Source organism: Parabacteroides chongii (genome assembly GCF_029581355.1).
Classification (GTDB): domain Bacteria; phylum Bacteroidota; class Bacteroidia; order Bacteroidales; family Tannerellaceae; genus Parabacteroides; species Parabacteroides chongii.
In genome coordinates this window covers 5912309-5965411 of sequence record NZ_CP120849.1, presented here as the reverse complement: position 1 = coordinate 5965411, position 53103 = coordinate 5912309, and the positions used below count along the sequence as shown (strand labels likewise).

Sequence of the window (53103 nt, the reverse complement as noted above, 5' to 3'; positions counted from 1 at the left end):
TTCGTTGAATGTTACTTGATAAGCCTCAAACCAGGCTATTAACCTTTTAATTCTTCATTCATTGTATGTCTTCTTTGAGCCGCAAAGATAACAATAATGGACAACATAAGCTTGCATTTCCATATATTGCTTATATGGAAACCTAATATGCCATAAAACATGAGGATATAATGTTAAAGTTCTTGCAAATCTCAAACAGAAGAACGACTTTTGCATCGTGAAAGGATATTAAAGCGGCCTCGTCAGGTAAACAGCCCTGATAGAGGCTTCGTTATATAGATATTTGACAGCTTGTAGAACTTTTTTGTTTTATAGGCTGTTTTTATTATAGACAAGAAATATTATGGAAGACAAGTTTATAGATATAATAATAGAGCATTTAGGCTTGGCGTTCTTTATAGGCGTCCTTCCGTTGGATGCTTGATATTTCTTGTTTGGTGGTGTAGAGGAATATACGAAAGAGTCAAAAGCATGGAGAATTTGCCTTGCCAAGAGAACAAAGAAAAATAACACTGCATTCAGAAAAGCATAATGAAACGTCCAAAGCTATAACTCGTATAGAGACATCGCTTCAATTTATGCAAAAAGTATAGATTCACTTGCTCAGTCTATACAAAAAGATAATAAGTTTATAATTGATCCTTACACAAAATCTCATAGCCCCTATCTATAACTATTGCTGGCAGAAATATGATAGAAAGATTAGAGGTGGACAAGATGTTTGAAAGGAATTGGGAACGTATCAATTCGTTTATAGAAGATAACGCAAGCTCTAAAAATCCATATGATATACAGGAATTTTTAATTCAGCAAGCTGTTGTTTATCCTGAAAAATTTTTACAATCAGACGAAATTGACAAAATAAAAATAGACGCTTATAATACGGGCGTGAATATCGTTCCTTATATGAAAGTTATAGCTGTCCTTGCGAGAGATAAATATTTTTCAGAACATAACATTCTTGTAGAAGAAGTAGACAAACATAATCCATCAAATAAAAAGCCGGAGTAACATCCGGCTTTTTGTCTATTACGATCACATCTCGTCAAACTTCTTCATTTCCTGTTCTTTTAATTTGTCGACAATCTTAGTGTAGGGCTTCATCGCTTTTATGTCATTATGCCCGGTCCACCTCATAATTACCTGGGGAGATATGCCGAGTGTGAGTGCATTAACGACAAAGGTCTTTCTTGCAACATGGGTAGTCAGCACCTCCCATTTTTTTACTGTACGTTCCATTCGTTTACTACCAACATACCATACTTCAGTCATTTCTTCATTCATTTCAGCGAGCTGGCCTAGCTCTTTCAAGTAGTCATTATAATTTTGATTGCTAATAACCGGGAGCGCCTTGCCCTTTTTAATATCTAAGTCTTTATATTTATCCAGTATTGCCCGGCTATATTTGTTCAATTCAATGTTTATATTATCAACGTCCTTTATGGTTACAATATCTATTTTGGTATCTTTGATGTCTGTTTTTTTTAAGTTGTAAACATCCGAGTATCTTAATCCCGTAAAACAGCAAAAGCAAAATACGTCTCTTACTTGGGCTAGTCTGGTATTTGATATTTCCATCATATATAAATTCATAAGCTCTTCCCAGTCTAAATATATCACTTTTTTAAATCAAAATTAGCACCCTTCAGTTTGGGCTTATACCGTTTATAGGACTGATTAGTCAGATAACCTTTTAGATCCGCCCATAACAAAAACTGTTTTATAAATCTGAGGTATTTGTTGAGTGTGGTATTGCGTATGCCTCTTTTATCGCGCATAAAGTCCAGGATATTTTGCAGCTCTTCGTCCGTTAACTCTTCAAATGTCAAGTGGGGGTTATATTGTTCCAGCAGGTGTTTGACAGAGTTATGCTTATAATAAGAACTGGTGCTCCATGCATTCTGTCTCCCGGTTGTATCTATAAATTCTTTGTATCGATCAAAGAAACTGACCTTTTCCGGTGTTTCTTTTTTAACTTTTCCGGATGCTATTTTATATTTGTCTTTAATTTGTTCAACCGTGGGCATTTCGTCGGCTATCTCAAACTCTCTGAATATGCCTTGAAGGTTTGACCGCATCTTTTCCAGGTCGAAGTTTATCTCAGAAGATGAAAAGCCCATTTCGTTAAAGCATCCATTTTTGACCATACCCTTTTCAGGTATAAACTTAGATGCATCAATTCGGTGACCAGTTGACATAATGATCCTTTGTCTGTTAAAAGTGACACAGCATCGGATGGGGACATTCTTTACTATCAGGACTCCGTCCTTTTTCCTTTTTTCTAATTCGAATGTAATACTCCTTTTTATCATGATATTATAAGATTTGCGTGTAACGCTGCAAATTTACACGCAAAAATATGATTACATATGAGTATCTGTGATTATATGTGACTATATAGATTTATTTAACTCTTTAATATTGAGTGCTGGTGACTATGTATGATTATTGGTGATCATAAAGATTCTGATCTCTCCAGCTCCACAATAAGCGTTGTAATCATTTGATTTACAGCGCTTATTTTGTTTTGCACTCAAAACTACACGCAAAAATCAAAATTGTATCCTAAAAATGGAAGAACTGATAGGGCAAAGATAGACAATTATGTATATAATCACCTAAATTCATTATTCCTTTCTTTATATCAATATTTATAGTACATTTGTGCTATTAGATATTAGCAAAGCCATTACTTATAATTCATATTACATAATTCATTATTAATTTAATTAAGAATTATGTATGTTTAAAGATATTGCAGAGATAAGATCGATAAGAGAGCAAATAGCTCATCTGTCGAAAAGAGAAAAAGAGTTGACAGAACCAATGTTGACTGATTTAGACATGATCCCTGTTTTATACAAGTGGTTCACGGAAATTATCGCTAAAAGAGATTGCCCGCCTAGACCGGAAAGTGTAACTCAGAGAAAAAAATTCCTCTATATTGTCCTTTCGTTATATTCTCCTTCGGCATTGGCTGGAGGTAAAATGAAAAGTGGATTAAGAGAAAAGGTTGGGGAAGTATGGGGATTGCATGGAAAATCAGCCGTGTCCGATAATTTGAAGAACTTAGTATTTCATTGTCAAATATATGATGAATTTAAGCAGGACATTGAATATATATATAAAGAAATAGTTGAAAGATTATAAAAACACGACAATCACTCTAATGTCGTGTTTTATCTATCATCCAATTTACTCACCTCGATACGCATTAATACCTTTGAGTAAAACTATAACTCAAGGGTATGCCTCTAACTATAAAACAAGAAAACTTTTGTAATTATTACCTCGAATGTGGAAACGCGTCTGAGGCTTATAGACGTGCGTATTCTTGTTCGAAGATGAAAGACGAGTCTGTCAATAGCAGGGCGTATGAGCTCTTAAAAAGAAGTGAGATAGCGGCTAGGGTAAAACATCTGCAGAAAGAGTTAAGGGACAGGTCTGATTTAAATAAGGACGAAGCGGTTGGTATATTAACCAATATTGCCCGTGCAAATGTCGTTGATATGCTGGAGATCAGGAGAACTGCCAATTTTCGTGTATTCTTGATCAAGGATCTTTCCAAACTGCCTGTTTCGTTTCAATTGGCTATTCAGTCGGTCAAAAGTACAGATAAAGGATTCGAAGTTAAAATGTACTCGAAGATAGACGCTTTAGACCGTCTGTCAAAGATGATGGGCTGGGATGCTCCGGAAAAAAAGGATATAACCAGCAATGGTAATCCCATAGGTCAGGATATCAAAATCGAAGTGATAGATAAACGGAGTCAAATAGATGAAGATACAGACGACTAAAATATACTCCGAAGTGCAAGGTGCTCTTGATGCCGGATATAAGATTGTCTCGGCTCAAGGATCATCACGAAGCAGTAAGACCTATAACATACTTATCTTCCTGCTGGCTTATGTTATCCAGCATCCTAAATGTTCTTTGTCTATTGTCCGCAAGACGTTGCCGGCACTCAAAGGTTCTGTATTTAGAGACTTCAAGGAGATAATGATGGATAAGTTTAAATTGTGGGATGGGCGGTGTATGAACAAGTCAGAAATGGTATATACTTTGCCTAATGAGTCTTTTATTGAATTCTTCTCTACCGACGACGAACAGAAGATAAGAGGGCGTAAGAGAAATATCCTGTATTGTAACGAAGGAAATGAAATATCATTTTTGGAATGGCAGCAGCTCATCATGCGTACCACTAATTTTTCTATTATAGACTACAATCCGTCATTCTCAGACGAACATTGGCTGTGTGAGCTAAACAAGGATCCACGTACGTATCATTTCATTTCTACATATAAAGATAATCCATTTTTAGAACAGACTATTATTGACGAGATAGAATCTCTTAAACACAAAAATAAGGTTTTATGGACGGTATACGGCTTAGGACAGCAAGCTATGGCAGAAGGCTTGGTCTTCCCCGAATATGAAATAGTGGATAGTTTCCCGGAAAAAGCCAAACAAGTTGCGGTTGGCCTTGACTTCGGCTACAGCTCTGATCCAACGGCTATTGTAAAATGTGGTATTCTTGATGATCGGATGTATTTGGACGAGCAATGTTATCGAACGCATATGCTCACAAGCGAAATAATCAAAGAGTTGAAAAAGCTTCGGTTATTTGTGTATGCTGACAGTGCCGATCCTAGACTAATACAAGAGATCGCCAATTCCGGTGTCATTATCTTCCCTGCTGATAAATACAAAGGTTCTGTAATGGGAGGTCTGTTTAAAATGATGGAATATAAGTTGTGTGTGACAAGACGATCTACCAATTACATCAGAGAATTAAAGAATTATGTATATGAACAGAACAAGGATGGAAAGTTTATAAACCAGCCTATTGACGCGTACAACCATTTGATTGATGCTACAAGGTATTATACGATAGGTAAACTTTTGGGCAAGGTTCTAGTTTCAAAGCAATACAATAAAGAGGATTTAGGCATATACTAACAATAAAATATATGGGATCAATATTAGACTACATAGTAGATATATTTAGAGGACAGTCAATGAACGACTCTACTAAAAGTAAAGACTTAATCACGCTCATAAAAGAGAAGGATATAAGTCAGGCTATGGAGTTGTTTCAGAATAGAGATTTGGAAGTACTAGAGGCTATCAAGGAGTATGACCCCGCTCTACATGATGTAATGAGCAGGCCAAATAAATTAAGAAAAGGTAAAGAACCGTATGTGACGGAAAAATTGCCTAGGAGATGGCAGGCATACATTAACGAAGTCGCTTTGTTTTTCCTACTAGGGCAGCCCATTAAATGGAGTAAAAATAATCCTGACATTCAGGATGATGCTTTTGACGCATATATCCAGTTTTTGAAAGATACCCGGTTTGATACAACCATGAGGCAAGCAAAACGCTTAGCTGGTTCCGAAACGGAGTCTGCTAAATTATACCATATTTACCGAAACGAAGAGACTGGCAAGGCAGAGGTAAAAGTTGTTTTATTGGCAAAATCACTAGGGTATACATTGCGTCCACTTTTTGATCAATATGGGACTATGCTTGCCTTTGGGTATGGCTATTACCTGAAAGAAGGGGTTAATACAGTAGAACATTTTGATATACAGACGCCAAAAGTCATTTATAGATGTCGAAAGGCGACTGTAGGATGGGAAGTTGTCCCTGTTATCAATCCTACGGGTAAAATAAATGTGATTTATTACCAACAGGAAAAGGAATGGGAAGGTGCTCAGCCCCGTATAAAAAGAGACGAATATGTTGATTCAAAGTCGGCTGACACTGTTAATTATTTTGCCGACCCTAAAGCTAAAGTTTCGGCAGACGTATTAGAATCTCTTAGCGATCCGGATAATGTAGGCGAAGTAATTAGGTGTTTTGGGCGGACAGTTTATTTGAATATGTTGCTCCTCCCGATTCAGTAGAACTTAAAAAGTTTGAAAAAGAAATATTGAAAGAATCAATATTGAATGACACTTTTACGTTCAACTTTTCCCCTGAAAATACTAAAGGACTGGGTACTTTGACAGGAGAAGCCCTAAAGCGGGCTATGGCTCCGTCTTATATAAAAAAAGGATAACCGCAAAGAAATATATGAAATCGCCGTAGACAGAGAAAAGAATTTAATTCTAGCTATAATGAAGAATGTCACTCATATTTCTCTCAGAGAAAAATTGGACGCTCTTCAAATAGATTTCGAATTTTCGGAACCGTTCCAGGAGGACACGGATAAAAGATGGTCTGCTATTGGTAAACTTCGCTCCGATGGCATTGCTTCTATTGAAACGGCAGTCAAGTTATTGGGGCTCGTTGATAACCCATCTGACGAAATAAAAAGCATCTTGGAAGAAAAAAGACAAAGAGAATCTAATAACAATAGTTTTAATGAAAATGGCGAAAAGTTGAACAAATAAATAAAACACATAAATCATGGCAACATCGTTAAATTGGACAAAGCAAGGAGATAAATATGTAAGCGATGCATTTGATATGGCATCAGATAGCGCCGGTTTACAAGTAGTAACAAATAATAAAGCTGATGTTCTTGTCGAAATCAGTATAGATGGGACAATATGGCGTACAGCTGCTTTTAATTACAGAGGCGTAAAGGCTGTAGTAGATGTTATTAGTGGCGGCAAAGCTGGATTGAAAATCCGAATTGTTACAACCGAAGAACCTTCATCCATACAAATACTCCAATGATAACTCTCAGCAACATCAACATATCTCACGTCCTCTATCCTAGGATAGACCTAGCCGGGATTCGGCTAGGTGTTGGAGGTGGCGGAAGGGGACAGACTAGTCCTGTTCCTGGTTTGGAGGGTATAATTGGTCTTTACTCTGGTAAAGGACTAACTAATACAGAAATGGTGGCAAACCCAGTATGGAAAGATAAATCCGGATTGGGGAATGATTTGCAGATGAAGAACTTTTTGTGGAAGTTGGGTAGCGGGTGCGGAAGTTATAAAGAAGATTATACAAATTGGGTCCTGTCCCTTGCAAGAGTTGAAGCTACAAAGACCTATAAATCCTTTAATGTTACAGCCGTAAAAGAAACAAACATATCGCTGTACTATCAGTCAACATCAGGCGAATCAGCTCGTACTATTCAGGGAGCTACGATAAAGGTTACAGGATTAGCAGACGGACAGGAGCTCCGTTATATCAGCAATCAAATTCGTGTTTACAATATAACTTCTGATGGAGTGTACAAATTACCATCAATTGAATTTGAAGGAGGTGGTAAATATTATGGGTTTACATTTTCCAAATTACAAGAATCCTGCAACATTACCATCGAACAAATCCCTGACTACTCCGGAGCTATCGTCTTTGACGGAGTAGACGATTATGGAATATGTGAGACGTTTCCTATCCTGACAAAGGAGAAAGGGTATACGGTGATGGCGCTCAGGAAGTGGATAGCAAGGGATAATAAATATGAGGGATTAGTTAGTAATATTAAGAATTGGAATACAGATGGCGCATTTTTATTAGAGTACAAAAACAACATCGATTATGCTGTTAATTTTGGTGATCTTACCAGTATAACCATTAGCGATTATCCTATCGTTTATCAAACAAGTCAATATTATAATGATCAAGAAATATTGCAGGAAGATGATAGATTAGGTTCTAACGTTCTGTTGGTAGGAAAATTAGCAAAAACGGATTTGAATATTTTTCTAATTTCGCCCTCTACTCCCTAGTCATAATAGACCATGACACAACAGAAGAAGAGCGTCAGCTGGTTATTGACTACTGGAAAAAAGAGTTTCCCTGGTTATTCTTTGATCAAGCCTGGACTGTTACGGGTAAGACCAACGAAGATTCAGACCGTGCTACGATAGCTAATTTGACCGATAATGGCAATGATTTAGTGTTATCTAATTTCTTATTTGCAGGGAATAGTGGGTATGGGCTGTATTATCAATATTTTGGTAAAAACTTTGTTCTACAAAATGATGCAGCATTCCCATCTTGGGCATTTAACAGTAATTATTCTATATCTCAATATTATAGAGTTTCGTTAAACAGTCCATTTAAATGTTATTGGACAAGTTCAGCCTTGCAAGAATCTGTTAAAATTAGATTCAAATTAACTGGAATGATGGAAGGTGATGTTTTAGCATTTGGATCTACAACTAATTATCCAAATACTTGGAATAAAGATGGTATTTATATAATTGATTTACCAGCATCTTCTAGTAGTTTGGGATTTTCGTTGCAAACTACAATTACAGAAGTAGAGAACAGACCAAATACTCCAGTAACTATTAAACTTTTACCATTTGACTATGAAGGCTACCTTGTTACTGATGGGGTAGATGATAAGGTAGATTCTAAGCTCCTTTTTGATTTAGGTAGTGATTGGACCATGGTGGGAGACTGGGAGTTTGTCAATAATAATAATAATGACAACGCTGGTTTGGTTAAATATAATCAAATTTATATCTACAATAGATTGAATGGCTCCCGAGTTTATTTGAAACAAGGTAGTACTGCTTATGTTTTTGCAGGTAAAAAAATTAAGGGCATAACATCAAATGGTAAGCTTTATGATGAAAGCTGGAATGAATATAATGTTGACCCAGTTGGAAGCAGTATTGATATAAAAGATTTACTTAGATTAGGCTATTTTGGTAATAATTTCGCCCAAGTAGCTTTCAAAAACCTAGGAATCTACAACAATCGTGTCCTGAGCAAAGAACAGTGCATACAAGCATATAATTATTTACAAACCCTCAAAAACAAATAATATGAATTACGCAATAGTAAACTTACCATGGGCAAAGTCCCACGGTATTGAAATACTTCCTGAAATGAGAACAAGTGTTGATCAGAGCAAGGTAATCCTGCATGAAGAGTACCTCTCTCCTTTCAGCAATGAAGACTTCCCGCGTTACCGGTTCGGTGATCCTGAATTTACCGAATTATTAAACAGTGAAGAATGGGCTTATCCCGAAGGACAGGAGCCGGTAGTCAACCGGCAGTTTAGCCGTCTCCTTGCACTCGACAAGCTCGAAGCCGAAGCGACGAAAGAGATAAATACTTATAGCCTGTCAGCGAAAGAAGCACTGCAGGTAAAGAGCCATTACCCGGAATGGAAGTCCGGGATAGAAGTAAAGGCCGGGGAAAGGTATAGGCTGAACGATGTCCTGTGGGAATGTGTCAAAGACCATACAACGCAGAAAAACTGGAAACCAGGAACGGAGACATTAAGTCTGTGGAAGACCGTAGATGCGGACGAACATGCCGGGACAATGGAAGACCCTATTCCATATACGCAAAATATGGAACTATCGTTTAACAAGTACTATACACAAGATGGTGTCTTGTATCTCTGCATCCAGGCTATGACACCCGGACCGTACGATTTAAAGGACGTACCGGCACATGCACAGCCGATCAAGCAATAGAAATAAAGAGTCCTTCCCTTTCGTATATGGGATGGACTCTTGTTTATACAAAATTATTCCCCAAAACCAAGATCATTTCTCCTCCTTTTACTCCTTATCTCATCTATTTCACGACAATAGCTCCATTGTCGTGTATCGCTCCCTTTAATATTTTATCCTCCTTTTAGTGCAAGTTACCTTTACGACAGGTATTTAAAACTAATGTATTCGATATGAAAGAAAAAATTTTCAATCTCTTAAAACAATCTTATTCAAACTTTGGGTTAAGCGATGATATTCTGCAGGGGCAAGCTGAAGCACTCGCTAATACAGGTCTTGTAACTGAGGACAATTTGCAGACTGTCGTAGACGGTCAAAAATCTTTCCTTTCTTCTCTTCAAAGCGGTATTGACAAACGAGTGACGGACGCTGTCAATAAAGCTAAAGGAGAAAAAGAGAAGAGCCTGCTGGTGGGGGCGAGCAGAAAAAAAACGAACCCGATCTGCAGAAGATGATTGAGGAAGCTCTTGCGGCAAAGCTGTCTCCTATACAGGAAGAGCTTAATGCTTACAAAACGAAGGAACAACAGACGGCAAGGGCTAATATGATCGCTTCTAAAGCAAAAGAACTCGGTATCCCGGAATGGAGAGCTAAAGAGGATTTGCTATCACTCCCGAAATGGATGAAGCTGCAATTAACTCTTATTTAGCTGGCATTAAGCAAAACATTGTTACCGCAGGGCTTGAGAGTAGTAACGCATCAGGCGTATTGTCTACATCAGACGACAAAGCAAAAGAAGAGGCTGATCAGTGGGCTAAAAATCTGCCTGACGCAAATTAACCATTAAAAAACAGAAAAAATGGGAGTTAAATTTGAAGGTAAATCTTATAGCGGCAATATGCCAGTGTTTTGGCGAGGAGAGGCTAAGATTCTCCTGGCGGCTATAAATTATTGCAGACATTTCCTAAGGGGACTGTCATTAAAAAAGGGACACCTTTACACATTGTATCAGGTACTTTGACTGCTGCTGTTTCCAAAAATGCAAAAGTCATATCAGGCGGAACAACGACAAAGCCTAGAGTGCCAAAAGGTACATTGTTCCAGGTTAATGATGTTGTAATGAAAATCGGAGAAACAACCGGCGTGACGGTTTCCTCTATTGATTCATCGAATGCTGATTACGATGTATTGACTCTATCTGCAGCTATTACAGGACTTGTGGCAGATGACACCTTGATCGAAGCCACTGCTACATCTGACTCTGCTGCAAAATATGAGCCTAATGCCGTAGTCGGTGAAGATACTGAGCCACTTGCAGGGGACGATCAGGATACTGTTTCTGCAGCTTATGATGCTGTAGTACTCTTGGGTTATGTCCCGGATATTCCTGCGTCTTGGAAACAGGGTCTTTGCTTAAAAAACAACCCTAATATTATTTACGTAAAACAGTAATACTATGCGAGATAAATTTCAATACAGTTCTTTGTTTGGAGAGCTTACAAAGCAGGTTCAATTACGATTTGATGCGGTATCAAGACAGCATAAACTATTGTTTGATAATGTATTCTATGAGAGATTTTTAATTGGGATTATCCCTCTATCGGGTTGAATTTCGAAGAAATCAAGGGTAAGTACAATGTCACTATTGCTGCTGCGACAATTGACGACAAGTCGAAAGAGCCGGTACTTGGCACTCATGGGCTTGAAACTATCGCTCAAAAGGTGCTCCATCATGCAATTACATTGCCTTTGACGATTGATGACTACAGAAAGATTCTGCAAATTTTGGATAGTAAATCTATTCCGGAAGAAGCGGCAAAAAGACAGCTTATCGATCTTATGTGGGGCAATGTTAGAACTCCGGTTCAAGGTGTTCAGGCGAAAATGGATATCATTGCTATGGGTGCACTATCTAATGAAGGTATTGCCACATTGGATGAAACGAACAACCCGGAAGGTGGTGTTAAGACAACTATTGACTATAATATGCCTACAGAAAACAAAGGCAAGGTCACATTGAAATGGAATGATGATAACATAGCTAATGTAGACGTATTTGAAGACATTCAGGCTATCGTGGACGCTTTTTCTGATAAAGTAGTTTTTGATCGTATCTTACTTGCCCCTTCTAAGATATCTTATATCCTTCGAAGCAAGAAGATGAAGCAGGTTATCTTCGGAACAGATAAGCAGAATAGCCCATTGCTACTGAATGCCTTCAATGAATTTATGCGGTCGAATGAATTACCTATCCTGGAACCGGTAAGACGCCAGTGTTTGATTCAAAACAATGGTACATTTACTCCATACAATCCCTGGAATGCAAAGAACTTGGTCTTTATTCCTTCAGGTAGTTTAGGTACGATCAAAAATGCCTATGTTAACAGCGAATTGAGACCTGAACCTGGAGTTACTTACTCTAATTATGGTCGTATTCGCGTATCTCAGTGGGGAGTAGGAGAAACGCAAAATTCGAATGGTGTTGAGTTTGTAAAGGCTGAAACATATGCTTTGCCTGTGATCACTGAAATCAATGGTATCGCATCGTTGAACACTGAGCCGGATTAATTATGAAAGTATCTGATTACATAACACAAAAGATCGGTTCCTTCGGTATGAATTTATCGGAGGCCGATCTGCTGGATATGGCTTTGAGTGGTTCGTTTTCTCTTGATGATGAGATTACGCCAGGAAATAAGACTGAGGTAAACAAGGCTATGGCAATGTTTATTCCGTCGCTCCTGGCCCGTCCAACATCTATAAACGAAAGTGGATTTTCCATCTCTTGGGATAAGGACGGTCTCAAGGCTTATTATTCGCTGTTGTGTAAGCAATTAGGGTTAGAAAATGTGTTTTCAAGTCGAATATCTGACGCGTCAATGTATTGGTGATGTATTATGCTCCTCACATATTAGAACGAAAAGTCATTAAGGATTATGAATACGATGAATCCGGAAACCCGATACCAGGAACAAACGGTGAAGGATGGGAAAAACTTTGTAAATGCAAATGCTATGATCAAAGTGCAGACCGCGTTTATACAGTTAACGGTACTACCTATCCATATAAATATCGAGTTGTGACAGAACGTGTAAAAATTAATGCCGGTGATGTCGTTCGTGTCTTGAACGCTGACGGTTCTCTTCGTGGTGAGGGGATAGTAATCAATCCTATGACGACGGATTATCTAAACTATGGGCAAATATGGCTGGAATAGTAACTGCAAAATATGATTTCTCAGATGTTGATGATTTCTTCGAAGAAGCGTTTCGTGAGATTTTTGCTCATCTTGTCGAGATGGGAGAAAGGGCTTATGAAACGGCTTTTAGAGAAGGAAAATATAACAATATTACGGGAATTTACGCAGTTCTTTAGGTTATGTTGTGGCTCAAGATGGAAAGATAATTAAGGAGGGAGGCTTTAAGCAGATTCAAGGACGTGGTGAAAACTACGAAAAGGTATTCTTTACAACCAAGGCTCAGAAAACGGTTCAGTTTTGGGCAAAAGGAAAAGCTGGAGATGGCAGCGAAGGTAGCCGACAAGGTCTTGAATATGCGAGAAGCCTTGCCCGTAAATCGAAAGGTTTCACGCTTATTGTCGTTGCGGGTATGGATTATGCAAGTTTTGTCAATAGCAAGGGATTACGTGTGATTGATGATGCAGAGATAACAGTAAGGACAATGCTGCAATGATAGTTACAACGGACATACAGACAATACTTTATAAAGATGCCCAAAAACTGGGAATCAAGAAGGTTTATAAAGACGGAGCGGTTCCCGAAGGAGACGTGAAGTCCGAGCGGGTTGTTATTATCGTTAATTCGGTAGAGTCGGGTACCTATTGGAAAGCAGGATTTGTTCATGTGAATATCTGTATTCCTTACCTTGATCGTAAAGGAACAGCTCCTCTTACAAGACTTAATGCTTTAGAAAGGTTGGCTGTCAAGGAATTACATGCCACTTCTACTTACGACGGTACATCTTATACATACGAGGTCGATACGACAAGAATAGAAGAAGACAGGGATTTAAAATGTTTCTATGTAAATGTGAGAATATTATTTCAAGTATTAAATGTAAAAGAATAAGAATATGGCAGGAAGAACAGTATCCGTGATTGGAGTAAAGCAAATTCTTTATGGAGATCCATTAGAAGCAGCTCCAACTTATGCAACACTTGAATCATTGTTTACTTCTTTCAAAGAAGTTCCCAATGTACATCAAGGTACATATGAGTTTACCGAAGAAGACGGTACAACAACAGAGTATAAGGACGAATTGACCGGACAGACATACCGATCATCTTTTGAAGCAGGATCAGTAAGTCTAAACTGGACGATTGGCGCCTATGACTTTGACACTAAGGCGGAATTGATGGGTGGTAAACCATTGGATGATAGTAAAGGCTGGGAAAGAGGAAACTCCGGGGAACAGCGTTATAAATGCGTTGTTGCTGTATCTAATGATAATGTAGCGATTATTTTCCCTAAAGCAAATGTTATCGGGCGCGGAGCGTCTACCGATGGAGCCGTTGGTTTAGCTATTTCAGCTATTCCTTTGAAGGTTTCGACCACCATTGCCTCCGAATATCAGTTTGATGTTGAAGGCAAGACTTTAAAGGGAATTTAAAGTACCATTAATGAATCACAACAGAAAGGGGCAGGCGGATACATTCTGCCCGTCCCTTTCTTGCTTAATATGAATATCCAATGAACAAAGCAGCAAATTTAGTCGCTAACGCTATTTTGGGCGATGACCTCAAAGTCGTCATTTTGGGAAGTAAAGCATATACCATTCAGCCTCCAACAATAGCTGTCATTTGTAAATCAATAAAATATCTGTCTTGTATAGATCGTACCACAACAGGAAAAGAGGAACTAAGTAAAGCAAAGGAAGACCTGGAGAATATGCTGAAGGGATTATCAGTCTTTATTTTCGACGATCCTGAAAAGTATGTTGCAATTCAAGGAGCAACTCTAAAGGAACTAAAAGAAGCCTTGGAAACTGTTATTAAATTAATATCTGCAGAGGATTTTTTTGTCTGTGCCGCCTTAGCCGAGAGCGTGGCAAGAATGGCGGCGATACAAAAATAATAGGTAATGAGACCATGATGGGGCAAATTGCAACTTTCATGGAGGCATTGAAACTATCTTATAATGATGTTGTGTATAAAATCCCATACAGGAATCTATTATTGATGCAAAAAGATATTCTGCATCAAGTAACCGGTGACTTGCTCATTGAGCGTGATGGGCAGTATTTATTAAACAGACCAAAGAAAAAAGAGAATAATGGCTAAACTAAGTTTTGATGTATCAGCCAAATGGCAAGAGGTTCAGAAGCTGCGAGAAGAAGTAGAGGCATTAAAAGCTGTCCTTAAAGACTTCAATGTCGCTGGAGATCTCAAAGGCTTTGATGAATTGAACAAGAAGTATCAAGAATCGACACAGAAGCTGAAAGAATATGAACAGCAGGTTCAAAATTATCAACGTATTATAGATCAACTTAATGTTTCCAATGGAGTGGTAGAAGGCGCTAGAATGATGACATCAGAGCTTAATAACGCCACGGATGTATTTGTTGAACAACAGTTGAAAGTTAAAGCCTTAAATGAAGATATCAAGAAACTGAATAAGTCTTATTTTGCATTGTCTGATATTGATAAGCGGGGTCAAAAGGGGGCAAATATCTTAACTGAATTAAAGGAAATAACTCACCAATATACAATAGAAAATGAGGCTTTAAAAAAACTTAGGAAGGAATATTCTGACAACATTAAGATTGAAGGGGCTGCGGCTGATTCGCTTGTTGCATTGAGAAAACAGTTATCATTGCTTAATGCTGAATATGATCGTCTGTCTGCTTCGGATAGAAAGGCTGCGATCGGAACCGATTTACAAAAGCAGATACAGTCGTTGAATACTGAGATTAGTGCGGCAGAACAGGCTACCGGCCGGTATCAGCGAAATGTAGGAAACTACGCTTCTGCTTGGAATGGTTTGGGAATGTCGGTACAACAAGTAGCGAGAGAGTTGCCGTCTTTGGCAATAAGTTGGAATACTTTCTTTTTGGCCATATCAAACAACCTTCCTATACTTGTTGACGAATTAAAGAAGGCTTCAGCACAGTATAAAGCATTTAAGGCAGCTGTTGCCGCTGGGAATAATGATGTTGCAAAGGTTGCTCCTGTATGGAAACAGCTTATATCCTCCGTTTTCAGTTGGCAAACAGCGCTTGTAGTAGCTATAACTTTGTTATCTGTATATGGTAAAGATGTTATAGAGTGGACGAAGAGTTTATTTGGTGCTGATACGGCACAAAAGAGGTTGAATGAGTCATTGAAAGAATTTAACAACTTACAACGTAATGCTTCAGAAAAAACATTAGAAGAGATTTCTAAATTGAATTTATTATATGGCGTATCCCAGAACATTGCTTTATCTATTGATGTACGAAAAAAAGCTGTAGAGAAACTTCAGCAAATGTACCCTGATTATTTACAAAATCTTTCAGAAGAAGCAATTTTGGCTGGAAAGGCAAACGAAGCATATAGATTGCTTGTTGAAAATATACAGAATATCGCTTCATTAAAATTAATCGAAGATCAAAGAACAAAATCTGCAGAAGCTTTAACAGAGGCTAAAAAAAGAAATGGATCTACAATTGAAGATCAACAACCTAATGAAAGAAAATAAGGCTGTCAACGAAGATGAATTGATAAAAAATGCTTCTGCTTTTAGCCGTAATTATGGGAACTATATTAAGAATTTAATCAACTCCCGTAATTCAGCACAAAAGGCACAGAAGGCTATACTGGAAGATATTAAGAAATGGAGTGATCAATATGCTAATATACTCGGAAAATCATCAAATATAGAACAATTGGATGTTTTGTTTCGAGATATGAAAAGAATATCAGGGTTATAAAGAAACAATAGATCAATTAAATCGAAGTTTATCACTTAGCGAAATAACACAAGAGGAGTACAATAGAAGGGTAAATGAGGCTAAAGGAGAATTGATTGCTGCTGCTGATGCCGCAAATATAGGAGGATCTGAACTAGAGAAAATGCGAGACGAATATATTGCATTTAATAAGGCCTCTATCGGTAAAGAACAGACTGAAAAGCAAAAAAAAGCAGAGAAAGCGAAAACAGATTCAGGAACGAATAAATAACGGACTACTCGACCTTCAACGCCGTAATGAACAATCTCAGATTGATTTGATGGAAGAAGGTTCCGAGAAGCGTATTGCTCAGATAGAATATGATTATGACCGTGAAATAGATGCTATCCGCAAAAGAGAAAAAAGAATGGAGGGAAGCTCAAGGGGGAAAATTAACCCAAGAACAAACTGTAGAGATAAAGACTGCCGTTACACAGGCTAAGACGACCCGTATGCGTTCAACTCAAGAGGTCGAAAACGAGCAGGTAGAAGCCCAGCGTAAAGCTATGAACGATTACCTGAAAGAATATGGTTCTTATCAGGAGAAGAAAATGGCTATTGCTGTGGAATATAGCCAAAAGATTGCGATGGCTGAGACCGAAGGTGAAAAATTAAGCCTTGGTAAGCAATGGGACAAGGAATTACTGGATCTTGAAATAAAAAAAAAAGAACTCAAATGCAATCATTGCCCTTTTCGGTGATATGCGAGATAAATCTTTGAAGGAGCTGCAGGAATTAGCCTCAAAAAGGGCAAGAAGCACTTGATTTTATAAAAAGTGGCAAATGGGATGCCACTATTGGGGCTAAATTAGGTATTACAGAAGATGAGTTCAGACGTTGGCAAGAGGCACCGGAAGCTATACAGCAAGCTGGTGAATCGCTAAGGGGAGTAAAAGATCAAGTAGAGACTTTACAGCCAGCATTTGATAAAGTAACCCAAGGCTTAAAACGTTTTTTCGCTGCAGGAGATGACCCTAAGAAGCTGAAAGAATCATTACAGCTTATAAATGAGGGTGTGAATGAGGTGATGTCTTCGGTTCAATTTTTGTCTGATACCTTTGGTAAATTAGGTGATTCGTTTGGAGGTGTATTCAGTGGTATTGCAGATGGTTTAAATATAGCAATGGATGCTGTTAATTCCGCTATGCAAGGCGCACAAGCTGGAGCAATGTTCGGTCAGATTGGTGCTGCTGCTGGTGCCGCTATTGGCGTTGTTACCTCTTTGGTATCGGCTATTGCTAAAATCCATGACAAGAAGAACGAAAAGCGTATCCAAAAACTGCAGGATCAGATTGATGTTCTCGACGCTTCATATGAAAAGCTGGGAAGGTCTATAGAAAAGGCTTATTCTACAAGTGCTGCACAGCTAATAAGTCAACAGGATGAGCTTTTAAAACAGCAAAAAATACTTATTCAGCAACAGATTAAGGAAGAACAGGACAAGAAAAAAACTGATGACGACCGAATAAAGGAATGGCAGAAACAATTAGAAGAGATCGATAACCAGCTTGAGGAAAATAAAGAAAAGGCTGTAGAGGCTATTACGGGTACCGATGTAATGTCTGCCATCGATGAATTTGCACAAGCTTATGCCGACGCATGGTCTTCAGGAGAAGATGCTGCAAAGTCTTCAATGAAAATTGTTCAGAATCTAATAAAAACAGCCATCATAAACTTTTTAAAGGACAAGCTTTCTCCTTCTGTAGAAGAGTTTATGAATAAGCTGGCGGATTATATGTCTGATGGCATCGTGTCTCCCTGGGAAGAGGCTGAACTGAACAAGCTGAAAGAAAAGATGGATGCTGAAGCTGAAAAGGTATTTGAGACTTCAAGCAAGTATCTCCAAGGAGAAGGAGATAAATATGAACAGAAAGCAACGGCTGGAGGCTTTGAGAATATGTCCCAAGAAAGTGCGGATGAACTTAATGGGCGCTTTACAGCTCTGCAAATGGCAGGAGAAGAAATCCTCTTATTCCTGCAAGGATCAGAACAGATTATGAGTTTGCTGTATATCAGAACAAGCGTAGATGCTATTTCTGTAAAAATAGGATCTTTGTATGATATTGCAGATGAAACTAGGACGATGATAGCCGGTATATATATAGAATTACAACAAATCAGTGATAATACGTCCAATACCGTTATTCAACTAAAGGAGGCTGTAAAACAATTAAAAAGCATAGACAACAACACTAAAAACATGTAATATTATGAATATAGAAGACGTAATTAATAAAGCTATATCTTTAGGAGCATGTAGTGAATCCGGCAAGGCTACCGACTGGAAAAGTCTCTGTTGGCTCTTCTTTTCCCCACAAGGAAGAGAATTTTGCGAGGATAACAATTATCCGTCAATAGATTTGTTCAGAGGTATGTCTAAGAATATAGAGCCATTCGGTATATATGTTGATCATGGTCACATTGAACTTCAAAATAAATCGAATATTGGTGTCATAGGGGATACGGAGGCTCATCTAGTCTATAATGACAACACTAAGGTACATAAGATTGTACTCATGCATGGCGGTAAGGCTACCATTGAGGCAGGTAACTATTCGGTTATTTTGCTGGTTAATATCGGGGAATGTGAAGTGAATATTATTAATGACGGAACAGCTAGAATATTATGACAGGAGATTTAAAAATAAATAGCGAAGATGCTTGGGGTACATGGAGAGTAGCAATGGGAACAGGTTTTATTGAATCTCTTCTTACCCCTGCCGGTCTCAAGGACTTTATCGAAAACGAAAGCCGACTAGAGAACGGCAAGCGGGTAATTTTCAATGATCCTAAAATAGCCAGCCGGGATGTTACTTTAACATTCAATATCCACGGAGATACACCGCAAGAGTACCTCTCAAATTATGCTAAGTTTACTGCTGAACTGCAAAAAGGAAAAGTACGTATTCAGGTGCCGGCTATTGGTATGACCTTTACTCTTGTGTATAAGAAATCCACTAGTTTCGCTCTTGACAGAAGCAGGATGAACAGTCGGCTGTCTGTTAAGTTTGAGGAGCCGGATCCCACATCAAGGTGAAATATAAGGGCGTGTTATTTTCACGCCCTTATAATAATGTGTTAATCAAATGAAGTGAACTTTTGATAAATCTTTAGCAAATGATTGTACCGACTTTTGTATCTTCTCAACGGTATTATGTGATGGCTTTCTATGACCTGTCATATAATGGCTTAATTGCCCTTGATTGATTCCTGTAATGCGCGATAAACCAGCTAAAGAGAAAGCTTTTGAGAATTGAGATAAAAAAGAAGCCATGTCATAAACAAATTCAAACTCTACTTCCTCAAAATATTTACCTTCTTCCTCAAAATATTTTTTTGTATCTTCATATCCGCCATGAAACATGGATACTGCTTCTTCTGCAGTTTTCCCGGGTTCCTGTAACCATATAGTCCAAATCATCTGAATCCATATATATGCTATATGTTCCATCATTGGCCCTTTCTATGATTGCCTTCACAATTTTTTTTTGACTCATATTTTATTTATTTGTAAGAGGATGGCAGGTTATATTCCTGCCGCCTTCTTGATTGCTTTTAATGTTCCATTTGCCACTTCCTGCTTTTCATGATTGCTCATTTGAAAAGTTTTTCCAGTTTTAGGGGAATACCATAATGGGTGTCCCGCTTGTTGCCTACCGGTATCGTAACATCCGGCTTTCTTTACCAATCTTTCTAATTCATTGTACTTCATTCTTTATTTGATTAACACAGTACAAAGATATTAATATTAATATCATTATCAAATCTTCAGTGGTTAAATGATACTTGTTTTAATATCATTTAACGAGTGTAAGAACGATAATTAGGGTTAATGTCATAATTATCTATTTTAATTTACGACAATGAGTTTATTGTCGTATCCGGATGCCTAAAAATTGGGCATCCCTTTTTATCGCTGAACTTTGATGTTATGATCGATGTTAAGGACATAACAGGTAAAGTAAAGTTAAGCATAAAAGCCAATCCGGCTCTGTTCATAAGTTTGAACTTATGAAGGAGGACTATGTCAACCTTATGTTTTCCGTCGAAGAGCCTATTTTGTTGGAGATAGGAGATTATATTGAATATGCTGGAAGTCTATATTATCTTACTGACAAGACTTATCCGGCTTTTAACACGGAAACTGAAGGGTATGATTACACGGTAAGATTTGATTCCCACTATTACCGATGGAAGAATCATATAATCTTTTACGACAGACAGGGTAATAGAGAAGCATCATGGAGTCTTACACGTGCACCTGAGGCTCATTTGAGCGTAGTTGTCTCAAATCTGCGTGAAATTGGGTTTACATATAATGGGACAGAGTATCAGGCTGTAGTTGACAGTTCTGTTGATGCTGTAGCCAAACTTGTTACTTATGACAATACAAACATCATTGACGCTCTTACTAAAATAGCCGAAACATGGGAATGTGAATGGTGGGTCGATAAGGATAAAATTTATATCGGTCGCTTGGAACATGGCGAGTCCGTTGACCTGGAAATAGGGAAAGAACTGTCCTCCATGTCAAGAAGCCAAAGCCAGGATATTTTTGCAACCCGGCTATATGCATTCGGATCAACCCGCAACATACCGTCAAACTATCGTAAGGGGCAAGAATGTGTCGTCGTAGAGAATGTCGTTCAGAAACGGCTGATGCTTCCGGAGGGAATCCCTTACATAGATGTGATAGAGGGGTTGGATGATCAACAGGTTGTTGAAGCTGTAGTTGTATTTGATGATGTATATCCGAGAACTGCAGGAAGTATTACTGAAGTTATTCCATTTGATAAGCCCGTAGAAGACGAAAATAATAAAGATGAAACTAAAATTGTCACATTCTACCGGTTTAAGGATGCTAACTTGACTTTCTCGGGAAAATATATCCTGCCTGGACAGGACCTTCATGTGATATTTCAGACAGGTCCTTTGTCGGGTATGGACTTTGCTCTTCAGTTTAATCCGGAAGGCTTGCCGGAATCAGATCCGGAAGCACAAATATTTGAAATAGTACGTAACGAGACATACGGGCAATGGTTACCGGCTTCTCCGCTTATTCCAGGAGAAGGGAACAAGTATATTCTTTATAATTTTGATACCAAATATGTAAATGATACTCTTCTTCCACAGGCGGAGCAGGAACTATTGGAAAAGACTAAAGAGTATGTTAAGAAGATAGTTTCTGATCCTTCGACGTACACCTGCAGCCTTAATTCATATTTGGCTTCAGGGTATGATGAAAATAATGGCTTGCTGAATCCGGAAAAAGAGATAGACTTAGTCCCCGGACAAAGGGTTAATCTAATTAACAGGGCTTATTTTGAGAACGGTCGTGTTTCCCGGGTTATCGGCTTTGAGAAGAAACTGGATAAGCCGTATGATTCTCCATCTTATACAATCGGAGAGAGCAGCTTACTCCAGGTTTGGAGAACTAGAACAAAAGATAGACAGTCTCCAGTTTGGTGATAATACTTATGTCAATCAAGGAGGAGGTAGTTTTGGTGTATACATTATAAAAAAGATGATCCTACGGCTGCCTCAGATGAAAACGTATTTTCATCTCTTCGTACGTTATACGAGATAAACAAAGCATATGTTGATATAAGCGACATGTATCTTCGTAAAGATATCAATGATGTTGCTCACGGAAATATCACATTTGACCAAAGTATTGGTAGCACTCTATATCTTGACGGCTGGGACGGCAAAGGATGGAGAATAGAGAATACCGGCGTGGCTGAGTTTGAGGCTGCCCGAATCCGTTCCGACATTTATATCGGAAATAAGATTGGATCTCCGGATTTTACTTCAGGCTTTACCGGAACCGGCTGGCAGTTCGATACTCCTACAGCTTCCGGAACTGTTGATAATTTGACTGTTCGCAAAAGTTTCAAGGTTTATGAGATGGTTTATTCCCAGGTACACGGTTTGAACAGCTCTTTCATGGTTTCCGACTGGAATAAAATTAAATCCGTCACACCGTTGGGCACGAACAGGTATCGTTGCGAACTTGACGACATGGATAAGGAAATGTTCGTAAACCTGCGTGTCGGAGACTACGTGCGTACGCAAAGGCGTGACGGATTGAATATCCGTTATTTCGTCAGCTACGTCGAAAACATATCCAACGATTCTTTCGACGTGAAGGTCGTTGACGGGGAAGACGCTCCTGTTGCCGGTGATTATGTACAGCGTCAGGGTAATGACAGGGACAAGAACAGGCAGGGGCTTATCTATTTTACATCTTCCGATGATTATGCCCCTTATATAGATATCCTGGACGATGTGACCGGACCGAAGTTTGAAATGGACAGCATAAAGGTCCGGCTGGGAAATTGCGAAGGCATAACGGTTAACGGCAAGCCCTTAAAAGGACACAGGGCTTACATAAACGGCGGTGTATTCGTGCATAGTACCTATTACACCGATGACGGAAATACGATCGAGCAACGCTTCGAGATCATGGATGGTAAACTGGATAGTTCCATCGAAGAAATTCGTAAGGACCTTTCTGAGGAATCCGGCAATATACTTCGTAATTCGTCCTTTTCTTCTGATCTTAATTACTGGGAAATTAATCCGGTTGTTCATTTCATAAATGCCAGTGACGGGTTCTTGTGGCTGCCTTCTGCGTTTTATGTAGACAAAGAACAGGTTGCCGATATCTACCGGGAAGGAAACCGGAATGTCCTGCGTATCCGGAACTCTGTAATATCTCAGCCCAACGGGATTATGAATGTCCCGGAGCATGAAAGCGAAGAAGATTTGAAGACTTATTCGTTTTCTCTTTACTATAAGGTATTGAGACCGGGTACTTATGAATTTGGTATACCGGGAACGGAGCTGTACGCATCCGGACAAATGGATACGGGCGATACCTATCAGAAATTATCAAAGGTCGGAAAATGGAACGGCAAAGGAGATTTTAAAGTCCGTTTCAGCGGTGAGATTCTTATCTACGGGCTGAATATGTTTTCTGATGCTATGGCTGACGCTATCATTAAGCTGGAAACTCAGATCGAGCAGACCAGTGAGCATATAAAGCTGTTGGCAACAAAGGAGTATGTAGATGGGGAAACCGGTAAGATTTACATCAAATATGACGGAGAACTGAAGGTTACCGCCGAACAGATAAGCGCCATTAACACAAAAACGGACAATATCAACAATACAATTGAATCGTCCGGATGGATTAATACCGCACAGGGACAGCAGTTGTTTGCAAAAAAGGAAATGGAAGACGGAGACACTATTGTCTCTTCCATAAATATAAGTCCAAGCACAGTTAAAATACAATCAGCTCATCTACAATTGCAAGGGGCTGTATCATTCTCAATGTTATCCGATTACAACTCGGTAAACAATCGAATCAATTCTGCGTCAGCAGATGCCAATCAAGCGTTAACTGATGCATCATCTGCATGGAGTAAGGCTGTATCCGCGTACAATACGGCTGATAGCGCATATTCTTTGGCGGATACGGCAAAAACTAATGCCGCTAAAGCTATACAGGACGCTGCTAATGCCGTTAGTAAGGCTGGTAGCGTAGAAGCGGCTTTGGAAGATTTGCCATCATGGAGTAAGCAATCGTCTATTATCAAGGCATTGACGGATGCGACAGTTATCGTGGGTGGATACATCAAGACATCTATGATTGATGTGGATGATCTGTATGTTAAAAAGCTTGATGTCGTTGAAGTTGGAAAGATTGGTGGATTTACGATTGGAAAGACTGATTTATCAAATGTATTTTCTTCGGATTATGGTTCTGTGACTTTTAGGATTAGAAGCAATTATAATGCCTCTATTGATATAAATAGTTCTAATGGAGAATATGCGGGAATGGGGATTGGAGTTGCTCAAGGATCAGCTAGTGCCATGCTATATCTTAAAACCAAACGACAAATAACAGGAGTTTCTCCATATTCAGACTTTTCCGCATTGCACATAGATTATGAATCAAATTCTATGACAGGGGCATTAGCTATAAATATCGGTTCATCACCTAGTAGTTATCTTGATTATAGTAGGTGGATAAATTGCGGTCATCTCGGAGGATGGGGTTCAAAATTTCAGGTAGAATCCAGGTATTTTGGTGACGGAAGTTCAATGGAACGTACTTGTATAAATGTGGGTAAAATAATGAGTAGTACTCACGTAAGAAGATTACAGTCTAGTCCCAATTTTATCCCTGTATACTACGATGACGCATCAGGATTTTTATGTGCAATGGTTGATTGATGTAATGTATAACAACATAAAATTAAGAATAAAATGAAAAAGGTAAATTTTAAAGAATTAAGCGTAGAGATAGGTATTGACGAATTTCAGAAACAAGATTTCAGAAAAGAGATCGGTAACGCTTTGCATAGAGCGTCGGAAAGTATACCTATGTCTGACTTAGCACGGAAAATATTTTATTCCGAAGATGCTATTGAAATTTCGGATGAAGATTTTAAAACGATGCTGGCGTTGTTGCGTACGGCATATAAAAAATTTATTGTTGACGCGGTGGCTCGATCCGGAGAAGAGTCAACGGACATTAAAAATAAGGAGGAATAATAATGGCACTGGAACAAGTATCATCGGTAGTTAAAAGCACGTATCTGAATAACGTAGCAGGCTACGAAATTCAGTACAACATCGCCCAGGATGAAGGGCAGAGCGTGAAGTCCGTAACCGGCACCATCAAGAAGGCGGACGTACGGTTCGGCTATATCAACATCAACGTAGACGGCACGTTGAACATATCTATTGATAAGCCAATACCGGAAGAAGACAGCACCGCTATCTATATAGCTGCATTGGCGGACGCCAAAAACATTTTCACACAACGAAATATAGAATAATCGATTATGGTAGCAGGAGACATCATCATACCCGATAATACGATCACTCCCGAGATCATGGCTCAGATAGCCACCGAGGTGACCAAGTTGATCGGAACAAATTCCAAGGACCCCGGGCAATGGGAAGAGGTGGCATCGTTGACCGGCATTACCTCTTTGCCTGTATTCCAGGTTATGGGTAATGCTTATAAACTGGTACGCGTTGCTGTGTCTACATTGAAAGGAGTAAACGGACGTGAGGTAGAGTTACAGGTCGACGAAGGAAGAACGGCCATCCAGTGGCGGTATGTCGGTGTCTCCGGCAGTGATTTGGAACCCACTGAATGGAAGACATTGGTCAGTCTTAGCCTGTTAAAAGGGCGATCCTGGTGATACTGCTGAGTTCCGGAAAGGTGCAACCGGTTTGGAGTGGAAATATAAGTCGGAAGGAGATGAAAGCTGGCGTACGCTGTCTCTATAGACGACTTGAAGTTAAAGTTTTCCGATTTGACCGAAGAGGACATTGCAGCTTTTTGGCGTGGTGTACCTAGCGACATACTAGCGCAAATGAAAGGAGATAAAGGCGACCCTTTCACTTATAGCGACTTTACCGAAGAGCAATTGGCTAAACTTAAAGGTCCCAAGGGCAACGATGGTACGGATGGGAAAGATGGTACAGACGGAAAAACTCCCGTCTTGGAGTCCGTCAATGCCCAATCCGGAGACACTCCGTCGGGAAGCTTCACCGAAAATGGCGTAGACGAAAACGGTAACCCGAAATACGTGCTTAATCTGACTTTGCCCAAAGGCAAGGACGGACAGCCTCCGGTGTTTGAATCCGGAACCGTAACTACTGTAGAACCAACAGAACCGGCAGATGTAGAAATCATACCTAACGGAGAAACTCCTGAAGGCAATCCTATGTACACTCTTAACTTTTCTATCCCTAGAGGACAGAAAGGGGCACCGGGTGAGGGATCAGGTAACTTGCTGGCAAGTGTCACTAACGTTAAAGCAGGAACGAAGTATCTATTGTCTCCGGTGTCAGACGGTAGCTCCGAAGTGGAGATGGTCGAGTACGTAGGGCCTACTAAGACCAGCGATCTGACTAATGACAGCGGATATATTACCAAAGCAGTTAACGACCTTGCCAACTACTATATCAAGAGTGAAGTCTATACTCAGGAAGAAGTACGGACATTGATATCTAATCTGAACAGTGTTAAGCTGCAGAAGGTGGAATCCTTGCCGGAAGCCGGTGAAAGTAATATTATCTACCTTGTCCCTAAGGTGGCTAGTGAAAACGATATCTATGACGAGTATATCTTTGTCGACGGTAAGCCTGAGCACATAGGCAGTACGCAGGTTGATTTGTCGGGGTATGTGCAGGAGGCACCGGAGGACGGAAGGCAATATGCTAGAAAGAACGGGGCGTGGTCGGAGGTAGAGGCAGGCAGTTATGAAATATCAGCATCGTTGCTGGATTTGACAAACGAATCTACTTCTGATGAGATAAGTGCGGCTTTGGGAGGTATTGAAGGATTTAATAATTTATTCAATGCATTACAAAGAGGTCAAAAGGTTGTCGTTAAAACAGAAATGTCAGAAGAAGAAGGTACTTATGTTGCGGTTACTGATATATTAATCCATATGGCGCAAGACGTTGCAGGTTATGGTAAAATAGTATTTCTTTATTTTCTTGATTTTGAAAATAATATTAAATCTGTAATGATGCTGTTGGAGGCTCAGTCTAATAATTTCACAATAGAGATATCCGGAATACCTTTAGAGGATTTACCTACTGCCATTAATGACCTTGTTGGATGGGGTACAAACACTGACACTCTAAAACAGCAATACAAAGATATATCTAAGTGTATATCAAATAAAGTCCCTATATTGTATACAGATGGAAAAGGATGTTGTCCTGTATCATGGGAAGAAACATATAGCCCCGATGGAACAAAATTTGTTTCTTATTTGGCATTTCGGCAAGGTGCACCAGCAGGAATGACAGAGTACGACGAAAGTATCAAATTATATATAGGAAGCATAGATAAAAATGGTAATAAGCAGGAGAAAAGAAATATAATCAAATTTGATTTACCAAATACAAACGAATGGGACCCACAACTTGTATTTACAAATCAAGGTGACGGCACCAAAGCCCTCATGAACGACGGCACATACAAAGAAGTAGGAGGCGATTACACCCTTCCTGCCGCCACATCTGCCGCGCTAGGAGGCATAAAAGTAGGCTACGCAGCTGCCGGCAAGACATATCCCGTACAGCTGGACGCAGATAGTAAGGCTTACGTAGAGGTGCCGTGGACGGATACGAACACAACCTACGACCTTGCCGGCACGACTGCCCCGGGTCTGTTAAGACAGCTTACAGGAAGTACTACAACGTTTATGCGGGCTGACGGGACATGGGCTACGCCTCCTAATACTACATATTCGGTTGCCACCCAGTCAGCGAACGGGCTTATGTCTGCTGCTGATAAGAAATTGCTAGATTTTGAGACAGGGTATGCAACAGTATCATCGTTGTCAAGTGTGCCTGTAACAAAGCATACAGTGTATGCTTCTATTAATTCGAATCAAACCCTGTCTGTTGCTTCCGGTCTTCAACCTGGACAGTCATTGCATATTTTCGTATACAACTCCGGTTCCACCGACAGGACTATAACGTTGCCTACTTCCGGGTCATATCAATCTATGTCCGGCAGCTCGATTGTAGTATCCGGTACTTCGGGTAAGGATTTGATAGAGATAAATGTGTATTGCTATGCATCGGGCAAATACAGTATAAGGGCAGGAGGACCTGAATGATGAGAAGGAGATTGTTAATGACAGGAGTAAAGTATACCCTTACGGTATATACAACTGCTGGTGCGACCGTCGTAGTCAATGGCGTATCTCAAACAGCCAATAGTTCCGGATATGCGTATTACGAGTTAAAGAAAGGGACTTATTCATATTCAGCGAGTAAGTCGGGGTATACAAGCAGGTCGGGGTCGGTTACTGTTACGGGTAATCAGACATTGTCAATTGTTCTGTCTTCTTCGAGTATGTTGTTGTTGCATTTAGACGGTAATGTAACGGATGCTTCGGGTAATTCGTCCATGAGTTCAACTGATCCTTGGTACGTGTCCGGCAAATTCGGACAGGCTTTCAGATGCGGATCAGTTGATGCCAATTATGTACAAGGCGTTATTAATAATATTGGGTCTTCCAATTTTACAATAGACTTTTGGATGTACCGGTATCAAAGTGTAGAATATCAAAAATATGCAGAAACTGGGAATGATGGTACAACGGGAGCCTTTAACATAGACGGCAGCTCATCAGGAAGAAATCTGAGATTTTATACTATTAAATCGGGGAATACTGTTAACATGACTGCATCGTCTACATTGCCGACATCTACATGGATACATGTTGCTATTGTAAGAAGTGGAAGTTATTGGTATATGTTTATAAATGGATCATTGGTACAGGATTATTATCAAAGTGGCGTTACACTATCTGCAACGACGTTGACACTTAGACCCCGGTATACAGCCATAGATGAGTTTCACATCACTAAAACGGCTCTATGGACTTCTAGTTTTACACCTCCTACATCTCCTTATTAAAATATAAATAACATGATATGAAAACAATAAATTTTGACGATTACAAATTTTGGTATATCAACAAAGATGCAGCAGGCGTCTATGTTGGGCAAAATGAAAAACTTGATCCGAATAGCCATTATTTAGGAGAAACCCTAGATGATTATAAAAACGGGGCATGGATATTGTTAAGCGCAGATCAAATAGCATTTAAACAAGCCAATCCCGAAGCAACGCCGGAAGAGGTTTATAATATGCATATGACAGAACCGGAACCGGAGCCGGAACCAACCCCAGGAGAGCTATTACAGGCTGCTAAAACGGCGAAACGGCAGGAAGTGTACAATTCGGATATGCGTCATTACTACCTGGATGGAAACGATATCTATATTTACGACCGGCTGAACATGAAAGACAAATGCAGCCGTAAAAGCAGTGTTGTGATAAATTCTATTGCTTATCCGTCAAATATCGTAATTACAGCTATTAGCGAAATGGCAGACTATGACGACGAATGCAATGTTGTTACGCAAGCGTTGCTGAAGTCCGTTGAAGATGCTACAACCGTCGAAGAGGTAGAAGCAATCGTAGTCACCGGATATCCGGATATCATTAATCGAACAACGGAAGAACTACAGTCTGCAATCGATTACAAGGATTCGCATGATCCCGAAGTACAGGTTATGAAGCTGAATCGAATGGCTGTATCTGCTATGTCGATGGATGATCCGGTTGCTATCACGCGCAAATATGCTCATGCGGAATGGAAAGACTTTATCGGGGGCAAACTGGAAACCGGCAACAGGGTATTATACAATGACTGGCTATGGAAGGTCAGACAACCGGTTAATCCCGTACTAGAGATATACCCTCCGTCTGTTGATACGGCGGCGCTGTATGAGCGTATAGACGAAAACCACGAAGGGACAGAATTTGACCCTAAGCTGTACGAGCCAGGCATGACACTGGAACAAGGCAAGTATTACACGGAGCTGGACGATGGCGTAAGGAATAAATACTATTGCTTTATCGGGTCAACTTACCCAGTTTACTCAAAGCTCAAGGATTTGACAAACAATGTAAGGCTGGTACACTAAAAAAAATACCGCCTGAACCTCCCGGCTCAAAACGGTACAATCATGAATCTGTAATACAAATATAACGTTTAAATCTTAAAAAGCTATGGGAGTATTAGTACTATTATCAATTTTTGTAATATCCGCTTACACAACGGCGGTATGTATCAAACAAAAAGGTGTGCCTTATTCGATAAGCGCAACTTTTTATAAGTTAAAGCATCCGTATTGGTTTATGGCAACAATGTGGCTGACAGCGGGTATGCTTATGCCTGCAATCCTGGAAACAAGCAAAACGAATACGGAGTTTATGGCTTTTATTGCTTGTGCGGGGATGTTGCTTGTTGGGGCGGCACCTAATTTTAAGGATAGCTACGAGGGCAAAATACATACAGCTGGAGCTATAATGTGTATTGTGGGATCGCAGTTATGGGTGGCGTTTAATGCTTGGTACATGCTTGTTGTATGGCTGGCATATCTTGGATATACTGCATTATTTATGGTCAAGGAAAAAGAAAGTGGCTTTTGGTATAAATTTTATCAGAGTAAGCCTATGTTTTGGGTTGAGATAGCAGCATTCCTGTCTACGTATTTAAGTTTATTGATTAAGTATACTAACTAACTTATTAACAAAATGATCGACAAATGGAGGTATTTAAAATGATTTGGGAAATGAGAAATATGCTTATAATTTCCATATTCGAAATGGTACTTGTCCTATTCGCTATGAGCTGGGACTTCGCATCCGGTTATTATAAAGCAAAACTACGAGGAGAGGACCGTAATTCTTACGGGATGCGCCGGACAGTTAGCAAATTTATCTTGTATGCTGGCAGCATATGCATTGCATGGAGCATAGATGCAGTTTGTTATGTTTGTCAATTTTGGGAGTTTATACATATTCCATTTTTAACCAACATCCCCGTATTTACGTCTCTCATAACGGTTTTTATCCTTATTACGGAGATACGATCCATATGGGAAAAGGCTGATGCAAAACAGCGCAGACAGGCTATAAAGTCAGCCGCTTTATTAGGCAGTGTATTAAACAAAGATATGCTGAAAGAAGCTTTTACTGAGGCTTTGATTAATGCTAAAGAAAAGGAGGATAAGAGATGAACATTACAGATAATTTTACTCTAGAGGAGTTTATCCATAGTGATACAGCTGTCGCTAAAGGTATCAAGAACGAACCTGGCACACGTGAGCGGCTTGCTATGATGAACCTTTGTGTTAAGCTTCTGCAGCCGCTTCGGGAAGCTATCGGCAAACCTATATCTATTAATTCAGGCTACAGATGCCCGGAGTTGAATAAGGCAGTAGGAGGTGTACTGACAAGCCTGCACATTAAAGGCGAAGCTGCTGATTTGAGCATTAGTGGGAAGGCTGGAGACTTACTGGAAGTGCTGGAAGAATCCGGATTACCTTTCGACCAGGCTATTCTTTATCGGAAAAAGAATTTCCTGCATGTGTCATTAAAACTCGAAGGTGCACAACGGAAACAAATAATTATCAAACAATGAAACCTTGTTACATCATATTGATTCTTTTAATGATGGCAGGATTATATTCTTGTCGTTCTGTAGTCCAATACGTGCCAGTAGAAACGGTTAGAACAGATAGTATATATCTTAGTTCACTTCAATTAGACAGCGTTTTTGTTCACGATTCTATACTTATTAATCAAAAGGGCGATACCGTTACTGAATACCGGTACAGATATGTCTATAAATACAAGGATAGGGTAGATACGCTGTATATAAATAAGACAGATTCTATTAGCGTTCCTTATCCGGTAGAAAAAAGTTTAACTCGTTGGGAACAAACTAAAGTAAATTATGGAGGACATGCTATCATTGCTGTTGTTGTAATTGTCATGGTTGTATTTGGTAAAATGATCTACAAGCTAAAGAAATAGCTTTTGTTCATAATCATTCCTTTGGGGCTGGGAATTAAAATAAAAGCCCCCAACGTATCCGTTTAAATTGCCACATAAAAACTGATACACAAGCGCAGAATCCCGCACGTTGGAGGCTTTAATATCTTCAACATTGAGATTCTGCGCTTTGTTGCGTTTACTTGTAAGTTTTTATGCGGCAAGGCAAAGATATAACTAAAATTTAAAACATATGTGTAAATCAGAAATCTTTGCCAAAATATTAAGATTAGTTTCAGAAGAAACCGAAATCTCTACCAGCGACATTTTGTCGGGCAGTAAGGAGACAGATGTTGTAGATGCTCGTTATTTACTTGTGTATCTTCTTCATGAAAGGGGCTTTTACCCTTCTCAGATAGCATTGTATGTATGTAAAACCAAGCGGTCAATAAACTATATTTTATCAAGTTTTTCCGACCGATTACGGGCTGGGAAGATGTTGAGAATACAATATGAAAATATAAAGAAAACGGCAGGAAATCATTAGTTTATGAAGTAATACGCTATCCGTAGCTTTGTTGTGGTCAGAAATAGTGCTGATCATAACAATAAAGATATTTAAAATGGATAGAAATTATTTTATCGGTACTCCCGAAGGTGGAAATTCCGGTGGAAGTAAATTTGATGTCATGGCTTTTCTTCCTGGTCTTTTAGGCGGCAACAAGGGTATTGACCCGAATCTTGCAGCTATGTTAACCCAAGCTAACAATAATAAAGGAGCATGGGGAGGGGAGGCATCTTGGATTTGGATCATTTTGTTATTCTTCCTTTTTGGCGGTTGGGGCAATGGATTCGGCAATAACCGTAACGGCGGCGGTTTACCGGCAGAACTTAACAATGACGCCGGACGTGAACTTCTTATGAACGCAATTCAAGGCAATGGACAGGCAATAAGCCAGTTGTCAAGTTCTCTTAATTGTTCTACACAGCAATTACAAAATGCAATCTGTCAGATTCAAGGACAAATTCAGAATGTAGGAAATCAGGTGGGCTTGTCTTCCCAGCAGATTATTAATGCTGTTCAGTCCGGTAACAATCAGTTGTTGAGTCAAATTGCATCGTGCTGCTGCGATGTTCGTAACGCTATCACCACACAGGGTTACGAGAGCCAGCTGGCAATTGTAAATCAGACTAATACTCTGACAGGTAATGCTAACACTCAGTTTAACATTTTGGGTGCCAAAATTGACGCTCAGACTCAGATCATCAATGACAAATTCTGTCAGTTAGAAATGCGTGAAATGCAGAGCAAGATTGACACATTGCGTCAAGAAAAATCTGCACTGGAGTTGGGTATTTCTCAGGCTGCTCAGACTGCTAACATTGTGTCTCAGCTTAAGTCTCCGTGTCCTATTCCTGCTTATTTCGTTCCGAATCCGAACTGTTGCAATCCTATGCAGGTACAGGTTACCCGTGAAGGATGTGGTTGCGCTTATAACGGCTTAGTGTAAGGAGGGGACAGTATGACAGCAAGATATAATACAAGAGCTTGCGTCCCCAGGGTTGACGTGAACGGAATCTATGTCTTATCTACGACAGGAAAGATTGTAACTGCTTCGGCAGGTGAAGAGTCGCAAATTGATTTCGGGGTAAATCCGTTTGAATGGTGTGCTCTTCCTGAGGCAGGAGTATTAATCTGGCGAGTGAGATATCCGGTTACTACTACAGAGGCCTCTTATGCGGTTAACGTTGTTGTGCCTAACGGATATGCAACTACGGTCCAATTGCAAAGCACTCAAGTCGGTACAAACCGTATTCCGGTGGTTGACCACCATAATGTACAGGTAATAGGCAGCGATGTAAATGTCCCTGTTAATTCCAATAGCGGATCTCCGGTATTAGGTGGTTACACGGAACACATTGTTTGGTTTAATAAGCCTCAGGGGATATTCCGCCTGTTAGGCGTAAAATCCTCAAACAATCCTACTCCGGCTGCTCAGGGTAGTAACACCCCGGCAGAAGCAAGTGTATCAAAGGGTAAATAATGAGATGCCGGGATTATCCCGGCTCTCTTTTAAATCAAGAAGAAAATGACATTTAAGGAACTTAGAGAAGGCAATCAATATTTCATCCTGCATAAGACAGAAAAACCGTTTTGTGAAATAGGAAGTGTTATAGGTGTAAGTAATTTAAGACCAAAACCTCAGAGTATGGTCAATGGTTATCCGCCTATGCAGCCCGAAATGATCATTGACATATCAGTCAAGGTTGGTGACGATACAGTAAAGCTGTCCTCTGTGCCGGCTGATAAATCTATCGCTGATTATAAACCGGAAAGCGGTGAGAAACTTGTTCTGTCTTGTGATCAAATGATGATTAATCAGGAAATTAGCGCAATGCTTCAGAATAGCCAGCAGATATTAGGCAGTATAGAAACTCACAAGTCTATCATTGACAATTGTGAGTTGATGCTTAACCAACTCAATCCCCAGTTTAAAAAGGAGAAGGAGCAGGAAAGTAAGATTCAGAGCTTGGAAAATGAGATTGCAGAGATGAAAAAAATGTTTGGTGGCGGATTTGAAGAACTTAAATCTCTTCTTCTTGAAAAACAACAGAATACTAACAAATCAAAAACAGCGTAATATGGGATCATATAGAAAACTAGAGGAGCTTTTCAGAGAATTTGATGCCTACGAAGACGAAGACTTGATGGAGGCTATGGAAGAAGCCTACAAGCTTGGTTGTAAAGATGGCAAGAGAAAAGTAATGGAAGGCGGTATGGGCTTTCGTGACGACGACGATGACGACAACGATGATTTTCGCGATATGTGGAGACGTGGCGGTCGTGATGGAGATGGTTTTGGCGAAAGACGAGGTGTGAAGGGAACCGGAAGGTATGCCGGTGAGTACCGCAGACGTAGACGTTATTAATCAGAAGGGGGACGATGTTCCCCTTCATTAAATTGACAATAATATGAGACTAGATATGTATGATGATTTTCCTTCAGGGATGAGAGCTTACTTGAGCGCTTATGGGTGGCATTTTTCTAAGGCTATGTGTGATTTTGCCGTTTCCATGATGGAAAAAGAAGACGGAAACGGGAAAAAGATAAAGGTGCAGCCCTGGACTAAGGAGCAGGTCGATGAGATGCTTAAAAAGTATAACGTAGACGTAAAGAAGAAAGGAGGATATGACTATGTATATGCTGCAAACATGGCTAAATCGGATTTTCTTGGTTCTTCTATTCCCAATGAGCAATATGCATCCCTCTATGTAAAAAACGTTTGTGATGATCCGGACGCTTACGACGGTATTGTATTCACTCGTTTCTACGCTGACTGTATTGGTTCCGGCACACCTGTTATTTGGGAGGAAATGATGTAATGGGAGGATGGAGTTATCTATTTCGAATCTTAAAGGGAGAATCCCCTAAAGATGTTTTGGCAAGCATGCCGGAAAAAGACTTCGAAAAAGTATCTTCTATCATTGACGATTTGAAAAATACGAATATTCCCCGTCAGCAACGCAGGGCTATAGAACGTAAATTCAAAGCTATAAAAAGATGATAAAAAGAGACCTATACATAAAAAAGTACGATTGGCAGGTGTACATATTCTATCGTGTCACCTGCTATTATACGGATGAAATCATAGGTCTTCTAAAATCGATCGGTTGTCCTGAATACAAGGCTAGAGAGGCTTACGATAATTTAATGTCGTGCAAACTTGATACTGGCGTCACGTACTCCAATTTCAGGTTACGTAAATCCGTAATGGTTATAAGTAAGACCTCTTCTCCTGAAGAGTTTTCGAACTCCATAAAGCATGAATGCCGCCATTTGGAGGATCATATAGCTACTGCTTTTAGAATGCCCTTAGGAGGCGAAGAAGTGGCTTATTTGGCAGGATATTTAGGTGCAAAGTTATATAAGGATATGCAGTTGTTCATTTGCGACTGTCATAGACATCAAAATGAAAGGTTTTATGCGTAAAAACAAAAAAGAAATACGGAAATTGAAGAAGGAATCAGCCAGGAAGGAGTTTGATTGCCTGGTCGATTCCCTGGACTTCGAGCCGGTCAACTTCAACGAGAAAGTGTGCCGGCTCCGGAGGTTGATGTGTTCGTTATGAAGCTATGTTAGCAAGTAGCTTGTCAAACAGATGCACATAATATAATGGCTGTGTCATAATCGTCAATATATTTTGTTCCTGACACCTGCTCAACTTTCCGGTTGACCAGCTTGTAATCGTCTTCTTCGATAAAATCTCTTTTTAAAGCTTCTACTGCCTTGTGTTTAGCCGAATACATTAGCGGCCAAACTTCATCGAGGTTTACCGGATATTTCTCTTTTGACTTTGACAATTTCAACACTGCCTTAAAATAACGTTTGATTTCGTTTTCGTTACTGTTCTTTGATAAAATGATTTTTGCTTCCATTTTAATATTCAATTTTTAGATAATACAATACTAGCCCCGACCTAAGCCGGGGTAATTCAAAAGGATAAATCATTAGTTAATAAATACCAGTCTTGCTTTCTATCTCATAAGTAAACCTGGCAATACTCTTCTTGATTGATTCAAGTTCTTTTTCTTTCTTGAATAGCTGAGAAATGAAATACATGCTTTCCAGGTATGAGTTATTGACGAACGCAAAGACATTGCGAATATTAGCTTCAAAGCTCATGCGGTCGTAGTAGGGGATATATGGCAGCATGTCTCCGGCTCCTCCGTAGTATTCTCCATGTTTCTTTTTCCCGGCTTTGATAGACCTTTGAAGCTTTTTGTTGAAATCTTCGATATATTTTTTGAAAATCTGTTCGGCATACTTGGATTCTTTGCCGGTTCGGAGTAGTTCCTCCATTTCGTTGAAGGCATTGATGTAGGCTTCTTTAAATTTTGCGGCTATCTTACCGGTAAAGCCCATAGCCAAGAATGTGAAGCCGTCACGAGTAAGGTAGTAATATTCACATTTAGTGGCTCCTCCTTGTGGTAACTCCTTCATTTCCACCATTAACGCAAAATTGCGCTGTTGGAATTGTTGAGTACATTCAAGATTCTTTATGGCTCTTAAAACGTCAGAATGGCGTTTGTTAAAGAACTCTGCTACTTTTAAAGAAGTAGTAACAACTTGGTTGTTTTCAACCTTTACCAGTTCATTACTTGATACTGGAAATAAATTTAATTCTTTCATCCGGTGTGACAATTAGATGAATAAAAAAAATAACGACTCCACATAATCCTAGTTGTCACACCACATATAACATAGAGATATATGAACGGATTATGGGAGCCGCTTATGCTTCTCTCATTCTCTATTAGCCTGCTCGCTTGCAGCGCCTATATGTGATGTGACGCTGCAAAGGTATATTAAAAACTCAAATGCATAATAAAAAAAGCGATAGAATTTTCTACCGCTTTACCGCCTAACTTAAATACATGAAATCATATTCTTTTATAATTGCCATCCTTATAGATAAGGATACCATCCTGTTCAATTCCAACAAAAGAGGAGTCGTTTTGATCATAAACCAAAGCTAAACGTCTTTTCTGTATCTCCTCCCTTGTTATAGCTCCTTGAATAGGAGGTATTACATAGTTCCTTAAAATGTGCTCAATATCCTTTTCTTCATCTCTTTTTATTGCGTGATATTGTTTTTCTGCATCTTTAAGGAGTAGATTCATACATTTTATCCATGACTCTTCTACCGTTAGTTTTACGATTCTGTCATTTACATCTATATTCATGCTGCGAACTTACTAATTTTTCTGTGAAAACGAACAATCGCTCATATTATTTAATCGGAGAGAGGAGGCATCGGCATCCAAGCAATAGGTTCATAATCCATTAAGTCTTCAAACTCAAAATCAGAGGCAGTAAGAACTGTAGGCTTACGACCTGATGGAACTGTTATATATCCGCTAACAATTGCATTGTTGCTTTTCATCATGCACAAAACCATTTGTCGTTCATCCGGTAATTGTTCTTTTACGTTTATCCAGGATGATTGCTCGGCTTGCCATTTGGCACCGTCAACAAAACCTTCATATACTAGATCTTTTACTTCCTCTGATTCAAGAGACCAAAATGAACCACTCACATAATTAATAGCTGCTTCTTCGACTGTCTGTTTCATTTCTTCATCTTTTTAGCCTCCGAAAGAGGTGTGTTGTTGTTAATAAGCTCAATCGCTTTATCTCTCCCCAGTTTTTTATAAGGAATCGCATTTGAAAACCCCTAAATCTTTAGTTTAGGGGATGAAAAATGCGGGGTAGCGCAGCTACCCTTGGTTCTCAATGTGCCTTTTGATGGTTTCTTGACTTACATTTCCTACAGATGTCACAAAATATCCATCCGTCCAAAATGTATTTTCTTTCAATCATAAGTTTTGCTACCTTTGTATCATGTTACGTGCTTACAAATATAGAATATACCCGAATGATGATCAAAAGATTTTGTTCGCAAAGACTTTTGGCTGCTGTCGCTTTGTCTATAACTGGGCACTCAACTTGAAGATAGAAGCCTACAAGAGCAACAAGGAATCGCTCAGTAATATCTATCTCACCAACCGTATGAAGAGCGAGCTGAAACAGGAAAAAGAATGGCTCTCCGAAGTTAACTCCCAATCACTCCAAAGTTCGCTCCGCAATCTTGATACGGCTTACAAGAACTTCTTCCGTGACGTGAAATCGGTAGGCTTTCCGAGATTCAAATCACGAAAGGACAGGCAGAGCTTCCATTGCCCGCAGCATTGCAGCGTTGACTTTGGCAGTTCCTCTATCAGTATCCCCAAGGCGAAAAATATTCCTGCCGTACTTCACCGACCGTTCAAAGGGGCTGTAAAAACCGTCACCATCAGCATGTCGCCATCGGGAAAGTACTTTGCATCGGTATTGGTAGATACGTCCATTGAGGAACTTCCGTTGCATCCCATCGGGGCTGAGACCTCCCTTGGTATAGACCTCGGCATCAGCAGTCTTGCCATCTGTTCTGACAGACGCACCTTTGAGAACCCGAAGAATCTGAAACGCTCCGAAGTGCTGCTGAAGCGCAGGCAGAAGCAACTTAGCCGCAAGCAGAAAGGCTCTGCCAGCCGAAACAAGGCGCGTGTAAAAGTAGCCCGTATTCATGAAAGAATATCCAACCAGCGGAAAGACCACCTGCACAAAGTAACCTATGCGCTGACGCACGACAGCCAAGTGCGAACCATCTGCATGGAAGACTTGAACGTGAAAGGCATGGTGCGCAACCATCACCTCGCCGGAAGCATATCGGATGCTTCCTTTGGTCTGTTCCGCACCCTGTTGGAATACAAATGCAAGTGGTATGGAGTGAACCTCGTTGTTATAGACCGCTTTGCTCCCAGCTCGAAGACTTGCCACAGGTGCGGCTATGTCTATAATGGCTTGAAGCTGAGCGAGCGAAGTTGGACTTGCCCTGTTTGTGGTACATACCATGACCGGGACTTCAACGCGGCTTGTAATATCAAAGAATTTGGCTTGAAAGCCCTACCCGCGGAGCGTGGGAAAGTTAAGCCTGTGGACTGCCCAACGGTGGATGACCGACCTTGTGTCCTAAAAAGCCGTGGCAGGAAGAAGCAGGAAAAGAGAGGAGGTACTGGTATCTCTGAAGCCGCTAAGTCTTTAGCTTAGCGGTAGTTCACATACGGGAATCCATTCTTGAAGTATAAGGTCTGCAGGTTCGCTTGGATCTATAGCAAGACCTTTTTCTCCATTCATAACCATTCTCATTGATATTTCAATGATTGATTCACCATATTTGTTTACGATTTCATATTTTTTACCATTAATCGATACACCTCCATAATGACGTGCTGTAGACAAAGGAGTATTCATCCAATACACCTTTGTCATCAAAATAGGATAATCCATACTCATTCTACTTTACTATTCTTGAATATCTCCCTTATCTGACCAGCAACCTTTTGGGCTGCTTCTTCGGTTTTGAAGTAGTTACTTAATGAGTACAATCCGGCGTCTACATCATCTCTATAATCTCTCATTAGATTGATGTTTGTAAATCTATTCACATAAAAGTAACATTCTCCTTTATTCGCCCTCCACCTTGGTAACTCATCTATGCACATCTTTTCAGCATTCCAATATTTGCCTTCTTTAGTAAGAGCATTGATAAGTTCTTGCTTCTCTGCCTCTGTTGCAAAACGATATTTGGGCTCATAGTCAAAAATAGTAAACCCATAATACAAATTTTCTTTTCTATCATAAAGTACATGGTAATTCAAGTAATAGGGCATATTTATTCCATAACCTGTACAAATAAATGTATAACAACACTTTGGCAATTCAGCCACGCAGAAATCGCCTTCTTTGGGGTTGAAAACCTTTTCTTTCGATAAAAACTCAACTATTGCCATCCCGTTTTCTACTTGAACCTTGGCATCATTGCAGCCATCCGGTAATTGTACTCTTATTTCTTTTTTCATATTCAACTGTTTTTAATAATATCTTAATATACTTTCCTTTAAGCGGCTTGTTTCTAGTTCTTTTAGCTTTTAATCAATATTTCTTCCGTGATTTGAATCATTTTACCAATTCAAATTCGTACACCCAAACCCAGGGGTTTCGTTCCCAAGTACCTTTACCCGATATCTGGTCTATCAGTATTTCAAAGGCGTCTTTAGGTGTACAATATGGCTGGTTGTCATTTGGGATATAATAAGCATCCATCATACCGTTAGCCTTACTTCCGCATTGGCCTTTGATAATTCCTTCTTTCAAGCAATCTTCATCCGATATATCCTGTAACTGTTGTATTTTGACATTAGTCACTCGGATATGATGTTTGCAACCAGCATCACGAACAAACATTTTATTATTCCAACCGGCTGAATCTTTCATGAACCCTTTTATCCCTAAGTCTTTAGGATCTCTATCAAGTGAGTCGGGATCATAACCAAGATCTTTGTAGGATTGTGCTATTGCTATAATTTCGCCTTCCTTTTTATACTGAGGCTTAATCCATTTTGTGTGCTCGCCCGGATTGTCTTTATCTACCCAACAATATGCAAGCCATAGCGGAGAGTCTTCGCCATCACCTGCAAATACAGGAAATGCAATTTCATTCTTTTCATACGGAGGTTGTATAGAGGCTATTCTTCTTGTCATCGTCTTTCGACCTTCCAGTACGGCCTGTGTCAGACCTAAGCGATCATTGAACATTATCTTTTTCATATTCGATTTTTTTTAAATTATTCCACATCCAAAATAAAACCTTATCATCTTCAATAGCTGGTCCATATTTAACCTTCCATCTCCATCCAGTATCTTCTGTCCATTCCCTGTAAGCGGTATCGCATTTACCATTTCCATAGAAAATAATACAATCGTCTGTCGTTGCTAAAATCTGACCATTTTCTAAGTTTATTCCAGTTTCGGGCATGAGTTTAGATGGAAGTTTAATCACAGAAAGTTGTTCAAGCATCCACTCAACACCTGCTTTAAAAGCGACATATCTGGGAGAACGTATACCAACGCTATCAAATCTAACTAGATATCCGTCAAGGATAAACATATCTTTTTGATATGCTTCCGCTCTCTCTCTTATTGCTTGGTTCATTTCTTTTTAGTTATGATTGTTTCTATATAATCCCCATCCTTCATATATTTCAAAAGAAATCAATCCTTTTATTCCATATACCCAGTAATTAAAACCTCCAGAACTATACATTCCGTGACTACATCCTCTTAATCCAAAACAAGTGTATTTTGCCTTTGAACCGAGTAGTAAACTGTATTTTCTTGATCTGCTCATAATTTTTTAGTTGTTAATCAAACATATTAAAATATCTCCTAAAAGTATCCAGTGGTGTGTGGTCTACGTATGTAGTTCCATCCCAATGGTTACTCCACCGATTATCACATCTATTAAAATCGCTCCATTTTTCAACCTGGAAACACCAAGTGAATCTAACAAAAGCATAGAGAATATAACATATTGCATTAAGCAATACAGATATAAGACATATTATAGCCCACAACGCAGTATGTATTCTTAAATACTTCATATCTTCATTTATTTTTAATTTTTCTCGTTATTAAATCCACACAAGCATTAAAAGCCCTGTTAAAGTCATCAAGGCTTATGATATGTTTATCAATGTCATCCGCATAGTCCGAACCATATCCATCAAGTTGAATACTTGCACTACTGTTATATTCATCACCTCTATTGTCGAAATGAACATGGATGCAATCGAATGTAATTTCATCCCCATACCTATCTGTATTAACCTGATCTATCGCTGTAATCTTTTCGTATGATGTATGTGCCCGGTGGAGACATTGACCTACGAGATATTGAAACTTAGCTTTCTTTTTATCAGCTTCCTCTTCCTTGATCCGCTGTATTTTAGCTTCTAATCTCTGTATTTTATCCATGATACTCAGTTATTTTTAGTTTGGAATTAATACTACATGGCTAATTTAGGCTCAGACAAAGCCTTTTTTAGGCGCTCCATGCTAGCGTCGTAATACTCTTTGTCGATTTCAAATCCGATAAATTTACGCCCAGTATTGATACAGGCTACAGCCGTAGAACCACTGCCTGAGAATGGATCGCAGACAATTGATCCCGGTTGAGTTGTAAGAGCTAATAATCGTTCAAGCAAACGAACTGGTTTCTGGGTTGGATGAATCGCTTTAAATTTTTCAGGAGTTTCACGAATAATAGAACTTTCGTTCATTCCTTCTGTCATTGATTTCATGATAGATACACATCTGTCAGCCTTTCCAAGAGTGTCGGAAGAAATGGTAACTGTACTGCTTTTGATTGTTTTATTTTCGCTTATGGCAACACCAGTACATATGTACTTTTCAACTGCTACGAGATGATTATTATTAGTCAGCACGGTCTTTAATCTTTTTATGTCGCTTATAATACTATCAAAATCATATTTTTTCTTTTCGATATAGGGAACTTTAACTCGGTTAATGATCCCTTTACCTTTAGTATGTATTGACGCAGTTTCGTGTATTCGGCATATTGGCAACAGCGGAGAACTGGGGTAATTTTTATGCCACACACACTCTTCCTTAAAAATAAATCCTAGATCGGACAATATCGTATTCCATCTATAAAATGACGTCCCACGCCCGAACAACACAACAAATCCGTCTTTCTTCAATACTCGTTTAAATTCAGAGAATAAGGCGGTTTCGTTGAATGGTATATCTAATTTATGACCTGTCAAGTAAAGGTATGGCGGGTCTGTTAGTATGCAATCGATGCTAGCGTCAGGTATTCGTTTAATACTCTCCTGGCAATCTTCATTATATATTTTGTTTATATCCATTTGCTTCAGTTATTTTTAGTTTAGAGTTAATAATTTGGATTCAATACATAAATGTCGCAGTCGTGGCATAAATTACAGGTCTTTGTACTGTCTCTAAGGCATCTAACCTTCGATTTTTCTTTATTCTTTTCAGCCCATGCTGCGCCGGCTTCAAAGCTACGTCTTACCGTTTCTGGCACATTGAGAGTAGCTTTCATTTCAAAATCAACGAGATATTTTATTTCTTCTTCTTTCGTTTTCATGTTTCATTATTTTTTAAAGTTGAAATTCTTCCGGTTCCCCGCTATGATGCCTGAGAACGCTTACTATCATATATTCTTTATTCACAAGCTGAGTAAAGGCATAGCCTTCTATTTCCTCGCGGTTGTAGCTGGATTTAACTTCTACCCAAGCACCTGATTCGTATCTAATTAAAACTTTGTACATATCAATTATTTTTAATTTATCTTGATTTGAAAGCGTTTCTGACTTCAACCAAAGAGTCTATGAGTTGATCTATCGATTCTATGCGAGTGAAACGAAGAACAACAGGATTTTTAGCCTCTGATATGTTTTTAATTACATTATCCACGCTATTCCACTTAGTAATATCTTTCGGTACATCTTCTGAAAATAATACGCCATGAGCGTCCTCTTCATTCCAGTCTAAGCCTATTATGTGGATGTCACCTGTTCCAAATTCTACCACCGTAACGTCTGTACGGTCATCCATTTTTACGTTTTTCTTTATCATACTTCAGTTCTATTTATCTATGAGTTTTCTTGTTTTTGTTTTTCTTCCTACGTTTAGTAATAGCTTTACTGTTATTCCCCCTTTTGGTAGACGAACCTTTCCAGGTATAAGGACCTCTATCTAAGGCCTCTTCATTCGGAACTATATGATACACGCCATTTTCATCGTAATAATTTCCCACAATTTACCTCCTTCCCGTATTGCTTGTTAAAAACGGAATCCGCTTGTTGAAACTGTTCTGTAAACCGGTTCGGCTTACTTGAAATTGATTCTCTCCGAGAGGTGCATCCGGCCAGTAAAGCCAGCAAGCACATGATTGTTACTATCTTCATTTCCTTTTATTATTTATTTTGTTGAATATTTCATCAAGTTCTTTCTCATTCAAGAAAAGTTTTCCGCTTCTTTTTAATGAGTGCAATTTCTTATTATAAAGCCTGTTCACGTAATTATTGGCTCTACGGTATCTGTCCCAATAACTACCACACTTTGGATCGGTTTCACATGGCGAGGGCTGCTTGACTGTTTTTAGCGCCTGTCTTACTTTCATATTCGTTATTTTTTAGATTAAAGCCATTCTAAACTCTCTTCCCAAATTTTCTCACAGGCTGTTTTTATATCATCCTTAAATTCTTCATCCTCCATCTTTTGGTTAAAGCTGTCGAACAAATCTCCATCTCCTTCTAGAGATATCGGTTCAAAGCTATCTTTTTCAATATTCTTTTGACTGAAGTAAGCAGTGAACTCACAATCATAAAACTTAAATGTTAGCTCGAAACATTTAGGGAAAGGAATGCTATCGTACTCTTCTTTATCCTCTACTTATTCATATCCCCAATTATTCAGTTCTCCACAAACAAGAAGAATACTTTTCGATAGTTGTTTATTAAATGTTACCATACTCGGTTCTTTTTAGTGTAAAAATTTATAACCAGGCTGAACATTGTCAGCTTCTTCTTTAGTCTCAAACATTAGAGTGCTGGTGCCGTTTCTACCTTCGTCTACATATTCGACTTTAATCCACCATTTGTCGTATTCGTAATAAGGCTTTCCCTGCACCTTTGTTACCCAAGCATCAATTAAGTTCATGTTTTTTTTAATTATGATATAACGTTTCTCTCACAATGTTTTTAAAATCGTCCATAAGAGCCTTATAACGTTTTTCCGAGGCGTCTAACCCTTGATAGTTTCTGAGGTATATGTCAAAGGCTTTAATGGCTTCCTGTTAGGCTTCGCTGTAGCCTGTGACATAGGCTGTCTCAATTTCTTCTTTGGTGTAGACTCCGCTCTGATTACTTATTCTTCCGGAGTATTGTTCTGATTTCTGATCTATTGTCATAATATCCCCTTATTTTTATATTCTATTGATTTTCACATTCATTAAAAGCCTTCTCAAACACCTCTGGGCTCAACAGCTTGTTTGCTATTGCTTGAAATGCCGTTGATATTGCCGGTATCTCATTTAAGTTTACATGTACGTCTTTCGGGGTAAGGCTATCTGTTATATTTCTTGACAAAAACATGGCTTTATCCATCGAAAGATACAATAACGGGTTACAGGCAAGAGGTGCATACTTGCATATAGCCGTGTAGAAATCACGAATTGTAATCTTAGATGCTTGACAAAGCATGTCTATTATAGAACTGATAGAGATAAGTTGATTCAGTTCTCCGTGACATCCTGCATTATGTAGGGCTTGACTAATAGCAAATCCATACTTGTCGATATGCGGCTTTATGTCGTCTTCCATACTTTGCGTGATTATCGCCAATGCATCAGCATTTACTTTTGCCGTAATGCCTATGTTGGTGTTATACGACCGCATGTATTTGTAAAGGTCATTTACATTTTTCTTAACTTCCTGCTTGTAAAATGGGGTAATTCTCACTTCGTCCCTCAATTGGAGTACGGAGTTGTATACTTGATCGTTCAGAAACAGGACTATGTATGTCAGAGACGTAACAAGACCTCCTGTGCCTTGATCTATATCTTCCCAGCTGTTATACTTCATATTTCGTCACTCTGTTTTCTTTTGCGCAAGGACATTCCCCGCATTGTTTGATAATCTGAGTTCTGTGTTCTTCGTCTTTAAAAATCCACGGGCATCCAAATGTCCGGTCCATGGCATCTGCGAACCGGCAACATCCTGGACTTTGATATGATTTTTGGAACACGTGCCTTGGTAAAGACATGGCATATTCAGCCTCCTCTTTTGTCAGGAGGTGGAAATATTTCTTTTCTTGGTTCATGATTTTATTTTAAATCGGTTTTTTTGACTCTGTAATGAGTCCCGTCAATTTCTTTAATAACAAAGTCTGCAAAAGAGGCTTCTCCTTTTGAAACCATTTTGCATACATCGTTATAGGAGTACAATTTTACTTTTTTATCAAACTTGATAATGTCAGCTATATTAAGTTCTTTATAGTTGAAATTATCTATGAGTTGATTTACGGCATCAGACAGCCTTTCAGGCGTGAAATTGTTTTCTATGATACGTTCTGCCAGTAGACTAAAAAAACTGCCTGACATCTTAGGAAAAGCTGCTTTCAGGCGATTGGTTGCTACAAGGACATCGTTGGGAGTAGCAATTTCTCCTGAATACAGACTAATTTCCTTGTTTTCGTTTTTGCTTATTGTAATAAGCTCTTGCGATTCCTTCGGCGACATCTGTGGATATGTCCTCATTTGTGCAACTTGAAGTTGTATTTCGTCCGCTATTTTTGTTGTCATAATTACCCGATATTACTTTTTCAAAATTAGTAGGCTTAATAAGCCAATCAAAAGAAGCTCGCCAGCCATTTTTATTTTGACCTTTGAGAAAATCACTGTTTAATGCTATTTGTATCATTTTTATAAAGGTTTCTTTTCCGTATGTTTTGATACGAGCATTAATCATTCCTTTCCTAGTATCCGAGAGAGGTAGATGTATTGTTCCGAAAACGCCTTTCGTCTCTTCGTTGAAGAATTTGACAAGTTCGGAGTAGTCGATATGCTCAGCGTGGGGCTGCGAAGTCCCACATACAAAAGATTCGTTAGAATCTCCTATATTTACTTTACTTTCCTTTACTTTACTTTGTGTACTTTTTGCGGAGTTTACAGGCTTTTCTTCGGAATAAATCGGTTTTTCTTCCGAAGAAATAAGTGAAAACTCCGAAATTTCACTTTTTCTTCTGCATAAATCGCATATTTTTTTATATCTCTCTTGTATTCCTCTCGAAGTCAATATCCCATCAGACGTATATAATTCGTTGGAAAATAATCCCAGTTTCAAGCAGCTGTTAATCACCTCCAATACATACGCCTCTTCAAACCCAGTTTGTTCCGATATAATGAAGGGCAACTCTTTGTCCCACCTCATGTAGTACCCATCCTTGTAGATAAAACATAGCAGGAGAGCATATACTGTTACGGCTTTACCGCTTTGATACTTGATTAGTTTACGGATGCGAATGTCTTGGAATAAATTAGTATCGAAAGGGAAATAGTCTAGTCCTTCTTTATTTGGTCGTGCCATGTTTATTTCTCCACAATTTAAATTCATCCATTGTTCTATTCCCTTTTTGCAAATTACATTTCTCGCATAAAACTTGAAGGTTTTCCAACACCGTAAAACCACCTCGTGATACAGGCATAATATGATCTACATTGAGTTTTTCAGAACTGCCGCACACGGAGCAAAATCTACCGTCACGATCAAATACCTTTTTCTTTATGCTATCATTCAGCTTCATCGTCTCTTCTTTGATAGCGTCATATATCCTTGAACTAATCCCATGTTTTTCGATGAATAGATATAGTTCTCTGCCGCCAAACGGCATACGTTTTACAACTGTCCCGTCAAGCGCATAAATCGTTTTATGTTTCCTAGCAAACGATTTCATCTGCCTATACGATGGGATACAGCTTCTTATTACATCGCCATCGTCAGAGTAGAAAGACCTGACCACTTTCCCATTGACTACTTTATTTAGCAAAGAGTATTCTTTAGAGGTAAGTTTATTGAATCCTCGTTTGATCATAAATTTTGATTTAAAAATTATACAATACAATATACTCCCCGGCCTAAACCGGGGAATGATCAAATACGTGAATAGGGTAGGGCTATTTGATAGTCCTCTTGATCTCGTCCATCAACCTCTCGGTTATACTTGTATTATGCGCAAATGACGGGGCTTTGAGCGTTTAGAAACTTATATACGAAATATATTTGCCCTTTTCCCGTGACCTTTGTGGTCGTAGATACAAGTACAGATCCATCAGGTTTGTTAATAGTCGTCTGCTTTATTTCAAATAGCCCTAGTTCCATTGATTTTTGTGATGGCTGATTATAGTATTGTCCTTTTTGACATAAGTAGCCGTTTTTACGAAGCCACTCGAATAATCTGTTTTGTCCGATCTTGATGCCGTTTTGTTGCAAAATCTTAGCCAACTCAGCTATCAGGCATGAACGTCGGGATGTGGACACTGCATCGGCAAATAGTACCTTGGGAGCGTCAGACTGAATCTTTTGCTCGGCCTCGATACGTTTTTGTTGTTCCTCCTTGAGGTTAGTGGCTAATTGGATCAAGAAATCAGGTGAAGTCAAAGCCTTCTCTAATGTGTTGTTTGTCATATATGCACCATGCTTACGGATGGAAGGGAGAACCTCTCCGCATACCCAATCTTGGAATGGTTCGGCTTGCGGCTTGTCGGATCGCATGATTACTTTGTAAAGGTTCTTTTCATTGACAAAATTCATTTGTTGTTCTCTACCAATTGAATCGGTGACCCCAATCCGAATGGGGGCATCCGTCAATCTTGATTGTACAGCGTCTACACGCAATCCTAAAATTTTGCAAACATCTGCAAGGCAGAATAAAGGGTTTTCACTAGTACCGGCTACTCTCACTTCACCGAAACGTTCGTTCTTGAATATTTCAATTCCGTTCATAAAATATGATGTTTAATTTTTAGACAATAAGATTGCAGGGCAGCCGTATACTAGCCGCCCGATTCATACTATAATGATATTTAATATATCCCTAGCTTAGAATCTATCTCGTAAGACAATCGTGACAGGAGACGCTTAATGTCTGCCAGTTCCTTTTCCTTTTTCGAAAGTTGGGAAAAGATACAACCCAAATTCAAAACGCCAAAGAAAAAACGATTTTTTGATCAATATCCAGTACTACCATATCCACCAGTCCCCCTATCTGATTCTGAAAGCTCTTCAACTTCTTCTAATTCAATCTTGGGATATGGTATGATAATTAATTGACCAATGCGGTCGCCTACGGAGTAGCAATATCTGTTATCAACATCATAAACATAATCAGTATTTTTATTCATAAGTAATTTTGTTTCTTGTGGACTTTTGAATAAAAATAAGATATTGCGCCACCATTTAGTATATTTTGTTCGTGTTGTTGTCACTCTATATTTGAATTTTATCTCTCCACGATAACCGCTATCAATAACTCCAACAGAATTTGTCAATATCAAATTTTTTCTACTGTTGCTTGATCGTGGGAAAACAAGTCCAACATATCCTTGTGGTATTTCGATAGCCAAACCGGTACCATATACAACATTCCCATAATTATCAATTTCCTTTGATACAGCTGTTAAATCAAGTCCTGCATCTGTATCATGCGCGTAGGATGGCATAACGGCATCTTTATGCAATTTCTTAATATTTACTTTCATTTTAATAAAAGTTATTTGTTATATTCATATTGAATGTTAGTCCCAAGGAATGTACCCTGGAGTTGATATTTCTCTGTTCTTGAATCTATTAACATGTTCTTCTATATTGCATCCTTTTTGACAAGGATCGTAGTCTTTTTATTGATCTTTACAGGGATGCGCTCGATATTCGGTTCGGGAGGTATTCCACCTTCCTGTTCCGGTATCCGGTAAGTTTTCATCTTTGACATGACTTACTTATAAATAAATAACATATTCTTATAGAGTTAGCTACTAAGTTAATTTTCTTCTCTTTGCAGGTTATTTCCAATTCGGAGAAGGATTTAGAGTGTATGCAGTCACGACATCTTGCGTGAATTATTTCTTTCTTTGCCATACTATAATTTTATTGGTAAGCCAGCATAAACCCATGTTAAAATAGCAGAGTCTCTTGCATCTTGGTTCAGTCGCCTGTCAAGTCCTCCTACTATCTTCGATAGCTCATCCTGGGTAATCTTTCCGTCTTTACCTTTCCAACATTTACGGAGAGGTTTAATTTCGTCAACTTCCAGTCCTATATGCCTGGCCATTTCAGCGATCTTTCTTGCTACTTCATGGTTGCGACCGGTATTCTGACCGATCTTTGCGGCGGCGGCAGGAGAGGAGCGTGTAGCATGCCAGTTACTTTCATTCATCCAGCCAGCTTCAACAACTACTATAACCGATTCTTTTTGTCGATCAACAAATTCTTCCTTCATTGTTTTAAGTAATCCACAAGGAGAGGAAATGAAAGATTAGTCACGTTTAAACACCTTGACTTAACATGCAGTTCTGTGACTCCTGATTTGTCACAATCGGGGTCAATGCCTATCACTCTGTCTTTTTTAATCATAATTATAATTGTCGTAATCATCCGGATCGAAATCCGGTATGTCGTATCCAAAATCCATAATGCTAATATCAAATGTGGGACGGATCGGAATCGAACCAATCTAATGCAGGTACCACCTTTCGCCCCTAATACCCTGCATATCCTCACGGACGGCAGGGGTAACTTAACTTAAACTAATACCATGAAAAACACACTATTTTATCCCCATATCTTCCAGTCAGGGATGTACTCGTAACTATTCATTTTGTTCTATAATTTCATTAATCAAATCATTTCTCCATCCTAGTATAACCCCGTATTCATCAATATTCATAATGATGTAGTCACCGTATCCTACATCTGCAGGACACATAATCTCGGGTACATAACCATCATAAGATGCAATAATATCTTTATTACTATCGAGAATATCACATTTAAAATCATCACATACCTTGTAGTGAATAACAGCGGTAGTCCCTTGCTTCCAGTTGACTATTATTCCATTATCTATGTCTATAAGAGGTTGCCAACGCCATTGCCGTTCTTTGCTATGTTTACATTCCACATATGCAGTACATGGCATTGTTGGCGCACTGTTTGTTTCATCACAAACAGTATCTTTTACTCCATTTACTTCGGCATCATCCCAATATCTGACACCTGCATCTACTTTTAAATAAATCGCTTCAAATTCTGTTGGCTTGTTGATTGTTATTTTCATCTTGCAATTATTTATATCTATATTCTTTTACCATTTCTTCATATCTAGGGTTACCAAAGTAAGGCAAACAGAGGTCTCACATCTCACGGCACCCTTTAATGTCGGATTTGGTTTGTTTGTAATTATTCTACTTCTTCTATTTTGCCATTAATAAGCATATAGAAGGTATTCTCTTTGATAATGTTGCCATCAACTTTTACCGTTTTAACATCTTTAATTGGATAACCCTCACCATTCCAGTCACCTCTTTCTGTTAGGACAAGCCAATTGCCTATGCAGCCTTGAGCTTTAGATTTGTAACCTGTAACTATAGCTATAGACTCTTTACCTTGTACTATAGCAGCTGACCGGTCACCGGTGTTCGTTGCAGCTGACCGGTCACCGGTGTTCGTTGCAGCTGACCGGTCACCGGTGTTCGTTGCAGCTGACCGGTCACCGGTGTTCGTTGCAGCTGACCGGTCACCGGTGTTCGTTGCAGCTGACTGGTCACCGGTGTTCGTTGCAGCTGACTGGTAACCGGTGTTCGTTGCAGCTGACCAGTTACCGGTGTTCGTTGCAGCTGACCGGTCACCGGTGTTCGTTGCAGCTGACCAGTTACCGGTGTTCGTTGCAGCTGACCGGTCACCGGTGTTCGTTGCAGCTGACTGGTAACCGGTGTTCGTTGCAGCTGACCGGTCACCGGTGTTCGTTGCAGCTGACCGGTCACCGGTGTTCGTTGCAGCTGACCGGTCACCGGTGTTCGTTGCAGCTGACCGGTCACCGGTGTTCGTTGCAGCTGACCGGTCACCGGTGTTCGTTGCAGCTGACTGGTCACCGGTGTTCGTTGCAGCTGACTGGTAACCGGTGTTCGTTGCAGCTGACCAGTTACCGGTGTTCGTTGCAGCTGACCGGTTACCGGTGTTTTCCGATGCGTTATTTCTCCAATCGATCTTTTCTAAAATAAAGTCTATTCCTGCTTTAATAATTCCGTTTAAACCAATTTCAGCTTTTATTTTTAGTTTTGATGAAGCAACTTTGCTGTCTCCGTTAACTTCTTTATCAAGAGTACCTGAAGCTTCTACTTCGCAATATCTATTTTCCCATTTCCATCGGATGGTGGATAATAAGAAAACACATCAAATGGATTTTCACAGAAATGAAATCCGTTATAACATGCTTTAATAGCTTCTTTTTCTTCGTATTCTTTTCCTGTTTCATATTGAAATCCCCTGCATTGTAGGTTTTGTTGAAACCTTTATAACCTTTAATTTTATCCATAATATTACTTTGATTTACATCTTAATATTTCTCTACGTTTAATAATAGCTTTGCCTGTAACAATCATATCAGAAGAGAGAGAATGAAGAAGAGATTTTTTAGTCATTCCTATATCCTCTTCTTTTAAATGATCGAATATGGCAGATATGCTACCGAAATAATGATCGGTCTTTTAAAGATTAAATGAACGTGTACTACTTTCATATTTCCATATATTACTTATTTAGAAATATACTTTTCCAATTTCTTTAAATCCTTCTTTAGCAACCTTACAGAATCCACCACCTTAGGCTTCTTGCCTGTAGCATCAAAATGCTCGGCAGCTATCCTTGCATGACGAAGAAGAGAGGACAGAAGATACTGAGGAGGTGGGTTCTCTTTCATTTGTATCAAAAATTAGAAAGATTATTCATAAAATCATATTCGGATATATTATGTAAGAATACAGAGAATAATACGTCTTTTACTCGATCATATAAATTTTGAAACTCCGCTTCGTCCATTTTATCAAAAGCTATTGACTTAGGAATGTCTATCCATTCCTTTCGTGCCAAGCTGTATACGGTATCACAATGACCTGCTGCTACTTCTACTGTCTTCCGAAAGCAATTTATGTCTTCTTTGAAATGTCTTGTCGTAGCTTCATTTTGATAAGCCCATGCCGTATTTATCAGCTGAAAGTATTTGCGGTGAAAGTCTATATTACGAGCCAGCGTGATTCTAGCCTTGTATGTATGCCCTAACTTGAGTTTCTTTTTCTCGTCATAGTCAGAATCATAACATGGTTTTAATCC

The 53103-nt window shown here is 39.2% G+C and carries 80 protein-coding genes and 3 pseudogenes (2 of these 83 only partly in view); 48 read left to right on the top strand and 35 right to left on the bottom strand.

The genetic code is table 11. The annotated features are described in order from the left end of the window. A protein-coding gene (locus tag P3L47_RS23830; RefSeq protein WP_427910580.1) for a DUF6965 family protein crosses the window boundary here: on the bottom strand, nucleotides 1-39 show its 5' portion. It extends 168 nt beyond the left edge of the window; the window shows 39 of its 207 coding nt (coding positions 1-39); the start codon lies at nucleotides 37-39; its stop codon lies off the left edge, out of view. Nucleotides 40-690: 651 nt separating this feature from the next. Between P3L47_RS23830 and P3L47_RS23295 the strand changes: the two genes are divergently transcribed. Continuing rightward, on the top strand, nucleotides 691-1011 hold the full coding sequence (locus tag P3L47_RS23295; protein ID WP_277782319.1) for a hypothetical protein: 321 nt from the start codon (nucleotides 691-693) through the stop codon (nucleotides 1009-1011). A 24-nt stretch (nucleotides 1012-1035) separates the two neighbouring features. Here P3L47_RS23295 and P3L47_RS23290 read toward each other — a convergent pair whose 3' ends face one another. Both P3L47_RS23290 and P3L47_RS23285 read right to left on the bottom strand, forming a co-directional pair. Beyond that, nucleotides 1036-1581: a site-specific integrase gene (locus tag P3L47_RS23290; protein ID WP_277782318.1), complete on the bottom strand. Its 546-nt coding sequence runs from the start codon at nucleotides 1579-1581 to the stop codon at nucleotides 1036-1038. Nucleotides 1582-1616: 35 nt separating this feature from the next. Further along, on the bottom strand, nucleotides 1617-2147 hold the full coding sequence (locus tag P3L47_RS23285; protein WP_277782317.1) for a phage integrase SAM-like domain-containing protein: 531 nt from the start codon (nucleotides 2145-2147) through the stop codon (nucleotides 1617-1619). 595 nt (nucleotides 2148-2742) lie between these two features. Here P3L47_RS23285 and P3L47_RS23280 point away from each other — a divergent pair. The 28 genes from P3L47_RS23280 to P3L47_RS23145 all read left to right on the top strand — a co-directional run bounded on the left by P3L47_RS23280 (nucleotide 2743) and on the right by P3L47_RS23145 (nucleotide 19365). Beyond that, entirely contained in the window at nucleotides 2743-3150 is a 408-nt protein-coding gene (locus P3L47_RS23280) for a hypothetical protein (protein ID WP_277782316.1), read from the top strand. Between the two features lie 98 nt (nucleotides 3151-3248). Continuing rightward, nucleotides 3249-3797: a terminase small subunit gene (locus P3L47_RS23275; RefSeq protein WP_277782315.1), complete on the top strand. Its 549-nt coding sequence runs from the start codon at nucleotides 3249-3251 to the stop codon at nucleotides 3795-3797. Then, nucleotides 3778-4959 (top strand): PBSX family phage terminase large subunit, encoded by a 1182-nt coding sequence (locus P3L47_RS23270; RefSeq protein ID WP_277782314.1) that lies wholly within the window; start codon nucleotides 3778-3780, stop codon nucleotides 4957-4959. The genes P3L47_RS23275 and P3L47_RS23270 overlap by 20 nt, the downstream gene beginning before the upstream one ends. Before the next feature lie 11 nt (nucleotides 4960-4970). Further along, entirely contained in the window at nucleotides 4971-5909 is a 939-nt protein-coding gene (locus P3L47_RS23265) for a phage portal protein (protein ID WP_277782313.1), read from the top strand. A gap of 165 nt (nucleotides 5910-6074) precedes the next feature. Further along, nucleotides 6075-6398 carry a phage portal protein gene (locus P3L47_RS23260; RefSeq protein WP_345799085.1) on the top strand — a complete coding sequence of 108 codons (324 nt, stop codon included), beginning with the start codon at nucleotides 6075-6077 and terminating at the stop codon, nucleotides 6396-6398. A 16-nt stretch (nucleotides 6399-6414) separates the two neighbouring features. Then, the gene (locus P3L47_RS23255; protein ID WP_277782312.1) at nucleotides 6415-6687 is read left to right on the top strand and encodes a hypothetical protein; all 273 of its coding nucleotides are present in this window, start codon (nucleotides 6415-6417) and stop codon (nucleotides 6685-6687) included. Then, the gene (locus P3L47_RS23250) at nucleotides 6684-7694 is read left to right on the top strand and encodes a hypothetical protein (protein ID WP_277782311.1); all 1011 of its coding nucleotides are present in this window, start codon (nucleotides 6684-6686) and stop codon (nucleotides 7692-7694) included. The genes P3L47_RS23255 and P3L47_RS23250 overlap by 4 nt, the downstream gene beginning before the upstream one ends. Before the next feature lie 146 nt (nucleotides 7695-7840). Beyond that, the gene (locus tag P3L47_RS23245) at nucleotides 7841-8743 is read left to right on the top strand and encodes a hypothetical protein (protein ID WP_277782310.1); all 903 of its coding nucleotides are present in this window, start codon (nucleotides 7841-7843) and stop codon (nucleotides 8741-8743) included. A gap of 64 nt (nucleotides 8744-8807) precedes the next feature. Continuing rightward, a complete protein-coding gene (locus P3L47_RS23240) occupies nucleotides 8808-9404 on the top strand; it encodes a carbohydrate-binding protein (protein ID WP_277782309.1) in 597 nt (198 codons plus the stop codon). A 212-nt stretch (nucleotides 9405-9616) separates the two neighbouring features. After that, the gene (locus P3L47_RS23235; RefSeq protein ID WP_277782308.1) at nucleotides 9617-9898 is read left to right on the top strand and encodes a hypothetical protein; all 282 of its coding nucleotides are present in this window, start codon (nucleotides 9617-9619) and stop codon (nucleotides 9896-9898) included. Nucleotides 9899-10061: 163 nt separating this feature from the next. Beyond that, complete coding sequence (locus P3L47_RS23230; RefSeq protein WP_277782307.1) at nucleotides 10062-10223, top strand: hypothetical protein; 162 nt, start codon at nucleotides 10062-10064, stop codon at nucleotides 10221-10223. 111 nt (nucleotides 10224-10334) lie between these two features. Then, nucleotides 10335-10835 (top strand): hypothetical protein, encoded by a 501-nt coding sequence (locus tag P3L47_RS23225; protein ID WP_277782306.1) that lies wholly within the window; start codon nucleotides 10335-10337, stop codon nucleotides 10833-10835. 153 nt (nucleotides 10836-10988) lie between these two features. After that, nucleotides 10989-11951: a major capsid protein gene (locus tag P3L47_RS23220; RefSeq protein WP_277782305.1), complete on the top strand. Its 963-nt coding sequence runs from the start codon at nucleotides 10989-10991 to the stop codon at nucleotides 11949-11951. 2 nt (nucleotides 11952-11953) lie between these two features. Beyond that, nucleotides 11954-12274 carry a DUF6706 family protein gene (locus P3L47_RS23215; protein ID WP_277782304.1) on the top strand — a complete coding sequence of 107 codons (321 nt, stop codon included), beginning with the start codon at nucleotides 11954-11956 and terminating at the stop codon, nucleotides 12272-12274. Then, a complete protein-coding gene (locus tag P3L47_RS23210) occupies nucleotides 12274-12600 on the top strand; it encodes a hypothetical protein (RefSeq protein ID WP_277782303.1) in 327 nt (108 codons plus the stop codon). Before P3L47_RS23215 ends, P3L47_RS23210 begins: the two co-directional genes overlap by 1 nt. Further along, on the top strand, nucleotides 12588-12758 hold the full coding sequence (locus P3L47_RS23205; protein ID WP_277782302.1) for a hypothetical protein: 171 nt from the start codon (nucleotides 12588-12590) through the stop codon (nucleotides 12756-12758). Before P3L47_RS23210 ends, P3L47_RS23205 begins: the two co-directional genes overlap by 13 nt. Nucleotides 12759-12766: 8 nt before the next feature. Next, nucleotides 12767-13075: a hypothetical protein gene (locus P3L47_RS23200; protein ID WP_277782301.1), complete on the top strand. Its 309-nt coding sequence runs from the start codon at nucleotides 12767-12769 to the stop codon at nucleotides 13073-13075. After that, nucleotides 13072-13470 carry a hypothetical protein gene (locus tag P3L47_RS23195; protein WP_277782300.1) on the top strand — a complete coding sequence of 133 codons (399 nt, stop codon included), beginning with the start codon at nucleotides 13072-13074 and terminating at the stop codon, nucleotides 13468-13470. The genes P3L47_RS23200 and P3L47_RS23195 overlap by 4 nt, the downstream gene beginning before the upstream one ends. Before the next feature lie 4 nt (nucleotides 13471-13474). Continuing rightward, the gene (locus P3L47_RS23190) at nucleotides 13475-14011 is read left to right on the top strand and encodes a hypothetical protein (RefSeq protein ID WP_277782299.1); all 537 of its coding nucleotides are present in this window, start codon (nucleotides 13475-13477) and stop codon (nucleotides 14009-14011) included. Between the two features lie 80 nt (nucleotides 14012-14091). Further along, nucleotides 14092-14475, top strand: coding sequence for a hypothetical protein (locus P3L47_RS23185; protein WP_277782298.1), 384 nt, complete (start codon nucleotides 14092-14094; stop codon nucleotides 14473-14475). A gap of 14 nt (nucleotides 14476-14489) precedes the next feature. Continuing rightward, complete coding sequence (locus tag P3L47_RS23180; protein ID WP_277782297.1) at nucleotides 14490-14681, top strand: hypothetical protein; 192 nt, start codon at nucleotides 14490-14492, stop codon at nucleotides 14679-14681. Continuing rightward, on the top strand, nucleotides 14674-16077 hold the full coding sequence (locus tag P3L47_RS23175; protein WP_277782296.1) for a hypothetical protein: 1404 nt from the start codon (nucleotides 14674-14676) through the stop codon (nucleotides 16075-16077). The genes P3L47_RS23180 and P3L47_RS23175 overlap by 8 nt, the downstream gene beginning before the upstream one ends. Beyond that, entirely contained in the window at nucleotides 16064-16309 is a 246-nt protein-coding gene (locus tag P3L47_RS23170) for a hypothetical protein (protein ID WP_277782295.1), read from the top strand. Before P3L47_RS23175 ends, P3L47_RS23170 begins: the two co-directional genes overlap by 14 nt. A 91-nt stretch (nucleotides 16310-16400) precedes the next feature. Beyond that, the gene (locus P3L47_RS23165) at nucleotides 16401-16559 is read left to right on the top strand and encodes a hypothetical protein (protein WP_277782294.1); all 159 of its coding nucleotides are present in this window, start codon (nucleotides 16401-16403) and stop codon (nucleotides 16557-16559) included. Nucleotides 16560-16669: 110 nt separating this feature from the next. Beyond that, nucleotides 16670-17029, top strand: a complete 360-nt coding sequence (locus P3L47_RS23160) for a hypothetical protein (protein WP_277782293.1) — start codon at nucleotides 16670-16672, stop codon at nucleotides 17027-17029. 314 nt (nucleotides 17030-17343) lie between these two features. Further along, entirely contained in the window at nucleotides 17344-18534 is a 1191-nt protein-coding gene (locus tag P3L47_RS23155; protein WP_277782292.1) for a hypothetical protein, read from the top strand. Nucleotides 18535-18538: 4 nt separating this feature from the next. Further along, a complete protein-coding gene (locus tag P3L47_RS23150; RefSeq protein ID WP_277782291.1) occupies nucleotides 18539-18958 on the top strand; it encodes a hypothetical protein in 420 nt (139 codons plus the stop codon). Next, nucleotides 18955-19365 carry a hypothetical protein gene (locus tag P3L47_RS23145; protein ID WP_277782290.1) on the top strand — a complete coding sequence of 137 codons (411 nt, stop codon included), beginning with the start codon at nucleotides 18955-18957 and terminating at the stop codon, nucleotides 19363-19365. The genes P3L47_RS23150 and P3L47_RS23145 overlap by 4 nt, the downstream gene beginning before the upstream one ends. A 45-nt stretch (nucleotides 19366-19410) precedes the next feature. On the opposite strand, the gene P3L47_RS23140 is transcribed toward P3L47_RS23145, so the two are convergent. Together P3L47_RS23140 and P3L47_RS23135 are read right to left on the bottom strand one after the other, a co-directional pair. Further along, nucleotides 19411-19779 (bottom strand): helix-turn-helix domain-containing protein, encoded by a 369-nt coding sequence (locus P3L47_RS23140; RefSeq protein ID WP_277782289.1) that lies wholly within the window; start codon nucleotides 19777-19779, stop codon nucleotides 19411-19413. 75 nt (nucleotides 19780-19854) lie between these two features. Beyond that, nucleotides 19855-20040, bottom strand: a complete 186-nt coding sequence (locus P3L47_RS23135) for a type II toxin-antitoxin system HicA family toxin (RefSeq protein WP_277782288.1) — start codon at nucleotides 20038-20040, stop codon at nucleotides 19855-19857. 299 nt (nucleotides 20041-20339) lie between these two features. Here P3L47_RS23135 and P3L47_RS23130 point away from each other — a divergent pair, with 299 nt between their 5' ends. The 18 genes from P3L47_RS23130 to P3L47_RS23045 all read left to right on the top strand — a co-directional run bounded on the left by P3L47_RS23130 (nucleotide 20340) and on the right by P3L47_RS23045 (nucleotide 35862). Continuing rightward, complete coding sequence (locus tag P3L47_RS23130; RefSeq protein ID WP_277782287.1) at nucleotides 20340-21797, top strand: hypothetical protein; 1458 nt, start codon at nucleotides 20340-20342, stop codon at nucleotides 21795-21797. Nucleotides 21798-21941: 144 nt separating this feature from the next. Beyond that, the gene (locus P3L47_RS23125; RefSeq protein WP_277782286.1) at nucleotides 21942-24572 is read left to right on the top strand and encodes a hypothetical protein; all 2631 of its coding nucleotides are present in this window, start codon (nucleotides 21942-21944) and stop codon (nucleotides 24570-24572) included. A gap of 33 nt (nucleotides 24573-24605) precedes the next feature. Then, nucleotides 24606-24893 carry a hypothetical protein gene (locus P3L47_RS23120; protein ID WP_277782285.1) on the top strand — a complete coding sequence of 96 codons (288 nt, stop codon included), beginning with the start codon at nucleotides 24606-24608 and terminating at the stop codon, nucleotides 24891-24893. A gap of 2 nt (nucleotides 24894-24895) precedes the next feature. Further along, nucleotides 24896-25180 (top strand): hypothetical protein, encoded by a 285-nt coding sequence (locus tag P3L47_RS23115; protein WP_277782284.1) that lies wholly within the window; start codon nucleotides 24896-24898, stop codon nucleotides 25178-25180. 6 nt (nucleotides 25181-25186) lie between these two features. Further along, nucleotides 25187-25552, top strand: a complete 366-nt coding sequence (locus P3L47_RS23110) for a hypothetical protein (protein WP_277782283.1) — start codon at nucleotides 25187-25189, stop codon at nucleotides 25550-25552. A 114-nt stretch (nucleotides 25553-25666) separates the two neighbouring features. Then, the gene (locus P3L47_RS23105; RefSeq protein ID WP_277782282.1) at nucleotides 25667-27994 is read left to right on the top strand and encodes a hypothetical protein; all 2328 of its coding nucleotides are present in this window, start codon (nucleotides 25667-25669) and stop codon (nucleotides 27992-27994) included. Between the two features lie 17 nt (nucleotides 27995-28011). Beyond that, nucleotides 28012-28800, top strand: a complete 789-nt coding sequence (locus P3L47_RS23100; RefSeq protein ID WP_277782281.1) for a LamG-like jellyroll fold domain-containing protein — start codon at nucleotides 28012-28014, stop codon at nucleotides 28798-28800. 17 nt (nucleotides 28801-28817) lie between these two features. Next, nucleotides 28818-29876 carry a hypothetical protein gene (locus P3L47_RS23095; RefSeq protein ID WP_277782280.1) on the top strand — a complete coding sequence of 353 codons (1059 nt, stop codon included), beginning with the start codon at nucleotides 28818-28820 and terminating at the stop codon, nucleotides 29874-29876. An 85-nt stretch (nucleotides 29877-29961) separates the two neighbouring features. Continuing rightward, nucleotides 29962-30477, top strand: coding sequence for a glycosyl transferase (locus P3L47_RS23090; RefSeq protein WP_277782279.1), 516 nt, complete (start codon nucleotides 29962-29964; stop codon nucleotides 30475-30477). 23 nt (nucleotides 30478-30500) lie between these two features. Next, nucleotides 30501-30974, top strand: a complete 474-nt coding sequence (locus P3L47_RS23085; RefSeq protein WP_277782278.1) for a phage holin family protein — start codon at nucleotides 30501-30503, stop codon at nucleotides 30972-30974. Next, complete coding sequence (locus P3L47_RS23080) at nucleotides 30971-31378, top strand: D-Ala-D-Ala carboxypeptidase family metallohydrolase (RefSeq protein ID WP_277782277.1); 408 nt, start codon at nucleotides 30971-30973, stop codon at nucleotides 31376-31378. Before P3L47_RS23085 ends, P3L47_RS23080 begins: the two co-directional genes overlap by 4 nt. Before the next feature lie 29 nt (nucleotides 31379-31407). Continuing rightward, entirely contained in the window at nucleotides 31408-31773 is a 366-nt protein-coding gene (locus tag P3L47_RS23075) for a hypothetical protein (RefSeq protein WP_277782276.1), read from the top strand. 581 nt (nucleotides 31774-32354) lie between these two features. Further along, the gene (locus P3L47_RS23070) at nucleotides 32355-33242 is read left to right on the top strand and encodes a hypothetical protein (protein WP_277782275.1); all 888 of its coding nucleotides are present in this window, start codon (nucleotides 32355-32357) and stop codon (nucleotides 33240-33242) included. Between the two features lie 12 nt (nucleotides 33243-33254). Further along, nucleotides 33255-33776, top strand: coding sequence for a hypothetical protein (locus P3L47_RS23065; RefSeq protein ID WP_277782274.1), 522 nt, complete (start codon nucleotides 33255-33257; stop codon nucleotides 33774-33776). Nucleotides 33777-33821: 45 nt separating this feature from the next. Beyond that, complete coding sequence (locus P3L47_RS23060) at nucleotides 33822-34373, top strand: hypothetical protein (protein ID WP_277782273.1); 552 nt, start codon at nucleotides 33822-33824, stop codon at nucleotides 34371-34373. A gap of 1 nt (nucleotide 34374) precedes the next feature. Next, nucleotides 34375-34662 carry a hypothetical protein gene (locus tag P3L47_RS23055; RefSeq protein ID WP_277782272.1) on the top strand — a complete coding sequence of 96 codons (288 nt, stop codon included), beginning with the start codon at nucleotides 34375-34377 and terminating at the stop codon, nucleotides 34660-34662. Between the two features lie 43 nt (nucleotides 34663-34705). Next, complete coding sequence (locus P3L47_RS23050) at nucleotides 34706-35116, top strand: DUF7841 family protein (protein WP_277782271.1); 411 nt, start codon at nucleotides 34706-34708, stop codon at nucleotides 35114-35116. Between the two features lie 599 nt (nucleotides 35117-35715). Beyond that, complete coding sequence (locus P3L47_RS23045; RefSeq protein WP_277782270.1) at nucleotides 35716-35862, top strand: hypothetical protein; 147 nt, start codon at nucleotides 35716-35718, stop codon at nucleotides 35860-35862. A gap of 22 nt (nucleotides 35863-35884) precedes the next feature. On the opposite strand, the gene P3L47_RS23040 is transcribed toward P3L47_RS23045, so the two are convergent. The 5 genes and pseudogenes from P3L47_RS23040 to P3L47_RS23020 form a co-directional block, all read right to left on the bottom strand. Next, complete coding sequence (locus P3L47_RS23040; protein ID WP_277782269.1) at nucleotides 35885-36169, bottom strand: hypothetical protein; 285 nt, start codon at nucleotides 36167-36169, stop codon at nucleotides 35885-35887. Between the two features lie 76 nt (nucleotides 36170-36245). After that, the gene (locus tag P3L47_RS23035) at nucleotides 36246-36923 is read right to left on the bottom strand and encodes a Rha family transcriptional regulator (RefSeq protein WP_277782268.1); all 678 of its coding nucleotides are present in this window, start codon (nucleotides 36921-36923) and stop codon (nucleotides 36246-36248) included. A gap of 251 nt (nucleotides 36924-37174) precedes the next feature. After that, a complete protein-coding gene (locus P3L47_RS23030; RefSeq protein ID WP_277782267.1) occupies nucleotides 37175-37477 on the bottom strand; it encodes a hypothetical protein in 303 nt (100 codons plus the stop codon). A gap of 50 nt (nucleotides 37478-37527) precedes the next feature. Next, nucleotides 37528-37866 carry a DUF551 domain-containing protein gene (locus P3L47_RS23025; RefSeq protein WP_277782266.1) on the bottom strand — a complete coding sequence of 113 codons (339 nt, stop codon included), beginning with the start codon at nucleotides 37864-37866 and terminating at the stop codon, nucleotides 37528-37530. 144 nt (nucleotides 37867-38010) lie between these two features. Continuing rightward, a pseudogene (locus P3L47_RS23020) lies at nucleotides 38011-38106 on the bottom strand (transposase); the annotation flags it as partial. Between the two features lie 28 nt (nucleotides 38107-38134). Here P3L47_RS23020 and P3L47_RS23015 point away from each other — a divergent pair. Continuing rightward, nucleotides 38135-39382 carry an RNA-guided endonuclease TnpB family protein gene (locus tag P3L47_RS23015; protein WP_277782265.1) on the top strand — a complete coding sequence of 416 codons (1248 nt, stop codon included), beginning with the start codon at nucleotides 38135-38137 and terminating at the stop codon, nucleotides 39380-39382. On the opposite strand, the gene P3L47_RS23010 is transcribed toward P3L47_RS23015, so the two are convergent. The 25 genes and pseudogenes from P3L47_RS23010 to P3L47_RS22890 form a co-directional block, all read right to left on the bottom strand. Next, nucleotides 39374-39622, bottom strand: coding sequence for a hypothetical protein (locus P3L47_RS23010; RefSeq protein ID WP_277782264.1), 249 nt, complete (start codon nucleotides 39620-39622; stop codon nucleotides 39374-39376). The genes P3L47_RS23015 and P3L47_RS23010 overlap by 9 nt on opposite strands. A gap of 2 nt (nucleotides 39623-39624) precedes the next feature. Then, a complete protein-coding gene (locus P3L47_RS23005; protein WP_277782263.1) occupies nucleotides 39625-40194 on the bottom strand; it encodes a hypothetical protein in 570 nt (189 codons plus the stop codon). A gap of 97 nt (nucleotides 40195-40291) precedes the next feature. After that, the gene (locus P3L47_RS23000; protein WP_277782262.1) at nucleotides 40292-40942 is read right to left on the bottom strand and encodes a hypothetical protein; all 651 of its coding nucleotides are present in this window, start codon (nucleotides 40940-40942) and stop codon (nucleotides 40292-40294) included. Beyond that, entirely contained in the window at nucleotides 40920-41327 is a 408-nt protein-coding gene (locus P3L47_RS22995) for a hypothetical protein (protein WP_277782261.1), read from the bottom strand. The genes P3L47_RS23000 and P3L47_RS22995 overlap by 23 nt, the downstream gene beginning before the upstream one ends. A 452-nt stretch (nucleotides 41328-41779) precedes the next feature. Further along, entirely contained in the window at nucleotides 41780-42148 is a 369-nt protein-coding gene (locus P3L47_RS22990) for a hypothetical protein (protein ID WP_277782260.1), read from the bottom strand. Between the two features lie 32 nt (nucleotides 42149-42180). Further along, nucleotides 42181-43062 carry a DNA-methyltransferase gene (locus tag P3L47_RS22985; protein WP_277782259.1) on the bottom strand — a complete coding sequence of 294 codons (882 nt, stop codon included), beginning with the start codon at nucleotides 43060-43062 and terminating at the stop codon, nucleotides 42181-42183. A 26-nt stretch (nucleotides 43063-43088) separates the two neighbouring features. Further along, nucleotides 43089-43304, bottom strand: a complete 216-nt coding sequence (locus P3L47_RS22980) for a hypothetical protein (protein WP_277782258.1) — start codon at nucleotides 43302-43304, stop codon at nucleotides 43089-43091. A 13-nt stretch (nucleotides 43305-43317) separates the two neighbouring features. Then, nucleotides 43318-43488 carry a hypothetical protein gene (locus P3L47_RS22975; protein WP_277782257.1) on the bottom strand — a complete coding sequence of 57 codons (171 nt, stop codon included), beginning with the start codon at nucleotides 43486-43488 and terminating at the stop codon, nucleotides 43318-43320. A gap of 16 nt (nucleotides 43489-43504) precedes the next feature. Beyond that, nucleotides 43505-43795 carry a hypothetical protein gene (locus P3L47_RS22970; protein ID WP_277782256.1) on the bottom strand — a complete coding sequence of 97 codons (291 nt, stop codon included), beginning with the start codon at nucleotides 43793-43795 and terminating at the stop codon, nucleotides 43505-43507. Between the two features lie 328 nt (nucleotides 43796-44123). Beyond that, complete coding sequence (locus P3L47_RS22965; protein ID WP_277782255.1) at nucleotides 44124-44342, bottom strand: hypothetical protein; 219 nt, start codon at nucleotides 44340-44342, stop codon at nucleotides 44124-44126. Nucleotides 44343-44704: 362 nt separating this feature from the next. After that, the gene (locus P3L47_RS22960; RefSeq protein ID WP_277782254.1) at nucleotides 44705-44881 is read right to left on the bottom strand and encodes a hypothetical protein; all 177 of its coding nucleotides are present in this window, start codon (nucleotides 44879-44881) and stop codon (nucleotides 44705-44707) included. 272 nt (nucleotides 44882-45153) lie between these two features. After that, nucleotides 45154-45804 (bottom strand): hypothetical protein, encoded by a 651-nt coding sequence (locus tag P3L47_RS22955; protein WP_277782253.1) that lies wholly within the window; start codon nucleotides 45802-45804, stop codon nucleotides 45154-45156. 242 nt (nucleotides 45805-46046) lie between these two features. Then, on the bottom strand, nucleotides 46047-46460 hold the full coding sequence (locus P3L47_RS22950; protein WP_277782252.1) for a hypothetical protein: 414 nt from the start codon (nucleotides 46458-46460) through the stop codon (nucleotides 46047-46049). Beyond that, nucleotides 46399-47307, bottom strand: coding sequence for a DUF4373 domain-containing protein (locus tag P3L47_RS22945; protein WP_277782251.1), 909 nt, complete (start codon nucleotides 47305-47307; stop codon nucleotides 46399-46401). The genes P3L47_RS22950 and P3L47_RS22945 overlap by 62 nt, the downstream gene beginning before the upstream one ends. After that, nucleotides 47291-47812 (bottom strand): HNH endonuclease, encoded by a 522-nt coding sequence (locus P3L47_RS22940; protein WP_277782250.1) that lies wholly within the window; start codon nucleotides 47810-47812, stop codon nucleotides 47291-47293. Before P3L47_RS22940 ends, P3L47_RS22945 begins: the two co-directional genes overlap by 17 nt. Before the next feature lie 134 nt (nucleotides 47813-47946). Further along, nucleotides 47947-48723 carry a phage antirepressor gene (locus P3L47_RS22935; RefSeq protein WP_277782249.1) on the bottom strand — a complete coding sequence of 259 codons (777 nt, stop codon included), beginning with the start codon at nucleotides 48721-48723 and terminating at the stop codon, nucleotides 47947-47949. Nucleotides 48724-48947: 224 nt separating this feature from the next. Then, nucleotides 48948-49478, bottom strand: coding sequence for a dUTP diphosphatase (locus P3L47_RS22930; protein ID WP_277782248.1), 531 nt, complete (start codon nucleotides 49476-49478; stop codon nucleotides 48948-48950). A gap of 101 nt (nucleotides 49479-49579) precedes the next feature. Beyond that, entirely contained in the window at nucleotides 49580-49708 is a 129-nt protein-coding gene (locus P3L47_RS22925) for a hypothetical protein (protein ID WP_277782247.1), read from the bottom strand. Between the two features lie 147 nt (nucleotides 49709-49855). After that, nucleotides 49856-50215, bottom strand: a complete 360-nt coding sequence (locus tag P3L47_RS22920; protein WP_277782246.1) for a hypothetical protein — start codon at nucleotides 50213-50215, stop codon at nucleotides 49856-49858. A gap of 369 nt (nucleotides 50216-50584) precedes the next feature. Further along, a complete protein-coding gene (locus P3L47_RS22915; protein ID WP_277782245.1) occupies nucleotides 50585-51052 on the bottom strand; it encodes a hypothetical protein in 468 nt (155 codons plus the stop codon). A 334-nt stretch (nucleotides 51053-51386) separates the two neighbouring features. Continuing rightward, the gene (locus tag P3L47_RS22910; RefSeq protein WP_277782244.1) at nucleotides 51387-51866 is read right to left on the bottom strand and encodes a hypothetical protein; all 480 of its coding nucleotides are present in this window, start codon (nucleotides 51864-51866) and stop codon (nucleotides 51387-51389) included. 199 nt (nucleotides 51867-52065) lie between these two features. After that, nucleotides 52066-52146: pseudogene (locus P3L47_RS23825) on the bottom strand (hypothetical protein); the annotation flags it as partial. Next, nucleotides 52110-52223: pseudogene (locus P3L47_RS23820) on the bottom strand (DUF7666 domain-containing protein); the annotation flags it as partial. The pseudogenes P3L47_RS23820 and P3L47_RS23825, both read right to left, overlap by 37 nt. Before the next feature lie 305 nt (nucleotides 52224-52528). Further along, nucleotides 52529-52693, bottom strand: coding sequence for a hypothetical protein (locus tag P3L47_RS22895; RefSeq protein ID WP_277782242.1), 165 nt, complete (start codon nucleotides 52691-52693; stop codon nucleotides 52529-52531). A 5-nt stretch (nucleotides 52694-52698) separates the two neighbouring features. Beyond that, nucleotides 52699-53103 carry the 3' portion of a DUF1367 family protein gene (locus P3L47_RS22890; protein ID WP_277782241.1) on the bottom strand. The gene runs 30 nt beyond the window's last position, so the window shows 405 of its 435 coding nt (coding positions 31-435); its start codon lies beyond the right edge, outside the window; its stop codon occupies nucleotides 52699-52701.

Bases quoted from the DNA above. Each gene is read 5' to 3' on its own strand.
- P3L47_RS23145 (WP_277782290.1), top strand. From the start codon at position 18,955: ATGACAGGAGATTTAAAAATAAATAGCGAAGATGCTTGGGGTACATGG.
- P3L47_RS23120 (WP_277782285.1), top strand. From the start codon at position 24,606: ATGAAAAAGGTAAATTTTAAAGAATTAAGCGTAGAGATAGGTATTGAC.
- P3L47_RS23000 (WP_277782262.1), bottom strand. From the start codon at position 40,942: ATGAAAAAGATAATGTTCAATGATCGCTTAGGTCTGACACAGGCCGTA.
- P3L47_RS23125 (WP_277782286.1), top strand. From the start codon at position 21,942: ATGTATCTTCGTAAAGATATCAATGATGTTGCTCACGGAAATATCACA.
- P3L47_RS22945 (WP_277782251.1), bottom strand. From the start codon at position 47,307: ATGGCACGACCAAATAAAGAAGGACTAGACTATTTCCCTTTCGATACT.
- P3L47_RS23140 (WP_277782289.1), bottom strand. From the start codon at position 19,779: ATGGAACATATAGCATATATATGGATTCAGATGATTTGGACTATATGG.
- P3L47_RS23055 (WP_277782272.1), top strand. From the start codon at position 34,375: ATGGGATCATATAGAAAACTAGAGGAGCTTTTCAGAGAATTTGATGCC.
- P3L47_RS23180 (WP_277782297.1), top strand. From the start codon at position 14,490: ATGATGGGGCAAATTGCAACTTTCATGGAGGCATTGAAACTATCTTAT.
- P3L47_RS23085 (WP_277782278.1), top strand. From the start codon at position 30,501: ATGGAGGTATTTAAAATGATTTGGGAAATGAGAAATATGCTTATAATT.
- P3L47_RS23150 (WP_277782291.1), top strand. From the start codon at position 18,539: ATGAATATAGAAGACGTAATTAATAAAGCTATATCTTTAGGAGCATGT.
- P3L47_RS22980 (WP_277782258.1), bottom strand. From the start codon at position 43,304: ATGAAAACGAAAGAAGAAGAAATAAAATATCTCGTTGATTTTGAAATG.
- P3L47_RS23030 (WP_277782267.1), bottom strand. From the start codon at position 37,477: ATGAATATAGATGTAAATGACAGAATCGTAAAACTAACGGTAGAAGAG.
- P3L47_RS22985 (WP_277782259.1), bottom strand. From the start codon at position 43,062: ATGGATATAAACAAAATATATAATGAAGATTGCCAGGAGAGTATTAAA.
- P3L47_RS23290 (WP_277782318.1), bottom strand. From the start codon at position 1,581: ATGATGGAAATATCAAATACCAGACTAGCCCAAGTAAGAGACGTATTT.
- P3L47_RS23250 (WP_277782311.1), top strand. From the start codon at position 6,684: ATGATAACTCTCAGCAACATCAACATATCTCACGTCCTCTATCCTAGG.
- P3L47_RS23070 (WP_277782275.1), top strand. From the start codon at position 32,355: ATGGATAGAAATTATTTTATCGGTACTCCCGAAGGTGGAAATTCCGGT.
- P3L47_RS23190 (WP_277782299.1), top strand. From the start codon at position 13,475: ATGGCAGGAAGAACAGTATCCGTGATTGGAGTAAAGCAAATTCTTTAT.
- P3L47_RS23005 (WP_277782263.1), bottom strand. From the start codon at position 40,194: ATGAAAAAAGAAATAAGAGTACAATTACCGGATGGCTGCAATGATGCC.
- P3L47_RS23135 (WP_277782288.1), bottom strand. From the start codon at position 20,040: ATGAAGTACAATGAATTAGAAAGATTGGTAAAGAAAGCCGGATGTTAC.
- P3L47_RS22930 (WP_277782248.1), bottom strand. From the start codon at position 49,478: ATGAAAGTAAATATTAAGAAATTGCATAAAGATGCCGTTATGCCATCC.
- P3L47_RS22995 (WP_277782261.1), bottom strand. From the start codon at position 41,327: ATGAACCAAGCAATAAGAGAGAGAGCGGAAGCATATCAAAAAGATATG.
- P3L47_RS23285 (WP_277782317.1), bottom strand. From the start codon at position 2,147: ATGGTCAAAAATGGATGCTTTAACGAAATGGGCTTTTCATCTTCTGAG.
- P3L47_RS22950 (WP_277782252.1), bottom strand. From the start codon at position 46,460: ATGTCGCCGAAGGAATCGCAAGAGCTTATTACAATAAGCAAAAACGAA.
- P3L47_RS22960 (WP_277782254.1), bottom strand. From the start codon at position 44,881: ATGAACTTAATTGATGCTTGGGTAACAAAGGTGCAGGGAAAGCCTTAT.
- P3L47_RS22965 (WP_277782255.1), bottom strand. From the start codon at position 44,342: ATGAAAGTAAGACAGGCGCTAAAAACAGTCAAGCAGCCCTCGCCATGT.
- P3L47_RS23205 (WP_277782302.1), top strand. From the start codon at position 12,588: ATGGCTGGAATAGTAACTGCAAAATATGATTTCTCAGATGTTGATGAT.
- P3L47_RS22920 (WP_277782246.1), bottom strand. From the start codon at position 50,215: ATGAAGGAAGAATTTGTTGATCGACAAAAAGAATCGGTTATAGTAGTT.
- P3L47_RS23040 (WP_277782269.1), bottom strand. From the start codon at position 36,169: ATGGAAGCAAAAATCATTTTATCAAAGAACAGTAACGAAAACGAAATC.
- P3L47_RS23295 (WP_277782319.1), top strand. From the start codon at position 691: ATGATAGAAAGATTAGAGGTGGACAAGATGTTTGAAAGGAATTGGGAA.
- P3L47_RS23010 (WP_277782264.1), bottom strand. From the start codon at position 39,622: ATGGATTATCCTATTTTGATGACAAAGGTGTATTGGATGAATACTCCT.
- P3L47_RS22915 (WP_277782245.1), bottom strand. From the start codon at position 51,052: ATGAAAATAACAATCAACAAGCCAACAGAATTTGAAGCGATTTATTTA.
- P3L47_RS23215 (WP_277782304.1), top strand. From the start codon at position 11,954: ATGAAAGTATCTGATTACATAACACAAAAGATCGGTTCCTTCGGTATG.
- P3L47_RS23280 (WP_277782316.1), top strand. From the start codon at position 2,743: ATGTTTAAAGATATTGCAGAGATAAGATCGATAAGAGAGCAAATAGCT.
- P3L47_RS23065 (WP_277782274.1), top strand. From the start codon at position 33,255: ATGACAGCAAGATATAATACAAGAGCTTGCGTCCCCAGGGTTGACGTG.
- P3L47_RS23270 (WP_277782314.1), top strand. From the start codon at position 3,778: ATGAAGATACAGACGACTAAAATATACTCCGAAGTGCAAGGTGCTCTT.
- P3L47_RS22970 (WP_277782256.1), bottom strand. From the start codon at position 43,795: ATGATAAAGAAAAACGTAAAAATGGATGACCGTACAGACGTTACGGTG.
- P3L47_RS23210 (WP_277782303.1), top strand. From the start codon at position 12,274: ATGTATTATGCTCCTCACATATTAGAACGAAAAGTCATTAAGGATTAT.
- P3L47_RS22975 (WP_277782257.1), bottom strand. From the start codon at position 43,488: ATGTACAAAGTTTTAATTAGATACGAATCAGGTGCTTGGGTAGAAGTT.
- P3L47_RS23160 (WP_277782293.1), top strand. From the start codon at position 16,670: ATGCTATCCGCAAAAGAGAAAAAAGAATGGAGGGAAGCTCAAGGGGGA.
- P3L47_RS23130 (WP_277782287.1), top strand. From the start codon at position 20,340: ATGAAGGAGGACTATGTCAACCTTATGTTTTCCGTCGAAGAGCCTATT.
- P3L47_RS23075 (WP_277782276.1), top strand. From the start codon at position 31,408: ATGATGGCAGGATTATATTCTTGTCGTTCTGTAGTCCAATACGTGCCA.
- P3L47_RS23170 (WP_277782295.1), top strand. From the start codon at position 16,064: ATGAAAGAAAATAAGGCTGTCAACGAAGATGAATTGATAAAAAATGCT.
- P3L47_RS23255 (WP_277782312.1), top strand. From the start codon at position 6,415: ATGGCAACATCGTTAAATTGGACAAAGCAAGGAGATAAATATGTAAGC.
- P3L47_RS23015 (WP_277782265.1), top strand. From the start codon at position 38,135: ATGTTACGTGCTTACAAATATAGAATATACCCGAATGATGATCAAAAG.
- P3L47_RS23240 (WP_277782309.1), top strand. From the start codon at position 8,808: ATGAGAACAAGTGTTGATCAGAGCAAGGTAATCCTGCATGAAGAGTAC.
- P3L47_RS23115 (WP_277782284.1), top strand. From the start codon at position 24,896: ATGGCACTGGAACAAGTATCATCGGTAGTTAAAAGCACGTATCTGAAT.
- P3L47_RS22925 (WP_277782247.1), bottom strand. From the start codon at position 49,708: ATGTCAAAGATGAAAACTTACCGGATACCGGAACAGGAAGGTGGAATA.
- P3L47_RS23265 (WP_277782313.1), top strand. From the start codon at position 4,971: ATGGGATCAATATTAGACTACATAGTAGATATATTTAGAGGACAGTCA.
- P3L47_RS23195 (WP_277782300.1), top strand. From the start codon at position 13,072: ATGATAGTTACAACGGACATACAGACAATACTTTATAAAGATGCCCAA.
- P3L47_RS23095 (WP_277782280.1), top strand. From the start codon at position 28,818: ATGAAAACAATAAATTTTGACGATTACAAATTTTGGTATATCAACAAA.
- P3L47_RS22955 (WP_277782253.1), bottom strand. From the start codon at position 45,804: ATGAAGTATAACAGCTGGGAAGATATAGATCAAGGCACAGGAGGTCTT.
- P3L47_RS22990 (WP_277782260.1), bottom strand. From the start codon at position 42,148: ATGGATAAAATACAGAGATTAGAAGCTAAAATACAGCGGATCAAGGAA.
- P3L47_RS23100 (WP_277782281.1), top strand. From the start codon at position 28,012: ATGACAGGAGTAAAGTATACCCTTACGGTATATACAACTGCTGGTGCG.
- P3L47_RS23050 (WP_277782271.1), top strand. From the start codon at position 34,706: ATGAGACTAGATATGTATGATGATTTTCCTTCAGGGATGAGAGCTTAC.
- P3L47_RS22895 (WP_277782242.1), bottom strand. From the start codon at position 52,693: ATGAAAGAGAACCCACCTCCTCAGTATCTTCTGTCCTCTCTTCTTCGT.
- P3L47_RS23230 (WP_277782307.1), top strand. From the start codon at position 10,062: ATGGATGAAGCTGCAATTAACTCTTATTTAGCTGGCATTAAGCAAAAC.
- P3L47_RS23025 (WP_277782266.1), bottom strand. From the start codon at position 37,866: ATGAAACAGACAGTCGAAGAAGCAGCTATTAATTATGTGAGTGGTTCA.
- P3L47_RS23275 (WP_277782315.1), top strand. From the start codon at position 3,249: ATGCCTCTAACTATAAAACAAGAAAACTTTTGTAATTATTACCTCGAA.
- P3L47_RS23045 (WP_277782270.1), top strand. From the start codon at position 35,716: ATGCGTAAAAACAAAAAAGAAATACGGAAATTGAAGAAGGAATCAGCC.
- P3L47_RS22935 (WP_277782249.1), bottom strand. From the start codon at position 48,723: ATGAACGGAATTGAAATATTCAAGAACGAACGTTTCGGTGAAGTGAGA.
- P3L47_RS22940 (WP_277782250.1), bottom strand. From the start codon at position 47,812: ATGATCAAACGAGGATTCAATAAACTTACCTCTAAAGAATACTCTTTG.
- P3L47_RS23090 (WP_277782279.1), top strand. From the start codon at position 29,962: ATGGGAGTATTAGTACTATTATCAATTTTTGTAATATCCGCTTACACA.
- P3L47_RS23080 (WP_277782277.1), top strand. From the start codon at position 30,971: ATGAACATTACAGATAATTTTACTCTAGAGGAGTTTATCCATAGTGAT.
- P3L47_RS23035 (WP_277782268.1), bottom strand. From the start codon at position 36,923: ATGAAAGAATTAAATTTATTTCCAGTATCAAGTAATGAACTGGTAAAG.
- P3L47_RS23235 (WP_277782308.1), top strand. From the start codon at position 9,617: ATGAAAGAAAAAATTTTCAATCTCTTAAAACAATCTTATTCAAACTTT.
- P3L47_RS23060 (WP_277782273.1), top strand. From the start codon at position 33,822: ATGACATTTAAGGAACTTAGAGAAGGCAATCAATATTTCATCCTGCAT.
- P3L47_RS23110 (WP_277782283.1), top strand. From the start codon at position 25,187: ATGGTAGCAGGAGACATCATCATACCCGATAATACGATCACTCCCGAG.
- P3L47_RS23175 (WP_277782296.1), top strand. From the start codon at position 14,674: ATGGCTAAACTAAGTTTTGATGTATCAGCCAAATGGCAAGAGGTTCAG.
- P3L47_RS23185 (WP_277782298.1), top strand. From the start codon at position 14,092: ATGAACAAAGCAGCAAATTTAGTCGCTAACGCTATTTTGGGCGATGAC.